Source organism: Microbacterium allomyrinae (assembly GCF_020682705.1).
GTDB lineage: Bacteria > Actinomycetota > Actinomycetes > Actinomycetales > Microbacteriaceae > Microbacterium > Microbacterium allomyrinae.
Genome location: NZ_JAGTTN010000003.1, coordinates 511292 through 568557, shown reverse-complemented (window position 1 = coordinate 568557; position 57266 = coordinate 511292). Strand labels below are relative to the sequence as shown.

47 protein-coding genes and 3 pseudogenes (2 of these 50 running past the window's edge) are annotated in these 57266 nt (G+C 70.1%); 26 read left to right on the top strand and 24 right to left on the bottom strand.

Translation table 11 applies throughout. The features are described from left to right. Window positions 1-1275: the 5' portion of an MFS transporter gene (locus KEC57_RS12380; protein WP_229384917.1), read on the bottom strand. The gene continues 30 nt to the left of window position 1, outside the view; 1275 of the gene's 1305 nt are visible here — the first part of the coding sequence; it begins with the start codon at window positions 1273-1275; the stop codon falls past the left edge of the window. A 132-nt stretch (window positions 1276-1407) separates the two neighbouring features. Here KEC57_RS12380 and KEC57_RS12375 point away from each other — a divergent pair, with 132 nt between their 5' ends. Next, complete coding sequence (locus KEC57_RS12375; protein WP_229384916.1) at window positions 1408-2700, top strand: TetR/AcrR family transcriptional regulator; 1293 nt, start codon at window positions 1408-1410, stop codon at window positions 2698-2700. Between the two features lie 152 nt (window positions 2701-2852). On the opposite strand, the gene recQ is transcribed toward KEC57_RS12375, so the two are convergent. The 3 genes from recQ to KEC57_RS12360 all read right to left on the bottom strand — a co-directional run bounded on the left by recQ (window position 2853) and on the right by KEC57_RS12360 (window position 8213). Continuing rightward, the gene (gene recQ, locus KEC57_RS12370; protein ID WP_229384915.1) at window positions 2853-4973 is read right to left on the bottom strand and encodes a DNA helicase RecQ; all 2121 of its coding nucleotides are present in this window, start codon (window positions 4971-4973) and stop codon (window positions 2853-2855) included. Window positions 4974-5020: 47 nt separating this feature from the next. Then, window positions 5021-5557 carry a DUF1697 domain-containing protein gene (locus KEC57_RS12365; protein ID WP_229384914.1) on the bottom strand — a complete coding sequence of 179 codons (537 nt, stop codon included), beginning with the start codon at window positions 5555-5557 and terminating at the stop codon, window positions 5021-5023. Window positions 5558-5675: 118 nt separating this feature from the next. Next, window positions 5676-8213 (bottom strand): DEAD/DEAH box helicase, encoded by a 2538-nt coding sequence (locus KEC57_RS12360; RefSeq protein ID WP_229384913.1) that lies wholly within the window; start codon window positions 8211-8213, stop codon window positions 5676-5678. A 128-nt stretch (window positions 8214-8341) separates the two neighbouring features. On the opposite strand from KEC57_RS12360, the gene KEC57_RS12355 reads away from it, so the two are divergent. After that, complete coding sequence (locus KEC57_RS12355; RefSeq protein ID WP_229384912.1) at window positions 8342-8665, top strand: GNAT family N-acetyltransferase; 324 nt, start codon at window positions 8342-8344, stop codon at window positions 8663-8665. A gap of 145 nt (window positions 8666-8810) precedes the next feature. Continuing rightward, window positions 8811-9767 (top strand): pirin family protein, encoded by a 957-nt coding sequence (locus tag KEC57_RS12350; RefSeq protein WP_229384946.1) that lies wholly within the window; start codon window positions 8811-8813, stop codon window positions 9765-9767. 82 nt (window positions 9768-9849) lie between these two features. On the opposite strand, the gene KEC57_RS12345 is transcribed toward KEC57_RS12350, so the two are convergent. Continuing rightward, window positions 9850-13425, bottom strand: a complete 3576-nt coding sequence (locus tag KEC57_RS12345) for a S8 family serine peptidase (RefSeq protein WP_229384911.1) — start codon at window positions 13423-13425, stop codon at window positions 9850-9852. Window positions 13426-13566: 141 nt separating this feature from the next. Here KEC57_RS12345 and KEC57_RS12340 point away from each other — a divergent pair, with 141 nt between their 5' ends. From KEC57_RS12340 to KEC57_RS12320, 5 genes are all read left to right on the top strand, one after another. Then, entirely contained in the window at window positions 13567-14118 is a 552-nt protein-coding gene (locus KEC57_RS12340; RefSeq protein ID WP_229384910.1) for an ECF transporter S component, read from the top strand. 138 nt (window positions 14119-14256) lie between these two features. Next, window positions 14257-16083 (top strand): ABC transporter ATP-binding protein, encoded by a 1827-nt coding sequence (locus tag KEC57_RS12335; RefSeq protein WP_372457043.1) that lies wholly within the window; start codon window positions 14257-14259, stop codon window positions 16081-16083. After that, on the top strand, window positions 16080-16931 hold the full coding sequence (locus KEC57_RS12330) for an energy-coupling factor transporter transmembrane component T (RefSeq protein WP_229384909.1): 852 nt from the start codon (window positions 16080-16082) through the stop codon (window positions 16929-16931). The genes KEC57_RS12335 and KEC57_RS12330 overlap by 4 nt, the downstream gene beginning before the upstream one ends. A gap of 37 nt (window positions 16932-16968) precedes the next feature. Then, on the top strand, window positions 16969-17850 hold the full coding sequence (locus KEC57_RS12325) for a siderophore-interacting protein (protein WP_229384908.1): 882 nt from the start codon (window positions 16969-16971) through the stop codon (window positions 17848-17850). Further along, the gene (locus KEC57_RS12320; protein ID WP_229384907.1) at window positions 17847-18485 is read left to right on the top strand and encodes an ECF transporter S component; all 639 of its coding nucleotides are present in this window, start codon (window positions 17847-17849) and stop codon (window positions 18483-18485) included. Before KEC57_RS12325 ends, KEC57_RS12320 begins: the two co-directional genes overlap by 4 nt. A 216-nt stretch (window positions 18486-18701) precedes the next feature. On the opposite strand, the gene KEC57_RS12315 is transcribed toward KEC57_RS12320, so the two are convergent. Both KEC57_RS12315 and KEC57_RS12310 read right to left on the bottom strand, forming a co-directional pair. Further along, window positions 18702-19865, bottom strand: a complete 1164-nt coding sequence (locus tag KEC57_RS12315) for an acyl-CoA dehydrogenase family protein (protein WP_229384906.1) — start codon at window positions 19863-19865, stop codon at window positions 18702-18704. A gap of 127 nt (window positions 19866-19992) precedes the next feature. Beyond that, window positions 19993-21174, bottom strand: coding sequence for a D-alanyl-D-alanine carboxypeptidase family protein (locus KEC57_RS12310; protein WP_229384905.1), 1182 nt, complete (start codon window positions 21172-21174; stop codon window positions 19993-19995). A gap of 120 nt (window positions 21175-21294) precedes the next feature. Here KEC57_RS12310 and KEC57_RS12305 point away from each other — a divergent pair, with 120 nt between their 5' ends. Together KEC57_RS12305 and KEC57_RS12300 are read left to right on the top strand one after the other, a co-directional pair. Beyond that, window positions 21295-22383, top strand: coding sequence for an Rv2578c family radical SAM protein (locus KEC57_RS12305; RefSeq protein WP_229384904.1), 1089 nt, complete (start codon window positions 21295-21297; stop codon window positions 22381-22383). 69 nt (window positions 22384-22452) lie between these two features. Then, window positions 22453-23727: a glycosyltransferase gene (locus KEC57_RS12300; RefSeq protein ID WP_229384903.1), complete on the top strand. Its 1275-nt coding sequence runs from the start codon at window positions 22453-22455 to the stop codon at window positions 23725-23727. A gap of 110 nt (window positions 23728-23837) precedes the next feature. Here KEC57_RS12300 and KEC57_RS12295 read toward each other — a convergent pair whose 3' ends face one another. Continuing rightward, complete coding sequence (locus tag KEC57_RS12295; RefSeq protein ID WP_229384902.1) at window positions 23838-26195, bottom strand: DEAD/DEAH box helicase; 2358 nt, start codon at window positions 26193-26195, stop codon at window positions 23838-23840. A gap of 472 nt (window positions 26196-26667) precedes the next feature. Here KEC57_RS12295 and KEC57_RS19185 point away from each other — a divergent pair. From KEC57_RS19185 to KEC57_RS19180, 4 genes and pseudogenes are all read left to right on the top strand, one after another. Continuing rightward, window positions 26668-27273 (top strand): annotated as a pseudogene (locus tag KEC57_RS19185) (DUF998 domain-containing protein); the annotation flags it as partial. 143 nt (window positions 27274-27416) lie between these two features. Beyond that, on the top strand, window positions 27417-28046 hold the full coding sequence (locus KEC57_RS12290) for an antibiotic biosynthesis monooxygenase (protein WP_372457036.1): 630 nt from the start codon (window positions 27417-27419) through the stop codon (window positions 28044-28046). An 87-nt stretch (window positions 28047-28133) separates the two neighbouring features. Beyond that, entirely contained in the window at window positions 28134-29219 is a 1086-nt protein-coding gene (locus tag KEC57_RS12285; RefSeq protein ID WP_229384900.1) for a DUF998 domain-containing protein, read from the top strand. A gap of 125 nt (window positions 29220-29344) precedes the next feature. Beyond that, window positions 29345-29443 (top strand): annotated as a pseudogene (locus tag KEC57_RS19180) (hypothetical protein); the annotation flags it as partial. A 771-nt stretch (window positions 29444-30214) separates the two neighbouring features. On the opposite strand, the pseudogene KEC57_RS12280 reads toward KEC57_RS19180, so the two are convergent. The 6 genes and pseudogenes from KEC57_RS12280 to KEC57_RS12255 form a co-directional block, all read right to left on the bottom strand. After that, window positions 30215-33337 (bottom strand): annotated as a pseudogene (locus KEC57_RS12280) (efflux RND transporter permease subunit); the annotation flags it as partial. A 118-nt stretch (window positions 33338-33455) separates the two neighbouring features. Then, on the bottom strand, window positions 33456-33845 hold the full coding sequence (locus KEC57_RS12275) for a fluoride efflux transporter FluC (RefSeq protein ID WP_229384899.1): 390 nt from the start codon (window positions 33843-33845) through the stop codon (window positions 33456-33458). Next, window positions 33842-34255 (bottom strand): fluoride efflux transporter FluC, encoded by a 414-nt coding sequence (locus tag KEC57_RS12270; RefSeq protein WP_229384898.1) that lies wholly within the window; start codon window positions 34253-34255, stop codon window positions 33842-33844. Before KEC57_RS12270 ends, KEC57_RS12275 begins: the two co-directional genes overlap by 4 nt. Before the next feature lie 9 nt (window positions 34256-34264). Next, a complete protein-coding gene (locus KEC57_RS12265; protein ID WP_229384897.1) occupies window positions 34265-35248 on the bottom strand; it encodes a DNA topoisomerase IB in 984 nt (327 codons plus the stop codon). Window positions 35249-35293: 45 nt separating this feature from the next. Next, window positions 35294-35560 carry a DUF7218 family protein gene (locus tag KEC57_RS12260; RefSeq protein WP_229384896.1) on the bottom strand — a complete coding sequence of 89 codons (267 nt, stop codon included), beginning with the start codon at window positions 35558-35560 and terminating at the stop codon, window positions 35294-35296. Between the two features lie 58 nt (window positions 35561-35618). Next, on the bottom strand, window positions 35619-36506 hold the full coding sequence (locus KEC57_RS12255) for an SDR family oxidoreductase (protein WP_229384895.1): 888 nt from the start codon (window positions 36504-36506) through the stop codon (window positions 35619-35621). Between the two features lie 215 nt (window positions 36507-36721). Here KEC57_RS12255 and KEC57_RS12250 point away from each other — a divergent pair, with 215 nt between their 5' ends. Then, entirely contained in the window at window positions 36722-36886 is a 165-nt protein-coding gene (locus KEC57_RS12250) for a hypothetical protein (protein ID WP_229384894.1), read from the top strand. 77 nt (window positions 36887-36963) lie between these two features. Here KEC57_RS12250 and KEC57_RS12245 read toward each other — a convergent pair whose 3' ends face one another. Continuing rightward, complete coding sequence (locus KEC57_RS12245) at window positions 36964-37749, bottom strand: MerR family transcriptional regulator (RefSeq protein WP_229384893.1); 786 nt, start codon at window positions 37747-37749, stop codon at window positions 36964-36966. A gap of 172 nt (window positions 37750-37921) precedes the next feature. Between KEC57_RS12245 and KEC57_RS12240 the strand changes: the two genes are divergently transcribed. From KEC57_RS12240 to KEC57_RS12230, 3 genes are all read left to right on the top strand, one after another. Next, window positions 37922-38803 carry a DUF4097 family beta strand repeat-containing protein gene (locus KEC57_RS12240; protein ID WP_229384892.1) on the top strand — a complete coding sequence of 294 codons (882 nt, stop codon included), beginning with the start codon at window positions 37922-37924 and terminating at the stop codon, window positions 38801-38803. After that, window positions 38803-39411, top strand: a complete 609-nt coding sequence (locus KEC57_RS12235; RefSeq protein ID WP_229384891.1) for a PadR family transcriptional regulator — start codon at window positions 38803-38805, stop codon at window positions 39409-39411. Before KEC57_RS12240 ends, KEC57_RS12235 begins: the two co-directional genes overlap by 1 nt. A gap of 181 nt (window positions 39412-39592) precedes the next feature. Beyond that, window positions 39593-39976: a cupin domain-containing protein gene (locus KEC57_RS12230; protein WP_229384890.1), complete on the top strand. Its 384-nt coding sequence runs from the start codon at window positions 39593-39595 to the stop codon at window positions 39974-39976. On the opposite strand, the gene KEC57_RS12225 is transcribed toward KEC57_RS12230, so the two are convergent. Next, complete coding sequence (locus tag KEC57_RS12225; RefSeq protein WP_229384889.1) at window positions 39973-40515, bottom strand: universal stress protein; 543 nt, start codon at window positions 40513-40515, stop codon at window positions 39973-39975. The two genes, KEC57_RS12230 and KEC57_RS12225, sit on opposite strands and share 4 nt — an antisense overlap. A 155-nt stretch (window positions 40516-40670) precedes the next feature. Between KEC57_RS12225 and KEC57_RS12220 the strand changes: the two genes are divergently transcribed. Next, entirely contained in the window at window positions 40671-40868 is a 198-nt protein-coding gene (locus KEC57_RS12220; RefSeq protein WP_229384888.1) for a DUF3073 domain-containing protein, read from the top strand. 145 nt (window positions 40869-41013) lie between these two features. On the opposite strand, the gene KEC57_RS12215 is transcribed toward KEC57_RS12220, so the two are convergent. Both KEC57_RS12215 and KEC57_RS12210 read right to left on the bottom strand, forming a co-directional pair. Then, on the bottom strand, window positions 41014-41391 hold the full coding sequence (locus tag KEC57_RS12215; protein ID WP_229384887.1) for a TIGR02611 family protein: 378 nt from the start codon (window positions 41389-41391) through the stop codon (window positions 41014-41016). Between the two features lie 96 nt (window positions 41392-41487). After that, window positions 41488-42738, bottom strand: a complete 1251-nt coding sequence (locus KEC57_RS12210) for an MFS transporter (protein ID WP_229384886.1) — start codon at window positions 42736-42738, stop codon at window positions 41488-41490. 198 nt (window positions 42739-42936) lie between these two features. Between KEC57_RS12210 and KEC57_RS12205 the strand changes: the two genes are divergently transcribed. Genes KEC57_RS12205 through KEC57_RS12195 form a run of 3 tightly spaced genes read left to right on the top strand, consistent with a single transcriptional unit; the run spans window position 42937 to window position 44992 of the window. After that, window positions 42937-43557 (top strand): RNA polymerase sigma factor, encoded by a 621-nt coding sequence (locus KEC57_RS12205; protein WP_229384885.1) that lies wholly within the window; start codon window positions 42937-42939, stop codon window positions 43555-43557. Next, the gene (locus KEC57_RS12200; protein WP_229384884.1) at window positions 43554-44519 is read left to right on the top strand and encodes a hypothetical protein; all 966 of its coding nucleotides are present in this window, start codon (window positions 43554-43556) and stop codon (window positions 44517-44519) included. Before KEC57_RS12205 ends, KEC57_RS12200 begins: the two co-directional genes overlap by 4 nt. Then, a complete protein-coding gene (locus tag KEC57_RS12195; protein WP_229384883.1) occupies window positions 44519-44992 on the top strand; it encodes a peptidase inhibitor family I36 protein in 474 nt (157 codons plus the stop codon). Before KEC57_RS12200 ends, KEC57_RS12195 begins: the two co-directional genes overlap by 1 nt. A 69-nt stretch (window positions 44993-45061) precedes the next feature. On the opposite strand, the gene purF is transcribed toward KEC57_RS12195, so the two are convergent. Both purF and purM read right to left on the bottom strand, forming a co-directional pair. Beyond that, window positions 45062-46522, bottom strand: a complete 1461-nt coding sequence (gene purF, locus KEC57_RS12190) for an amidophosphoribosyltransferase (RefSeq protein ID WP_229384882.1) — start codon at window positions 46520-46522, stop codon at window positions 45062-45064. Window positions 46523-46582: 60 nt separating this feature from the next. Continuing rightward, window positions 46583-47707, bottom strand: a complete 1125-nt coding sequence (purM, locus tag KEC57_RS12185) for a phosphoribosylformylglycinamidine cyclo-ligase (RefSeq protein ID WP_229384881.1) — start codon at window positions 47705-47707, stop codon at window positions 46583-46585. Window positions 47708-48096: 389 nt separating this feature from the next. On the opposite strand from purM, the gene KEC57_RS12180 reads away from it, so the two are divergent. Next, the gene (locus KEC57_RS12180; protein ID WP_229384880.1) at window positions 48097-48708 is read left to right on the top strand and encodes a zinc-binding alcohol dehydrogenase; all 612 of its coding nucleotides are present in this window, start codon (window positions 48097-48099) and stop codon (window positions 48706-48708) included. A 39-nt stretch (window positions 48709-48747) separates the two neighbouring features. Here KEC57_RS12180 and KEC57_RS12175 read toward each other — a convergent pair whose 3' ends face one another. Both KEC57_RS12175 and KEC57_RS12170 read right to left on the bottom strand, forming a co-directional pair. After that, window positions 48748-49095 carry a potassium transporter Trk gene (locus KEC57_RS12175; RefSeq protein ID WP_229384879.1) on the bottom strand — a complete coding sequence of 116 codons (348 nt, stop codon included), beginning with the start codon at window positions 49093-49095 and terminating at the stop codon, window positions 48748-48750. 135 nt (window positions 49096-49230) lie between these two features. Next, window positions 49231-52416 carry an HtaA domain-containing protein gene (locus KEC57_RS12170; protein ID WP_229384878.1) on the bottom strand — a complete coding sequence of 1062 codons (3186 nt, stop codon included), beginning with the start codon at window positions 52414-52416 and terminating at the stop codon, window positions 49231-49233. 163 nt (window positions 52417-52579) lie between these two features. On the opposite strand from KEC57_RS12170, the gene KEC57_RS12165 reads away from it, so the two are divergent. The 3 genes from KEC57_RS12165 to KEC57_RS12155 are packed head-to-tail and all read left to right on the top strand — an operon-like array spanning window position 52580 to window position 55544. Then, entirely contained in the window at window positions 52580-53698 is a 1119-nt protein-coding gene (locus KEC57_RS12165; RefSeq protein ID WP_229384877.1) for a heme/hemin ABC transporter substrate-binding protein, read from the top strand. Next, window positions 53695-54768, top strand: a complete 1074-nt coding sequence (locus tag KEC57_RS12160) for a FecCD family ABC transporter permease (protein WP_229384876.1) — start codon at window positions 53695-53697, stop codon at window positions 54766-54768. The genes KEC57_RS12165 and KEC57_RS12160 overlap by 4 nt, the downstream gene beginning before the upstream one ends. Next, entirely contained in the window at window positions 54765-55544 is a 780-nt protein-coding gene (locus KEC57_RS12155; protein ID WP_229384875.1) for a heme ABC transporter ATP-binding protein, read from the top strand. Before KEC57_RS12160 ends, KEC57_RS12155 begins: the two co-directional genes overlap by 4 nt. 169 nt (window positions 55545-55713) lie before the next feature. On the opposite strand, the gene KEC57_RS12150 is transcribed toward KEC57_RS12155, so the two are convergent. Together KEC57_RS12150 and KEC57_RS12145 are read right to left on the bottom strand one after the other, a co-directional pair. Then, window positions 55714-56988 (bottom strand): hypothetical protein, encoded by a 1275-nt coding sequence (locus KEC57_RS12150; protein ID WP_229384874.1) that lies wholly within the window; start codon window positions 56986-56988, stop codon window positions 55714-55716. Then, on the bottom strand, window positions 56985-57266 hold the final stretch of the coding sequence (locus KEC57_RS12145) for a hypothetical protein (protein WP_229384873.1). The gene runs 1023 nt beyond the window's last position; 282 of the gene's 1305 nt are visible here — the last part of the coding sequence; the start codon falls outside the window, past its right edge; its stop codon occupies window positions 56985-56987. The genes KEC57_RS12150 and KEC57_RS12145 overlap by 4 nt, the downstream gene beginning before the upstream one ends.

Sequence of the window (57266 nt, the reverse complement as noted above, 5' to 3'; positions counted from 1 at the left end):
GATCGCGCCGGCGAGGGCGACGAGCGCGCCGAAGAGGTAATAGGTCGTGTATCCGCCGAGGACCGTGGTTGCGCCGAAGGCGATGATCGCGGGGGCGATCGCGGGGGCGATCGACTGCGGCAGCGCGTTGGCGATGTTCAGCACGCCGAGGTCCTTCGCCGTGTCGTCGGGGTTGGGCAGCACCTCGGTCGCGAGGGCGAGATCGACCGACATGAACGAGCCCGCGCCCAGGCCGATGATCGCCTGAGCGATGAGCACGACCGTGACGCTGGGCGCGAAGGCGAGGGTCACGAGACCGACGACCATGATGACGCCCGCGATCGCGACGAAGGGGCGGCGCTTGCCGATCTTGTCCGACAGGATGCCGCCGAGCGGTCCCGAGATGGCCATCGCCACCATGGACGCGAGGTTGGCGATCAGGATCGTCGTGATCGCAGCCTGCTCATCCAGGCCGAACTTGTCGATGAGGTAGAACGGCAGGAAGGTCGCGATGCCGGCGTAGCCGAACATGACGAGGAACTTCGTGAGCCAGGTCCAGCCGAAGTCCGGGTGCGTGCGCGGGTTGAATACGAACGAGCCGAAGAACTGCCCGACGGTGAACTTCTGCGCGGGCTTCTCCTCGAGGCGACGATCTTTCAGGACCAGGACGAACAGCACGGCGAGAACCGTGGCGATGGCGGCGGGTACCACGAAGCGGGCGAAGTCATCGGACAGGAAGTTGACGAGGAACGAGCCGGCGAGGATGCCGAGAGGCGTGGTGAGTCCGACGATGCCCGACACCTTGCCGCGACCGGTGACGGGCACCTGATCGGGAAGCGTGGCGTTCGCCGCGGCGAGGACCGAGTTCATCGCGGCCTGCACGAGGCACCAGGCGATGAGGACGACCCACACCGAGGTCGCCGCACCGATGAGGGCGAACCCGCCGAGTCCCACCAGCGTGCCGCCCAGAATCCATGGGCGACGCATGCCGAAGCGCGACGTGGTGCGGTCGGACAGGCGGCCCGCCAGCGGGTTCGCGATGAGCGCGAACAGCGCGCCGACGCCCATGATGAGGCCGAGCTGAGCGGTGGCCTCCTCGGGCGTGGCGGTGATGTGCTGGACCTTGAACGCCATGGACACCAGGACCGGCGTGAGGAGAGCCAGGTAGACGCCGAAGTTCACCGCGGCGAGGCCCGGGGTGTACCCGCGCGGAGTTCTGGAGGGCGTCGTGCCCGGCGCCTTGAAGCCTGTGGTGCCGCCGGCGGCGGCGATTGCGGCGGATGACAGCTCTGTCATGGGAGTCCTTTCACATGCGGCGCATCTCCTGCGGTGCGTCTGGGAATCGAGAGTACACGAATCCCGACCGGGTGGTAACTGAATATCTACCGGTTGGTAATGAGCGACGATAGAGTGAGATATGCAAAGGGGATGCACGTGAGCACGACGACCGCGACGACGCGAGGCACGGCGCGCAGCGCTCAAGCCGCGCGCACCCGCGACGCCATCGTCGTCGCCGCCCGCGAGGCATTCGTCGCCCGCGGCTACCGGGCAACGTCCCTCCGCGACATCGCGACGGCCGCGGGCATCAGTCATCCCGGGCTGCTGCGGCACTTCGCCACGAAGGACGCACTGCTCGCCGAGGTCGTCGCCGAGCTCGAGCGCGACAACGAGCAGCTCATGCTCGACCGCCTCGTCGCCGCCGAGCCCGGCACGCTCGAGTACGCCGCCCTCGCGCGGCACAACGAGACGATCCCCGGCTACCTCCCGCTGTTCGCCGCGCTGATCGGCGAGGCGTCGACGGCGAGTCACCCCGCCCACGCGCGCATGCGTGAACGGTACGCGCGACTGCGCGAGATCTCGACCGCGGCTCTCGAAGAGGCGATCGCGCACGACGCCGTGTCGCCCGACCGCGACCCCGAGGGCGAGGCCGTGCGCGTGGCGGCGGCATGGGACGGCCTGCAGCTGCTGGAGCAGTACCTTCCCGAACGTGTCGACGTCGCCGAGCTGCTCCAGGTGCGAGAGGGACTTCTCACGCTTCCCGTCGGCTGGCACGAGCCCGGCGACATGCAGCCCCGAGGGATCGCCGCGCCGATACCCCCGATGCCGCATCACTCGGCCGACCGCGCCGCACCCGAGGTGGGCTACCGGGTGGGCCGCGAGCGGCGGGCCCGCATCGTCGACGACGCCATGGCGCTGTTCGCCGCCGAGGGCTACGGCGACACGAGCCTGCGCGACATCGCCGAGAAGGTCGGCGTGTCGAAGGCGACGCTGCTGCACCACTACCCCTCGAAAGAAGCACTGCTCAGCGCCGTGCTGACCAAGCGCGACAGCGGAATCGACGCGCGGATGTCGTACATCCAGCGCTCACGGGCGGTCGACGAGCTGCGCAGCCTGCCGCTCGGCGCCGCGGACTCGGCGCGCAGCGCACCCGGGCTCATCGAGGTGTACGCCGTGCTCTCGTGCGAGGCGGTGCCGGCCGATCATCCGGCGCACGCGTACTTCACCCAGCGCTTCACCGACGTCGCCGATCACTTCGCGGCGCTGCTGCGTGCCGCCCAGGCCGACGGCGACCTGCCCTCGCACCGCGACCCCGAGTTCGAGGCCCTGTGGCTGGTGGCGCTCTGGGACGGCCTGCAGTACCAGTGGCTCTACGACCGTGAGAACGTGGATGTCGCGGAGCACCTCACCGCGCACCTCGAGGATCTGCTCCCGCGTTCCTGAACCGGGGCGCGAGCGCCCGCGGTACGGGAAGGCTCAGCCGCGGCGCGGTACTTCGGCCGAGGTGGATGCCTCTGCCGCACCGCCGTGCCCGCGCCGCACCGGAATGCGCCTCGTCCGGTCCCCGGCCGTAGTGAACGGCGGCGAGCCCGGCCTCAGGCCGCGGCGACCACCTCGAGCACGGCTTCGCCGTAGGCCTCGCGCTTCTTGGCACCGATGCCGGTGACTCCGTCGAGGTCGGCGAGGCTCGCGGGCCTGCGCTCGGCGAGCGCGCGCAGTGTGGCATCGCCGAACACGATGTAGGCGGGCACCCCGAGCTCTTTGGCGATGCTCGCGCGCCACGTGCGCAGCGCTTCGAAGAGTCCGAGGTCGGCCGGGGCGAGAGTGTCGGAGGCTGCGATCTTGCGCACCCGGGTGGGCCCCGCGGCCGCGCGCCCCATCACATCGCGCCGCAGCGGCACCGGGGTGTCTCCGCGCAGCACTCCGCCGGCGGCTTCGCCGAGCGCCAGCGTGCCGTATTCGCCGCGGGCGACCAGGATGCCGCGGGCCAGCAGCTGCCGGATGACGCTCCGCCAGTCCTGCTCACTGAGGTCGGCGCCCAGACCGTACGTCGACAGCGAGTCGTGCCCCTGCTGGCGGATGCGGTCGGTCGATGCACCGCGCAGGATGTCGACGAGATGCCCGGCGCCGAACGACTGGTTGCGCTCGCGCTGCAGCCGCACGATGGTCGACAGCAGCTTCTGCGCCGGCACCAGGCCGTCCCACGACTCGGGCGCTTCGAGGCACGTGTCGCAGTTGCCGCACGGGCCCGACTCCTCGCCGAAGTAGCCGAGCAGGTTCTGGCGGCGGCATCCGATCGTCTCGCAGAGCCCCAGCATGGCGTCGAGATGCTGCCCGAGACGTGTCTTGAAAGCGCGGTCGCCGGGCGACTGGTCGATCATGCGCCGCTGCTGCACGACGTCGCCGAGCCCGTACGCCATCCACGCGACGGATGCCTCGCCGTCACGGCCGGCGCGCCCCGTCTCCTGGTAGTACCCCTCGACGGACTTGGGCAGATCGATGTGCGCCACGAAGCGGACATCGGGCTTGTCGATGCCCATGCCGAACGCGATCGTCGCAACCATCACCACACCGTCTTCGCGGAGGAAGCGCGACTGGTTGGCGGCACGCGTCTCGGCGGGAAGGCCTGCGTGGTAGGGCAGGGCGTCGACTCCCTGGGCGGACAGGAACTCCGCGGTCTGCTCGACGGACTTGCGGCTGAGCGCGTAGACGATGCCGGCGCAGCCCGCCCCCTGCGAGCGGATGAACGCCAGCAGCTGACGCCGGGGGTCGGACTTGACCTCGATGCGGTACTGGATGTTGGGCCGGTCGAAGCTCGAGACGAAGTGGCGCGCCTGCGGCAGCACCAGTCGCTCGGTCATCTCACGGTGGGTCGCCGGCGTCGCGGTGGCGGTGAGGGCGAGGCGCGGCACTCCCGGGAACCGCTCGGCGAGCGCGCCGAGCGCAAGGTAGTCGGGCCGGAAGTCGTGACCCCACTGCGAGACGCAGTGGGCCTCGTCGATGGCGATGACGCTCAGGCGTCCGCGCGCGAGGAAGCGCAGCGTGGTCTCGGTGTTGAGGCGCTCGGGGGCGACGTAGAGCAGGTCGAGTTCGCCGGCGAGATACGCCTGCTCGATCGCCGCACGCTCGGCGGGGGTCTGGGTCGAGTTGAGGTAGGCCGCCCGCACGCCGTTGGCCACGAGCGCGTCGACCTGATCGTGCATCAGCGCGATGAGCGGGCTGACCACGAGGCCGGTGCCCGGTCGCACGAGCGCGGGGATCTGGTAGCAGACACTCTTGCCGCCACCGGTGGGCATGAGCACGACGGCGTCGCCGCCCGCGATCACATGATCGACGATCGCACCCTGCTCGCCGCGGAACGCGTCGTAGCCGTAGACCTCGTGCAGCACCGTGCGAGCCTCGGCGCCGACGTGTCTCGATGCGCGTCCTTCGGTCGCACCCGACAGCCGATCCCGCCGCGGACCGGCGCCCGCGAACGCGTCGCTGGCGGGCCCGCCCGGTCCGGCGAAGCCGCCGGCGGGCGCACCTCCGCCGAATCCACGGCCCGGATCGTCCTGCGGCGGAGCCCAGGAATCCTCGGGCGGAGCCCACGAATCGTCTGGCGGCGGAGCGAACTCGTCAGGGCTCCACGCGAGGTCTGCGTACGGGTCGCCCTGCGAAGTGGTCACCCGTCCAAGGGTAGCCGCGGCATCCGACCCTGCCTGCGCGTCCACCATCCGAGCGGGCACACCCGACCGTCCCGCGACCTGGCGAGGAGCCGGCGTCAGGTCCACTTCTCGGCCAGCGCCGAGATGACGGTGGCGGTGCGGTTCGTCGCGACGCCGAGGTGCTTCGCCGCACGCAGCGGATCGACGGTCCCCGCCTGGTACCCCTGTCCCAGCAGCGCGTGCGCCGCCCGGCCCCGCACCACCATCTCGCCCGCGTCCGACGCGAGCTCCTCGATGCGGGCGATGCTCTCGGGAGGCACTTCCTCTTTGAGCAGGTAGACGTAGTGGCGCTCGAGGCCGGGGTGCTGCGCGCCGAGCTCGGCGACCTCACGCGCGATCGCGGCGAACTCGGCCCGCGTGAACACGACGGTCGGCACCTCGAAACCGCGATCGGCGGCGAAGGCCGCTTCGAGCACGGCTTCGATCTTGGCGATCGAGCGCATCGGCGTGGTGAAGCGCACATTGCCGGTGTTGATGTGGGTCGCGACGTCGGTGAAGCCCGCCCCTTCGACCACCCGGCGGATGTCGTCCTTGGGGAACACGCGCTTCGCACCGAGGTTGATCGCGCGGAGGAAGCCCAGATAGGTCGGCACACCTCATCATCCCCGATACCCCCGCCCCCGGCATCCGCCCCGGCCGACCACCGCCGAGAGTGCACGAACGACGACGGGGCGAAGCCCTGACCCGTCGTTCGCGCACTCTCGGCAGCCGCTAGAGCCGCAGGACCTCGGTGACGCGCACGACGGCGGTGCCGAGCTCCTCCGATTCGGCGAGGTCGACGACGGCGCGGATCCGCCAGTCGTGGTTGCCGTCGGGGTCGTCGATCGTCTGCTCGACGCGCCAGAGACCGGATGCCGCGGCATCCGTCTCGTCAATCGCGACGAGTCTCGGCGACCGGGCAGGGCCGCCGGTGAGCAGCTCGTCGTGCTCGTCGAAGTAGGCGTCGAGCGCGGTCGGCCAGTCGATGTCGGGATCGAGCGCGACGAGGTCGTCGTCGCGCTGCAGGGCGGCCAGCTGCACGCGGCGGAACAGCTCGTTGCGAACGAGCACGAGGAACGCGCGGCGGTTGGTCAGCACCGACGGCGGAGCCGGCGGCACCACCGGGGCGGTGGGATCGGCCGCGGGGTTGATCAGCGCCTCCCACTCGTCGACGAGGCTCGAATCGACCTGCCGCACGAGTTCACCGAGCCACGCGACCAGGTCGAGCAGGTCGGACGTCTGCGCCTCGGTGGGCACGGTCTGGCGGATCGCCCGGAACGCATCCGACAGGTAGCGCAGCACGAGACCTTCGCTGCGGGCCAGCTGATAGTGCTGGATCAGCTCGGCGAACGAGAACGCCCGCTCGAACATGTCGCGCACGACCGACTTGGGCGAGAGCTCGAAGTCGCGCACCCACGGCTGACTCGACGCGAACACCTCGTACGACTGCGCGAGGAGCTCTTCGAGCGGCTTCGGATAGGTGACCCCTTCGAGCAGCTCCATGCGCTCGTCGTACTCGATGCCCTCGCGCTTCATCGCGGCGACCGCTTCGCCGCGCGCGAGGAACTGCTGCTGCGAGAGCACGGGCCGCGGGTCGTCGAGCGTCGACTCGATGACACTCACGACGTCGAGCGCGTAGTGCCCGGTGCCCGCGCTGCCCGAAGGCGCGTCGGGCTGGCCGCCGCCGAGCTCGGTCGCCGGATCGAGCAGCCCGATCGCGGCGAGCGCGAAAGGCGAGAGCGGCTGGTTGAGGGCGAAGTTCGGCTGCAGATCGACGGTCAGACGGATGGCCCCGTCCGCGGCGATCTCGACAACCTCGGCGGTGCGCAGCGTCCGGAAGATCGCGATCGCGCGTCGCGTCAGCTCGAACTGACGAGCGCGGGGCTCGTGGTTGTCAGTCACGAGCGCGCGGACGTTCTCGAACACGTCGCCGCCGCGGGCGATGACGTTGATCAGCATGGCGGCCGTCAGCTGCAGCTGCGGCACGAGCGGTTCGGGCTCGGCATCGACGAGTCGGTCGAAGGTCGCCTCGCTCCAGTTCACGAACCCCTGCGGCGCCTTCTTGCGCACGACCTTCTTGAGCTTCTTGGCGTCGTCGCCCGCTTTCGCGACGGCGGCGGCGTTCTCGATCTCGTGGTCCGGCGCCATCACGACGACCGTTCCCGCCGTGTCGTATCCGGCGCGGCCGGCGCGCCCTGCGATCTGGTGGAACTCGCGAGCGCTGAGCTGGCGCATCCGCTGTCCGCCGTACTTCGCGAGCGCGGTGATCAGCACCGTGCGGATCGGCACGTTGATGCCGACGCCGAGCGTGTCGGTGCCGCAGATGACCCGCAGCAGGCCGCGCTGCGCGAGCGTCTCGACCAGGCGCCGGTACCGCGGCAGCATGCCCGCGTGGTGCACGCCGATGCCGGCCCTCACGTACCGCGACAGGGTGCGGCCGAAGGCGGTCGTGAAGCGGAACCCGCCGATCGCCTCGGCGATCGCGTCGCGCTGCTCGCGGCTCACCACACGGATGCTCGACAGCGCCTGCGCCCGCTCCATGGCAGCGGCCTGCGAGAAGTGCACGACGTAGACGGGCGACTGCCCGCTCTGGAGCAGATCTTCGACCGTCTCGTGCACGGGCGTGCGCGCGTAGGAGAAGTGCAGCGGCACGGGCCGTTCGACCCCGGTGATGCGCGCCACCGGGCGGCCGGTGCGGCGCTCGAGATCCTCGGCGATCGGGGTGACGTCGCCGAGCGTGGCCGACATCAGGATGAACTGCGCGCGTGGCAGGAGCAGCAGCGGAACCTGCCACGCCCAGCCCCGATCGGAGTCGCCGTAGTAGTGGAACTCGTCCATCACGACCTGGTCGACCGCGGCATCCGGTCCCTGGCGCAGCGCGAGATTCGCGAGGATCTCGGCCGTGCAGCAGATGATCGGAGCATCGGGGTTGACCGACGAGTCGCCGGTGACCATGCCGACGTTCGCGGCCCCGAAGATGTCGACGAGTGCGAAGAACTTCTCGCTCACGAGCGCCTTGATCGGCGCCGTGTAATACGAGCGGCCACCGTGGGCGAGCGCAGCGGCGTGCGCCGCGACGGCCACGAGCGATTTGCCGGTGCCCGTCGGCGTCGACAGGATCACGTGGGACCCCGACACGATCTCGATGACCGCCTCGTCCTGCGCGGGGTACAGCGTCAGCTCGCGATCGGCCGCCCACTCGACGAATCCGAGGTACATCGCATCGGCTTCCGCGCCGGACGGCACGGCGTCGATCAGCGAGACGGGCATCCCCTGAGTCTGCCAGGCCGGGGCGGGTGCCCGGTCCGGAGTGCGAGCGGATGCCGCGGCACGGCCTGCGCGGTGGCGGAATCGCTGGGGCGCCGCGTACGTTGAACGAGGACGACGGAAGGACTCCCGTGACCGACGACGACAACACCCTCATCACCGTTTCGCGCAACGACGAAGACCACCGCTACGAGATCCACGTCGGAGGCGTGCTCGCCGGCTTCACGGTGTTCCGCATCGACGCGCGAGGACGTCTGCACTTTCCTCACACCGAGGTCGACCCGGCGTTCCGCGGGCGCGGCATCGCTCAGCGGGTCGTCGCCGAGGCGATGGCCGACACGGCCCGCCGCGGCGAGACGGTGGTGCCGCACTGCCCCGTCGTGGCCAAGTACCTGCGAGAGCAGGACGTGCCCGGGCTGACGATCGAGTGGCCCGAGCATCCTCACCCCGAGTGAGCGGGAGACGACGACCGTGACCAGGCTCGGAGCCGCCGACGCCGTCGAGACGGAGTCCGCCGTCGCCTGCGTCCCCGTTCCTCCTCCCCACGGCGCTGGCGCGCCGCGCGGAGCCTCTCGGGACGGGGGCCCAGGACCGCGCGCGCTGCTGCTCGAGACGCGCGAGGTGCCGCTGGGCGGAGTGCGGGCGATGGAGGTGCACCGCTCACTGCCGCAGCGCGATCTGCCGCTCGTCGGCGCGTGGTGCTTCCTCGACCGGTTCGGCCCGCAGGTCGCGCGGATGCGCGTCGACCCGCACCCGCACATCGGGCTGCAGACCGTGACGTGGCCGTACCAGGGCGAGGTCCGCCACCGCGATTCCGTCGGCAGCGACGTCGTGGTGCGCCGTGGAGCGCTCAACCTCATGACGAGCGGCGCCGGCATCTCGCACTCCGAGTACTCGACGGGCGAGGATGCCGCCGCGATAGACGCCCTGCAGCTGTGGGTCGCCCTGCCCGAGTCACGTCGCCACGGGGCGCCCGCGTTCGAGCAGCATGCGGTGCTCCCCGAGATCGAGCTCGTCCCCGTGACCGGAGACCCGGGCGCGGCGACCATCGTGCTCGGCGCGCTGGGCGGGACGGCGTCGCCCGCGACGACGTACACGCCGATCGTGGGCGCCGAGCTGCGCATCCCCGCCGGTTCGTCGGTGCGGGTTCCGCTCGAGCGCGCGTGGGAGCACGCGCTGATCGTCGTCGCCGGCGACGCCGCGGTCGCCGTGAGCACCGCGGGGCCGGAAGGGGCGGCATCCGTCTCGTCCGGCGACGACGGAGACGTCGACCTCGACACCACGCACCTGCTCTACCTCGGGATCCACCGAGACGATGTGGTGATCTCGAGCGCGAACGGGGCGACCCTGTTCCTGCTGGGCGGCGAGCCGTTCGAGGACGACATCGTCATGTGGTGGAACTTCGTCGGGCGCACCCACGAAGAGATCGTCGAGGCCCGCGAGGCGTGGGAAGCGGGCTCCGAACGGTTCGGGCGCGTCATCGATCACGGCGACGAACGCATCCCCGCGCCGCCGCTGCCGGCCGTGCGTCTCACCCGCCGGCGCCGGCGCGTCTGACACGCTGTCGACCCCGCAGCGCTCAGCGCCGTGACGGAAGGGGCGCCCGGGCCGCAGCCCGGGCGCCCCTTCCGTCAGTCGATCAGCGCAGGACCAGGAATCCGGAGACTCCTACCGAGGCCTCCACCTGGTCGGTGCCACCGAACGCCGCGGTGACGACGTACACCCCGCGCTTCTGCTTCGACAGCGGGATCGTCACCGCCCCCTCGACGAGGGTTCCCGTGTACTTCTGAGCGTTGACCCACACCGTGACCGGGCCGGTCGCGGCCGGCCCGCCCGAGGGCTTCACCGCGACCGTGACCGTGTAGTCCTGCGACGCGGTGCCGACGTAGCGGTTGACGGTGACGGACGTCTTCGAGGAGTGCTTCACGAAGACGGCCTCGCTCACCGCGGTGCCGGTGTTGATGTTGCCCTCCTGCGCGGCCGTGACCTCCACGCTCAGCGCCGTGCCGGCATCCGCGGCCACGACCTGGTACGTCGGGGCCGACGCGCCTTCGATCGGTGCGTTGTCACGCAGCCACTGGTAGGTGAGCGCGACGTCCTTCGGCTCCCAGCTTCCCGGGTTCGCCTTGAGCGTCTTGCCCACCTTCGCCGATCCGGTGATCTTCGGCGCGACCTTCGCGACGGGGGCCGCAGCACCCGAGTCGACGGTCAGGATCGTGCGCACGTCCGACTCGCCGTACTGCACGACGCCGTAGTAGCGGGTGTCGGGCGCCAGAGCACTCCATGACAGCGAGTAGCTGGTCGGGGTGCTCTCGGTCACCGGCAGCGGGTTCGGGGTCGCGGTGAGCGATCCTTCGCCGTCGGCGCCCACGACGGCCGTCGTGAGATCCCACGTGAACAGCGCCGTGAACGAGTAGACGTTCGCCTCGACGAGGTAGGTGCCGGCCGTCGGTTCGGGCAGCACGACCGACTCGTCGGCCGAGCCGCTCGCCGATGCGAAGCGCTCGTAGTAGCTCAGGTCGGTCGGACTCACGACGCGGTAGACGAACAGGTCGAGGTCGCTGCCCTCATCGTCCGACGAATCGAGGTCGAACCGCGCGAGCGTCGAGCCTTCCGGAACATCGACGATGTAGTACGAGTAGCCGTCCTCATCGCCGGTGTTCTCGTCGCCCGAGTGCCCCTCGACGGGGTCGCCGTTGGGGAAGACCGGCTCGGTCTGCAGGACCGCGGGGGCGAGACCGCTGAGGTTGAGGGGCAGCTCGCCCGTCACCCCCGGGGTGATCTCGACCGTGGTGCTGCCGGTGATCCCCTCGCCCGCCACGTCCGCCGGGGCGTCTGCGGTGACCGGGTAGATCGCGATCGGCGAGCGCACCGTCTCGGGGCCCGTCCACGTGAGGAAGCCCGTCGCCCAGACCTCGGGGTCGGCCGTCGTCTTCGTGAAGCTGACGGTGAAGGTGCCCGTCGCCCCCTCGGCGAGCGTGAGCTCGGACGGCGAGACGACCACGTCGACACCCGGCACCGACACCGAGGCGGTGTAGGTGCCCGCGGTCGTCGCGCGCACGGTTCGCGTGACCGTCTGCGGACCCGACAGCGAGCCGATCGAGATCGATGCGAGGTTCAAGTCGCTGCCGTCGATCGGGTCGACCCCGAAGTCGTACAGGTTCTTGCCCTGCAGGTACGCCGCCCAGTCGGCCGGGCCGTTGTCGTAGACCAGGCCGGCGTCGAAGAAGCGCGTCGGGTCGACGTGGCCCGCACCCTGCGCGAACGGATCGGTGCTCTCGGTCCCGTCCTCGCCGACCGTGTTGTACGCGGTCGTCATCATGGCCGACTTGACCTCGGCAGGAGTGGCGTTGGGCCGCTCTCCGAGATAGAGCGCGCCCAGGCCCGCGACGTGCGGCGACGACATCGAGGTTCCGGAGAGGAATCCGAACGTGGGAGCTGCGCCTTCGGCGTTCTCGGTCGCCGCGAGGATCGCGACGCCGGGTGCCGAGATGTCGGGCTTGAGGATGTCGCTGCCGTCGGCGAGCATCGGGCCGCGGCTCGAGAATCCGGCGACGACGGGCGTCGGGGTCACTTCACCGGTGATGTTCTCGCCGTGGAGCGTCGCCGTCGCGTCGGCGGTACCGCGCACGTAGGCGAGCAGGTCGGTGCGGAAGGTGTCCTGGATGTGGATGGTCGGAACCGAGTGGAAGTCGTTGTCGAGCGAGCTCGGCGTGACGTTCACCAGGATCATGCCGATGCCGCCGGCTTCGGCGACCGCCTGCGACTTCTCGACGCGGGCATTCGTGCCGCGATCGCACACCACGATCTTGCCCGTGACGACCGCGGGGTCCAGCGTGTCGAGGAAGCAGAGCTCGGCCTCGGTCGTCACCGCACCCGCAGCGACCGCGTCGCCCGCGTAGACGACGGGCGCCGTGATCGTCTCGCCGAACGGCACGCTCACCGAGGCGCCGGCCGCGAGCAGCCCGGTGGGAAGCTCGACCGTTCCCTCGTACGTGGGGATCGTGGATGCCGCGACCGTGGTGTACCACGGCGACGCGTGGTCGGCGGTCGAGGCGCCCGGTCCGTCGTTGCCGGCGCTGACGGCGATGAAGATGCCTGCCGCGGCCGCGTTGAAGAACGCGGTGTCCTCGGTGGCGAACGTGGTCGTCGCAGCTCCTCCGCCGATCGAGTAGTTGATGACGTCGACGCCGTCGCGGGCCGCCGCGTTGATGGCGCCCATCAGGTCGCTCAGCGCGCAGATGTCGTCGTCGGTGACCAGCGGGTCGGGCCCCACGAAGCAGGCCTTGTAGGCCGAGACCTTCGCTGCCGGCGCCACCCCCGAGATGGTTCCGAACTCGACGCCTTCGACCGATGCCGGCACGTCGTGGTTGCCTGCGGCCGTGCTGGCGGTGTGCGAGCCGTGCCCGTCTTTGTCGCGCGGCGACAGGTAGTCGTCGGCGAAGTCGTAGCCCGCCGCGGCCGCACCGGCGCTGAAGTACTTCGCGCCGATGAGCTTCGTGGAGTAGTCGTCGTTGTTCCACGCGGCGCCCGTGACGCGGTCGCTGCGGAACGTGGTGCCGTCTGCCTTCGCGTAGACGACCGTATTGCCGTCGAGGTACGGCTCGGCGCCGGACGCGGTGCCCAGCGGAGCGCCGGCGAACGACGGGCTCTCGGGGGCGATGCCGGTGTCGATGACGCCGACCACGGTCCCGGCGCCGGCGGCGCCGACGCCTCCGACCGCGTTCCACACGCCGGTGTCGCCTTCGAGGCCGAGGAACTCCGTCGACGGGACGGCGTCGGGGTGCAGGATCTCGTCCGGCACCACAGACGTCACACCCTTCGCGCCCGCGAGCTTGGCCGCCTGCGCGGCGGTGAGGTTGGCCGTGAACGCGTTGAGGGTGATGGTCAGGCTGCTGTCGGGCGTGACGCCCGCATCTGCCGCGACATCCTGCTGGCGGTCCTCGAGGAAGTTCGAGTACCGCTGGACTTCTCGCGAGGACGCGTCGAGTTTCGCGCCGTCCTCGGGCTTGGTGGGCGCGAGGCCGCTCTCACCGCCTTCGTACGTGGCGGCGGGAGCTTCGTCGAGCAGCACGATGTAGCGGCCGGCTGACAGATCGATCGGGATGGGGGTGTTCACCTCCTCCGCGGTGGCGCCGAAGCTGGCGGTTGCGGTACCGGTGAACAGTGCGGCGAGTGTGACGACCGCTGCTGCCCTCACGAGGGATCGACCCATGCGTGGCCTCCATTGTGTTCGTGCAATGAGGTGCCGAGCCGCTTGTCCGGGCTCAGCCTGCTCCTAAGTTACTGACGGTGAACTCTCAGACAATGAGAGCTCCGTGAGAATCGACGCTCGGGCGGCCAGTACGCTGGGCAGGTGGCCCGCACATCCCGATTGTCGACGAGCGTTCTGCTCACCTGCGCGGCGATCGGGGTTGCGACAGGGGTCCTGCAGGCGGCTGCCGGCGCGATCAGCGCCCCCGTCTCGGCCGCCCTGCCGATCCTCTACGGCCTGGTGCTCGGCGTGCACGTGCTCCCGGGTGTGATCGCGCAGGAGCTGCTGCGCCGGCCCGGGGTCGCGATCATCACCCACCTCGTCGCCGCGCTCGTCGCGAGCGCCGTCGTCCCGCTGTGGATCGGCCGCTACATCGGCACCGCCCTCCTCATCGGCGGACTGCAGGAGCTGATCGCCGCGATCTCGCGGTACCGCCGCTGGGAGCCGTGGCGCTTCTATCTGTCGGCGGTGATCGTGGGCGGTGTGATCGCGGTCGCGATCTGGTTCGCCGCCGACGTGGAGCGTTTCCCGCTGTGGGGCCAGATCATCTACGTCGCCCTGTTCGTAGTCGGCCCCGTGCTGTGGACCGCGGTCGGACTCGCGATAGGCGCCGGCCTCCGCCGGGCGGGCGTCGCGCGCCGCGACCGCGCCTGAGGACATCGCCGGAACCTCTTTCCCACGAGCGGTTAGGGTCGGCTAAATTAGGAGAGGCTCAGCTCACCCTGCTGGCCATCCACTCTCCTGGGAAGTCCCGTGACCGCATTCGAGCGCGAACCTTCCGCCGCACGGTCCCTGAGCTTGTCGAAGGGCGCGGCTGATCCCGCCGATCGGCGACCCGTCCCGATCCTGCAGGTGCGTGAGGTGGGGATCACCCATGACGGCGAATCGACGCCCGCCCCGGCATCCGTGTCGTTCGAGATCTCGCCCGGCGAGGTCGTGCTGCTGCTCGGACCCAGCGGTTCGGGAAAGTCGACGTTGACGCTCGCGCTCAACGGGCTGATCCCGCACGCCGTGCCGGCGGAGGTGACGGGCACGGTCCTCGTCGATGGCGTCGACACCGCAGATACGGCGGTCGCAGAGCTGAGCACACGCGTCGCCATGGTGTTCCAGGACCCCGATGCGCAGCTGGTGACGGGAACGCTCCTCGACGAGGTGGCGTTCGGTCCTGAGAATCTGCGGATGCCGGTGGCCGAGGTGCTCGCCCGCGCCGAGACGGCGCTGCGCCGTGTCGGACTGTGGGAGCGGCGCTCCGAGAACCCCGACCGGCTCTCGGGCGGGGGGCGTCAGCGTCTCGCGATCGCGTGCGCCCTGGCGATGGGCTCTCCACTCCTCGTGCTCGACGAGCCGACCGCGAACCTCGACCCCCGCGGGATCGAAGAGGTCTATGCGGCACTGGCCGAACTCGTGGCCGCGGGCGATCGGGCGATCCTCCTCGTGGAGCACAACCTCGACGCGGCCGTCGGGTTCGTCGACCGCGTGGTCGTACTCGACCACGCCGGACGCCTCGCCGCCGACGGCACCGTCGACGACGTGCTGCGCGTTCGCGCGGACGAACTGCACGCGATGGGGGTGTGGCTGCCGGTGTCGGCGATCGCCGCGCTGCGGCTGCGGCAGGCCGGGTTCGTGCTCGACCCGCTCCCGCTCACCCCCGACGAGCTGCGCGCCGCGCTTGAGTCCGAGCCCGCGCCGCTCGGGGCGGCGATCCGGACGACCGGGTCGCTGCCGGATGCTCCGCTCTCGACCGTCCGGAATCCGAGCGATTCCGAGAACTCCGGACCCACCTCCGAGCGGGCGCCGACGCCGCTCATCACCGTCCGCGGTCTGACGCTGCGTCGCGGCCGGAGCGAGGTGCTGCACGCCATCGACCTCGATGTGGCGCGCGGCGAGTTCGTCGCGATCGTCGGAGCCAACGGCGCCGGCAAGACGAGCCTCATCCAGGCGATGGCGGGTGTCGTCCCGCCGCCGCGCGGCACGGTGCACGTCGACGGGATCGATATCGGACGCGCCGATGCGCGCAGCGTGACCTCGCGCATCGGATTCGTCTTCCAGAACCCCGAGCACCAGTTCATCGCGCACACCGTCTTCGACGAGATCGCCCACGGCCTGCGGCAGCGCCATCTGTCCGACGACGAGGTCCGTGCCCGCACCGAGGTGCTGCTGGAGCGGTTCGGGCTGGCCGACAAGGCCGGCAGCCACCCGTTCCTGCTGTCGGGCGGGCAGAAGCGCCGGTTGTCGGTCGGCACCGCGCTGGTCGCCGGAGCGCCGGTGCTGGTCCTGGACGAGCCGACCTTCGGACAGGACCGCGCCCGCGCCGACGAGCTGCTGGGGCTGCTGTCCGAGCTGAACGACGAGGGAACCACGATCATCGTCGTCACCCATGACATGCAGCTGGTCACCGAGTACGCCGATCGCACGGTGGTGCTCTCGGATGGCCGGGTGCTCGCGACGGGCGATACGCGCGACGTGTTCGCCGACGACGACCTGATCGAACGCGCGGGTCTCCGGCTGCCCCCGCTCCGGCGGGCGCTGCGAGGGGTGCAGCGGCATCCCGAGCTCGCGCGCGTCGCCCGCCTCGCCGATCTGCCGACCGCCCGTGACACGACGGGAGGCGCGCGATGACCGACGCCGGACCCGTCCTCGCCTCGCAGGCGCCCCACGCGGCATTCGACCCTTATGCCGCGCGCGTCGCGGCGTCGCCGGTGAGGTTCCTGTACGGGCTGAACCCGCTCGCGAAGCTCGCCGCGCCCATACCCGCCATGGTCCTGCTGGTGTTCGTGCGGGACGCCGCGACTCCTCTGGCGTTCCTGCTGCTCGCCTACGCCATCCTGCTGGTGGGCGTGACGTTCACGAAGCGGCTCGCGGCCATCCTGCTGCTGGCGGTGCCGCTGGGCGCCGTCGTGATCGGGTTCGGGTTCGCCCTCTGGACCGATGCGGCCCGTGTGGACCAGTCCGTCGTGGTCTGGCAGATCGGCGGGTGGACCCTCTATGGCGGCGCCCTCGCCGTCGGGTTCGCGACCGGCTTGCGACTGGCCGCCATCCTCGCGCTCACCCTCATCGCGGGTCTGTCGACGACCGGCCCCGATCTGGTGCGCGCGAGTGTGCAGCAGCTGCGCGTGCCGTACCGCATCGGCTACACGGCGCTGGCCGCCTTCCGCTTCGTGCCGCGCTTCGGGCACGAGCTCGACGTCATCCGCCAGGCCCACCGGGTGCGCGGCGCACACGGCGGGCGCGGACCGATCGCGGCGGTCGTGCGCTGGTTCGGGTACGTCGTGCCGTTGATGGCCGGGGCGATCCGCCACGCCGAGCGCGTCGCCCTCGCGATGGATGCGCGCGCCTTCGGAGCCCACCCCGACCGCACCGAGCGGTACCTCGTTCCCTTCCGCGCACGCGATGCCGTGTTCGTCGTGCTCTTCTGGGCGACCTCGGCCGCGCTGTTCTGGCTCTTCTTCCCCTGGGGTCTCGGATGACCCCGCCCACCCCGACACCCCACCCCGAGGAGCGCGCATGGCACTGGCCAGTCGACTCGTGAAGCCCGAGACCCAGGGTCTCGTCCACCTGACCGTGTTGCGCCGCGAGCGCCTGTCGCCGCATTGGATGCGCGTGACGCTCGGGGGCGGCGAGATCGCCGCCTTCCGCCCCATGGGGTACGACCAGTGGTTCCGCATCTTCCTGCCGCTGGGCGGCGACGAGGGCCTCGAACGCCTGCCCGCCAAGGCGAACAAGCTCTTCGGGTACCTCCGCTACCTCCGCATCCCCGACGGCATGCGTCCGGTCATGCGCAATTACACCGTGCGGGCCTTCCGCCCGGCGACGACGACGACGACCACGGATGCCGAGATCGACGTCGACTTCGTCCTCCACGGCTCTGCAGAAGACGGCACGGCCGGTCCGGCGTCGCGCTGGGCCGAGTCGTGCGAGCCCGGTGAGAGCGTCGTGATCATCGACGAGGGCCTCGCCTTCAACCCCGCGCGCGGCGTCGAGCGGGTCGTGCTCGTCGCAGACGAGACGGGCCTTCCCGCGGTCGCGGGCATCTGCGCATCGCTTCCGGCCGCAGCGTCCGGGGTCGCGATCATCGAGGTGCCCTCGGCCGAAGATGCGCTCGAGTTCTCGCACCCGAGCGGGATCGACGTGCGGTGGGTCGTGCGCGTTCCCGATGCCAAGCCGGGCACGCTCGCCCTGCAGACACTGACCGAGGCGACTCTGCCGGATGCCCCGTTGCACGCGTACGTGGTCGGCGAGCAGGCGCTGCCGACCGACGCGCGCCGTCACCTCGTCGGCGAGCGCGGCGTGTCGAAGGACCTCGTGAGCTTCTGCGGATACTGGCGGGTAGGCGCAGCATCGCCCGCACCCAGATCGCAGCGCGCGACCGCGGAGACCCACTCGTGAGCGGGCAGGACGAGACCGTGACTCCGCCGGCCGCCGTGCCGGCTCCGCGACGGCGGGGCAACCGCGCCCAGGTGACCACGGCCTACCTGCTGACGTGCGCCGCGATCGGCGTGGCGGGCGGCGTCATGCTGTGGGGTGCCGGCTGGGTCTCGACCGTGCTGTTCGCCACGGTGCCGTTCGTATCGGTCGCGATCGCGGGCCTGTGGCTGCTGCCCGCGACTGTTGCGCTGCGGCTGCTGGAACGACCGCTGGCCGGCATCCTCGTGGGCGCGATCTCGGGCCTCGTGGTCTTCCCGTTCCTCGGCGCCGCGGTGTGGTGGGCGTTCTTCGCCGAGCTGGCGTTCCTCGTCGGCCTGTACCGCTTCTGGAACACCTGGCAGTACTACGCCGGCGCGGTGTTCGTCGGCGCGATCTACCCGGTGCTCGCCGCGGAGTCGTTCAACCTGTGGAGCATGCAGCCCTGGGCGCTCGTGACGTTCTTCGTCCTGACGATCGCGAGCTGTGTCGGCGGCGTCGCGCTCGGCATCCTCGTCGCCGATCGCCTGCGCAAGGCCGGGGTCGCCAAGCTCGCGCGGCGCCGTGGCCTGGCATCGCGAGGCCTCGGCCGCGGAGCGGGGCCTGCCGGCCAGCACTGACGCCACCCGGTCGCGGAGCGAGCGAAGCGACCGGGTGGAACGGCGTGCTGCAGTTTCCTGCGACCGCTGCGTCGCGCGACGCAGCGCTCGCAGGAAAGTGCAGCACCCGCGCGGCGCAGGCGCTAGCGGCGCAGGCGCTAGCGCGTGAACGACGGATGCCGCGGACCAGCCCCTCCGCGGAGGGCCGACCCGCGGCATCCGAGACCGCGCGTGAACTCAGCGCTTGCCGACGATCTTCCGGCTCACGATGTCGCGCATGATCTCATTCGTGCCGCCGTAGATGCGGTGCACGCGCGCGTCGAGGTAGGCGCGGGCGATCGGGTACTCGGTGATGTAGCCGTAGCCGCCGTGCAGCTGCACGCCGATGTCGAGGAGCTCCGCCTCGCGGTCGGTGGTCCAGAACTTGACCTTCGCCGCCTCTTCGGCGGTGAGCTTCGCGTCCTTGTAGAGCATCATGGCGCGGTCCACGTACGCCCACATCACGTCGACGGTCGTGGCCATGTCGGCGAGGTTGAAGCGGGTGTTCTGGAAGTCGGCGATGCGCTCGCCGAACGCCTCGCGGCTCAGCGTGTAGTCGCGCGTCCAGACGAATGCGGCCTCGCCGGCAGCGGCGGCGGCCACGCCGATCGAGAGGCGCTCGAGGGGCAGGTTCATCATGAGCTGGACGAAGCCGAGACCCTCCTTGCCGCCGATGAGGTTCTCGTCGGGCACGAACACGTCGACGAACGAGAGTTCGGCGGTGTCCCAGCCGTGGAAGCCCATCTTCTCGAGCTTCTTGCCGTGGTCGAAGCCGGCCATGCCGTCCTCGAGGATCAGCAGGCTGAAGGCATCCGGGCGGGTGCCCTCGCCCGTCTTGACGAACGTCACGACCATGTCGGCGGTCTTGCCCGACGAGATGAACGTCTTCGCGCCGTTGACGATGTAGCCGCCGTCGACCTTCTTGGCGGTGGTCTTGATGCCGCGCAGATCCGAGCCGGCACCCGGTTCGGTCATCGCGAGGGCGCCGAGGATCTCGCCGGTCGCCATGCCGGGGAGCCACTTCTGCTTCTGCTCCTGCGTGCCCATGTGGGCGACGTAGGGCACGGCGAGGTCGTCCTGGATGCCGAGGGCACCGGCGAGAGAGCCGAGCCCCGCCCCGATGGTCTCTTCGAGCACGACCGAGCGGAAGCGGTAGTCCTGCAGCATGCCGGCGCCGCCGAACTCCTCGGGAACCGAGAGTCCGATGATGCCGGACTCTCCGGCGGCGAGCATGGTGGCGCGGTCGATCTCGCCGTCGCGGTCCCACTGCTTGCGCTTCTCGTCGCTCGCGAAGCGCTTGATGAACTCTTTGACGACCTCACGGAACGCCTCGTGGTCCTCGTCGTAGATGTCGCGCTCCATTAGGCGCCTTCCTCTCGTCTGTGTTCTCTTCGCTGAGGTGTCGAGTCTGCGGAGACATGCCTATCGATGGGATTGCATGTCATCGACAATGGTACTCAGTTTCAGCTGAGCGGATGCCGGATCTCGTTCAGTCGCGATAGTCCGGTGCCGCTTCGAGCCCGAAGAACTCCTCGAGAGTCTGCCATCCGCCGTCGTGGTACGCCCGTGCGAGTTCGGGACCGACATAGCGCAGATGCCACGGCTCAGGCAGATACCCGGTGACGGGTGTCGCCCCGTCGACGTAGCGCACGATCCAGCCCTGCTCCCACGAGTGGTCGGCGATCCATTGGCCCTGTGGGGTGGCCGCGAGGTCGTCGAGTGCCCCGCACGCCCCGGAGCACGCGACGACGTCGGCGCCGAGTCCCGTCTGATGCTCGCTGTAGCCCGGGCGAGCGCTGACCTGGTCGGCCTGTGCGCCCCGCTCGGCGTAGTGACGGCCGTAGGTGCTCTGCTGCGTCTGGTACGAGCGGAAGCCGCTCTCGAGCGCGACTTCGCCGACACCGGCATCGCGGGCGGCGGCGACGAGCGCGGTGAGAGCGGATGCCGCGTCCGACCGCAGCGCGCCCCCCTCGATATTGCGCACCCCGTCGGGCATGATCAGCCCGGTCGGGCGGTAGTCGACCGGGTTCGCCGGGCGCAGCTTGTTGACGACCGCCCATCGACGGGCCGGGTCGGCGAGATCCACGCAGGACGCGCGCCCGGCCGCGACAGCGGCGCGGAATGCCTCGCCGCCGCCCGCGGCGACGATCGCCGCCTCGTCGTCACGCGCCTCGAGCGCGGCGATGAACTCGGGCACCGTGCAGAGATCGGTCACGACCGGGGTCTGCTCCAGCGTGGGGACCGGAAGCTGCTCGACGGTAGACGGTTCGGATTTCAGCCGCATCGTCGCCGACGCCGGATCGGGCGGAGGCACCATCATCGCCGTCACGGCCGCCGAAGACCCGAGCAGGAGGGCGGCACCCACCGCGAGCCCGGCGACCACCGCGAACCTGCGTGCGCGACCGGGGCGCGCGTGCCGCGCAGGGAGCGCACCCGCGGGCGCGGCTTCGAGAAGCCCCGCTCCGCGGGCCGCGCGCCGCGCACTGTGCTCGGCGTGCGGAGCGCTCCGGCGGCGCGCGTCCGGCGGCGCGTCCGCCTCCGAGGGGGTGGATGCCGGATCCTCTACCGGGGGTGCGGCACCCTCCTCGGGGGCACGCCGCGCCGCCTCGTCGCGCATCAGCCGTGCGGCGCGGCGAGAGAGGGGGGATTCGGGCGGTCGGGACACCGTCACGTGTGCCATTGTCACCCGGAAGCAGCGGTGAAAGCGAGGCCGTGGCATCCATCCTGTCTGATGTTCTATTGTCGGCGCGGCGCTGTTGACTCACGCTCGAACGTCTGTTCTCATGGAAGCATGCGGTGGCAAGGACAAGAGCTGGGCGTGGCGGATGCCGCGGCCCTGCCTGGCCTCGAACACCTCAACGGTCTCGTGCGCTCGGTGACGACGCCCGAGTTCGCCGGGGTGACGTTCCACGAGGTGCTCTGCAAGTCTGCGCTCAACCACGTGCCGAGTGCGTCGGCGATGCCGTTCGACTGGACCGTCAACCCGTATCGCGGCTGCAGTCACGCGTGTGTATATTGTTTCGCCCGCGGCACGCACGAATACCTCGAGCTCGATGCGGGACGGGACTTCGATACGCAGGTCGTCGTCAAGATCAATGTCGCCGAGGTGCTCGAGAAGGAGCTCCGGCGGGGAACCTGGGCGCACGAGCCGGTGATGCTCGGCACGAACACCGATCCGTACCAGCGCGCCGAGGGTCGCTACAAGCTGATGCCCGGCATCGTCTCGGCGCTGACCGAGTCGGGCACGCCGTTCTCCATCCTCACCAAGGGCACGCTGCTGCGGCGAGATCTTCCCCTGCTGACCGATGCCGCGGCGAACGTGCACGTGACCCTCGCCATGTCGATCGCGGTGTTCGACGACCAGCTCCAGCACCTCATCGAGCCCGGCACCCCGAACGCGACCGCGCGACTCGAGACGGTCCGGGCGGCGACCGAGGCGGGATTCCGTGTCACCGTCTTCCTGATGCCGATCATTCCGCACCTCACGGACTCGATCGCAGCCATCGACCACGCACTGACGCGGATCAAAGAGGCCGGCGCGGTGCGCGTCGTCTACGGTGCGCTCCATCTGCGACCCGGGGCCAAGCAGTGGTTCCTGCAATGGCTCGAGCAGCAGCATCCTGAGCTGGTCTCGTCGTATCGCGGACTGTATCCGGGGGCCTCCGCCACGGCTCCGAAGGCCTATCGCTCGTGGCTCGCCAAGCGCGTGCGGCCACTCCTGCGGGTGCACGGGCTCGACGGGCGCGCCGAGGACGACGACCCACGGGGCGCTCCCGTCGCCGGTCTCGCGGTCACTTCACGCGGTCGGGCAGCCGCAGCGTCGGCGACACGGACCGCGCCGGCAGGCGCTCCCCGAGCCACCGCCGATCGGCTGTTCTGAGCGGGACAGAGTGCTGCCGGATCGAGCGCCCCGTGTATCAGCAGCGCCCTGGCACGCCACAATGACTGCATGGCGCGCATCCTCGTCTCGGCAATGCCGTTCACCGGCCACGTCACGCCGACGCTCACCGTGGCGGCCGAACTGGTTGCGCGTGGGCACGACGTGCGCTTCTACACCGGCGGTGCATTCGCGGAGAGGGTCGCGGCATCCGGTGCGCGCTTCGTGCCCTGGCAGGCGGCGCCCGACTTCGACGAGAACGACCTGTCGGCGACCTTCCCTCGGCTGATCGGCAAGAAGGGCCTCTCCCAGCTGCTGATCAACGTGCAGGATGTCTTCATCGACACCGCCCCGGCACAGGTCGCCGATCTGCGGGACGAGTTCGCACGGGATCCGTGGGACGTCGTGATGGGCGACGAGGTGTCGGTGGGCGCGGTGCTCTTCCAGGAGCTCCAGCCGACGCGTCACGCCACGCTGGCGGTGCTGCCGCTCAATCTCGCGGGAACCCAGGGGCCGCCGAGTGGAATGGGCCTGCTTCCCGGGCGAAATCCGTTCACGAAGGCCCGCGATGCCGTACTGAGGTCTGCGGTGCCGCTGATCTCCCGGCCGATTCTCGGGCCGATGGCACGAGCGCGAGCGGCCGTCGGCCTTCCCCCCACCAAGCTCACCTTCGAGAAGATCGTCTTCTCTAAGGAACTGGTCATCGCAACGGGCTCACCGATCCTGGACTACGACCGCTCCGATCGGCCGGACCATCTGCACTTCGTCGGACGGCTCACCCCTGCAGCCGCCGCGCCCGGGCCGCTGCCGGACTGGTGGCGCGACCTCGACGGGCGCACCGTGGTGCACGTCACGCAGGGCACGCAGAACATCGATCCGTCGGATCTCTTCCGCCCGACCCTCGAGGCCCTCGCCGATCGCGACGTGCTCGTGGTCGTGGCCACCGGCATCCCGGGCCACGACGCCCTCCCGTTCCGGGTGGCCGGCAATGTGCGCGTCGCCGGCTTCCTGCCGTACGAACAGCTGCTCCCGCGCGTCGACGTGATGATCACCAACGGCGGCTGGGGCGGCACCCTCGCTGCCCTGAGCCACGGCATTCCCCTGGTCATCGCCGGGGGCGACCTCGACAAGCCCGAGATCGCCGCGCGCGTCGCGTGGAGCGGCGCGGGGGTGAACCTGCGCACCGGAACCCCGACGTCCGCGCAGGTCGCGGCGGGCTTCGATCGGGTCGTGTCCGAGCCGTCGTTCAGGGATGCCGCGACAAGTGTCGCCGCAGAGCTGCGGCCGCTGGGCGGTGCGGCGCGCGCGGCCGAGCTGGTCGAGGACCTCGTCGGCGTCGGGCGCTGATCGTTCGGCACGTCACGGCGCGAGGATCACTGCCCGGACGCGAGACGCGCCGACCCTCGAAAGGGCCGGCGCGGCACTGTTCGCTGTTCGCTGTTCGCTGTTCGCGGCGATCAGGCGGTGATCTCCGAGTTGGTCGGCACACGGCCGGCGAGCTCCTCGATCACGTCGTCGCCGACGGCGACGTCTTCGAAGGGCGCGTGGATCTCGGCGCGATCGAGCAGCTCGGTCATGCGACGCTTGCGCTGACGCGTGATGAGCGTCACCACGGTGCCCGAGCGGCCGGCCCGGCCGGTACGGCCCGAACGGTGCAGGTACGTCTTGTACTCGTCGGGCGCGTCGGCCTGGATCACCAGATCGATGTCATCGACGTGGATGCCTCGGGCGGCGACATCCGTCGCGACCAGGACCTGCACTCGACCCGACGTGAGCTTCTCCAGGTTGCGCGTGCGCTTGGCCTGGTTCAGGTCGCCATGGAGGGCGACCGCGTGGATGCCGCGGTCGTCGAACTGCTCGGCCAGCATCTCGGCGTACGCACGGGTGCGAGCGAAGACGAGCGTCTTGCCCTCGCGGTCGACGAGCGAGTCGAGGATCTCGGCCTTGTCGCGGTGCTCGATCACGAGCACGCGGTGCTCGATGGTTCCGGAGTCCTGATCTTCACCGGCGACCTCGTAGACAGCCGGCTCGACGAGGAACTCGTCGACCAGTGCCGCGACCTCGCGGTCGAGGGTCGCGGAGAACAGCAGCTTCTGGCTGCCTTCCGCGGTGTGACGGAGGATCCGCTGCACCGGCTCGAGGAAGCCGAGCTCGCACATGTGGTCGCCCTCGTCGAGGACGGCGATGCGGATGTCGGAGAGGTCGAGCTTGCCTTGGTTGACCAGGTCCTCGATGCGACCGGGGGTGCCGATGATGATGTCGACGCCCTTCCTGAGCGCGCCGACCTGGCGGCCCTGGGGCACTCCGCCGTAGATCTGGGTGGTGAACAGGCCGACACTGCGGGCGATCGGCTGGATCGTGCGATCGATCTGCAGCGCGAGCTCGCGCGTCGGAGCCATGATCAGCGCCTTGGGCGAACGGCCGAACTCACGGCGCTGGCCTGCCTGCGAGCGCAGCACGCTCTCGACCAGAGGGGCGCCGAACGCGATCGTCTTGCCGGAGCCGGTGCGGCCGCGGGCGAGCACGTCCTTGCCCTCGAGGATCGGCGGGATGGTCGCCGCCTGGATCGGGAAGGGTGCGGAGGCACCGAGGTCGACCAGAGCGCGGACGATGTTCTCTCCGAAGCCCAGGTCGGCGAAGGACGTCTCCGCGACGGCCTCGGCTTGGACCGCCTCCGCCTGCAGGCGATCGTGGACGACGTCCACGTGGGCCTCGTGCGCCGCGGTGCGAACGGGGGCATTCTCCCGGTGCCTGGTCCACGCGTCGCTGGCGCGCTGCGCGGAGCCTCCGGGCGCGTGGGCCGAGTCGGAACGGTTCGCGGTGCCTTCGCGGCGGGGACGGTCCTCGTACGAACGGGCCGGACGGTCAGCGGACGAACGCGCCGGACGGTCGCCCTGCGAACGCGCCGGACGGTCGTCGTACGAACGGGCCGGACGGTCATCGCGACGCGGACGGTCCTCGTACGAACGCGCCGGGCGGTCGGAGTAGGAACGAGCCGGACGGTCGCCCTGCGGACGAGCCGGACGGTCATCGCGACGCGGACGGTCCTCGTACGAACGCGCCGGGCGGTCGCCCTGCGAACGCGCCGGACGGTCATCGCGACGCGGACGGTCGTCGGGGCGGAACGAGGGACGGGCGTCGCCGAACGAGCGTCGGTCGTTGCGATCGACTCGATCGAGGTGCGCGCCGCGGGGGCGGTCATCGCGACGAGGGCCATCGAACGAACGCGCCGGACGATCGCCGTTCGAGCGGGCGGGACGGTCATCGTACGAGCGCGCGGGGCGGTCGCCATAGGAACGCGCCGAACGGTCATCGCGACGAGGGCCATCGAACGAACGCGCCGGACGATCGCCGTTCGAGCGGGCGGGACGGTCATCGTACGAACGCGCGGGGCGGTCGCCGTACGAACGCGCCGAACGGTCATCGTTCGAACGAGCGGGGCGGTCGCCATAAGAACGCGCCGGACGGTCATCGTACGAACGCGCGGGGCGGTCATCGTACGAGCGCGCGGGGCGGTCGTCGCGACGCGGACGATCATCGAACGAGCGAGCCGGACGCTCGTCGCGGGAATGCGTACGGATGCCGCGGGCCTCATCGCGACCCGCGCGCTCCTGCGCGTTCCAGCGGCGCTTCGGCGCGGCATCCGTCGTCTCGCCGGGGCGATGGCCCCGGTGACCGGCGCTGCGGCTGCCGACCTGGCCGGTCGATGACTCACCCGGACGGCGCTTGCGGTCCTGGTAGCTCGTCTTCGCTCCGTAGCGCGGCTCGAAGTTCTTCGCCGGACGGCCGCCGGCGGGCTTCTTGTTCTTGGGCATGGGGGTGTCCTTCTGGGTTGTTCTCGCGAAACAGCACTCCCCGGTCGCACGCGTGCGACACCGCTGCGTGCGGTGGGAGTAACCCGGACTGTTCGTCGGCCGGGGGCCATTCGATGTGATGGTCGTCAAGACGGATGCGCCTAGACCATCGGCCCCTTGGACTTCACAAACCCATCCGCGCGACGCGCGGTGTCCAGAGCCGACCGCACCAGCCTACCTGGTCCGCCTGCACGCCCGCTGAGCGCGTCGGACGGCCTCGCAACCCTCTCCAGAATGGCGCACGAAACCGCTCCCACGGCCCCGGAACGACATCCGGGGAGCGTAGTGGCCTGATGGCGGGTTACTGTGTCACTGAGCGGCTCGCCGCTGAACTGGGGATTTGTTGTCGAACGGCGGGTCCCGGCGTGGGGCCCGACTTGGGGGACGGCCCGACTCCGGTGGCTCGCCACGTATAGAACCGATCGTGAGTCGCATGCCTCCCACGACCCTCTCCGACGCACCCGTCGCAACCGATGTTGCGGCAACGCGAGGTCGCGCGCCGGCCTGGGAAATCGTCGCGCCCGCGCCCGTCGCCGTCGCGGTCTTCATCGACCGCGCCGCCTCCGTGCACCGTATCAACCGGATCGCGGTCGTGTCTCTGCCGATCGGGGTGCTGGTCTCGATTGTGACGACGACCGACCCGAACTGGTGGCATCTCCACTTCTCGCAGCTGGGAACCTTCGGAGATGCCTCGAGCAGGGTCTTCAATTCGACGATGCTCTTCGCCGGCTTCTTCCTTGCCGTGTATGGCGTCTTCGTGGGCCTCGCACTGCCCGCGGGGACAGGGCGGCGCACCTCTCGCGCGTTCCGCACCGCGGTCGCGTCTGCCGGGACCCACCTGACCGTGATCGGCCTCATTCCCCTCTCGGTGAGCGTCGAACTGCACGACATCGCGGCGACCGGGCTCGGCCTGTCGTTCCTCGCGGTGGTGGTGATCGCTCTCACCATCCCCGGCCGCACGCGCCGGTTCCGGCGGGCTACTGCGCTGTGCGTCGCCCTGCTCGCCACAGGAATGGTCGTGCTGGCCTCGGGGCTCATCACGCTCGCCCTCTTCGAGTTCGTGGCCTTCGTCTCGATGGGCATCTGGCTGACGGCCCTGCCCCGCGCCCTCGCCACGCGGCGGCCGGTCGACGTTCGGATTCCGACGAGAGACACGGCGACGCACGCCGACGGCGACCGAGAATGGATGTCATGGCAGAACCCGCGGCCCGTCCCGTCACCGTCGCGATCGAACGACGCGTCGACCCATCCCGTACCGCTGAGGCCACGAGTTGGATGCAGGCGGGCACCGACCTCGCGTCCGGCTTTCCGGGCTTCCTCGGCTCGGGCTGGGTCCGCGCCGGCGAAGGGAGCGACCTCTGGTACATGCTCTACCGCTTCGGCGACATCCCGACGCTCGAGGATTGGGAGCAGTCACCGCAGCGCGAATGGTGGCTGGATTCAGGGCGCGCCTTCGCTCGCGAGGTGCGAAGCGAACGTCGGACCGGCATCGAGGGCTGGTTCGATGCACCGCTCGCGTCCCATGTCGAGCCACGACACTCCGGCGATGCGTCCGCCCCGCGGACCGGCCCCGTCCACCAGCCCATCCCGCTCGCGCCGCCCCGATGGAAGCAGGCGGTCACGATCTGGCTCGGCTTCTTCCCCACGAACCTCCTCGCATCGTGGCTTCTCGGGTTCGTCCCCGGCTTCGGCGAGTGGCCGCTGATCGCGCGCGTGCTGCTGGCGACGGTGCTGTTGACACCGGTGATGACGTATGCCGTCCTTCCGTGGGTGACCCGGATGCTGCGGCCCTGGTTGCAGCGCGGCACCTGAGCCGGATCGGCGGCGGTACGGCATCCGTCACCGAATCTTGACGCGCCGATCACCCGTGGCGCTGGGTCGCAGTCGTAATCTGACGTTGTGCGCACCGTGAATTCCTCGTCGCTGCCGGATTCCGCAGCCCCGACGCCCGGTCGCCGGGCGGAGTCCGAAGCGGTCTATTCCGCTCTGATCGCCGGCGTGATCGGCGCGATCTACGGCCTGCTGGTCGGCCTGTTCGCGCCGGATCTGCAGCTGGCCGGCGAGGCGGACTCGTTCGCGGTGTGGGCCGCGTGCGGCGCGGCCGTGGTCGCAGCGGTCGTCTCGTCGATCGAGTACTGGCGTGCCCGCTATCGTCCCGGGCAGGAGTGGCGTCTCACGTTGCCGCCGTGGAAGTTCATCGTCAACGCGGTCTCTGTGGTCGTCGTGCACGCGGCGCTCGCCTTCGTCGCGGTGTACGCGCTGTACCGGGTGCTTGCGATGGGCTTCATCGGACTGCCGATCGTCACGTTCTGGGCCGTGGTGCTGATGTCGGTGACCCTCGGCCTCACGACCTGGATCGTGTTCCTCTCGGTCTCGTCGATGACCACGCAGCGCATGTCGTCGCTGCTGCTCGCGTTCATCGCGATCGGCACACTGACGGCGATGGTCACGACGCCCGATCCGAAATGGTGGACGATCCACTTCAGCCACCTCGGCACCTTCGAGGAAGACCTGTCGAGCTGGGTGTTCAACGGCACCCTGATCGCCGCCGGCCTGCTGGTGACGACCTTCGCCGTCTACATCGCCAACGACATGCGGGCCCTCGCCGAGGCGGGTGTGCTCGGAAACCCCCGCGGGCCGCGCATCGTCCCAGTGCTCTTCGCGGTGATGGGGATCATGCTCGCGTGCGTCGGCGTCTTCCCCGTCGATGTGAATCTCGCGCTGCACAACCTCTCGGCATCCGGCATGGCGGCGATGTTCCTGGTGCTGCTGATCGGCGGGCCGAAGTTCCTCGCCGGGATGCCCCGGACCTACTTCGTGTCGTCGTGGGCGTTCCTGGGCGCGATGGTCGCGTCGGTCGTGCTGTTCATCCCCGCGATCGGCTACTTCTCGCTCACGGCGTTCGAGATCATCGTGTTCGCGCTGATCTTCGGCTGGATCGCGGTCTTCATCCGCTTCCTCGGCGTCGCCGGTCAGCGGAACTGACGAGCGAGCGGATGCCGCGACCTCCGCATTGCGAGGGTCGCGGCACCTCGCTACGAGCGGTCGTCCGACGAGTCGTGCTCGTCCGCTGACCCGTCGCGCGGTTCGCTGTCGTCGAGCGGGATGCCGTGTTCGTCGGTGTCGTTCTCGACGGTGCCGTGCTCCTCGGTGCCGGTCTCGACGGTGCCGTTCTCGACGGTGCCGTGCTCCTCGGTGCCGTTCTCGACGGTGCCGTGCTCCTCGGTGCCGGTCTCGACGGTGCCGTTCTCCTCGGTGCCGTGCTCGCTTTCGACCGAGTCTGCTGCGGGCTCGTCCGCGTGGGAGTCCTCGCGATCCGCCTCGGCTCCGTCGGCTTCGCCGGATTCCTCAACAGTGCGTTCATCGGATTCCGTGGCGGAGGCATCGTGCTCGTCCGCGACGTCGGCATCGGTCGCGGTGTCCGGCGCCGGCTCGGCGTCCGACTCCGGCTCGGCTTCCGCCGCCTGTTCCGCATCGTCCGGCGCGGCCTCGTCCGACGCGAACTCCGGTGCGGCCTCGTCCGACGCGAACTCCGGCGCGGCCTCGTCCGACGCGAACTCCGGCTCCGGCGCAGATGCCTCATCCGCAAGCTCGCCCCGATCGCCAGCCTCAGCCTCAGCGTCGTCACCCTCGCTCTCGGCGAGTTCAGCAGCGGCACCCGTCGCAGGCTCGTCGCCCGTGAGCGATTCGGCGCCCTCCTGCTCGTTCTCCGCGCCCGCCTCCGTGTCGGCTGCGGGCTCCTCGGCCACCGCCGTGACGGCTCCGGCGACGGCCGGGGCGTCTTCGGCGACCTCGATGTCGGGTCCTTCCTCGACGACCGGCACCGCCACAGCGGCGAGCGCTGTCGCTCCGCCCACGCCGTTGCTGCGGCGGCTGCGGCGCGTCTCGAAGCCGGCGGCGGCAGCAGCGGCCGTGGCCGCGGCACCCGCCGGTGCTCCCACGAGCGCGAGCTCGGCATCCGTCGTCGAATCGTCGTCGCCGGGCTCGGGAGCAGCCTCGCCCTCGACGACTCCGTCGCCGTCCTTGCCGCGGCGGCGCGCCTGGCGGCGCTCCTTCGCCCCCTCGACGAGGTTGTACAGCGTCGGCAGCACGAGCAGCGTCAGCACCGTCGACGACACCAGACCGCCGATCACGACGATCGCGAGCGGCTGCGAGATGAACCCGCCCTGACCCGTGATTCCCATCGCCATCGGCGTCAGCGCGAAGATCGTGGCGAGCGCCGTCATGAGGATCGGGCGAAGACGTCGCGAACCGCCGGCGACAGTGGCGTCGTGGGCCGACAGCCCCTTCGTCCGGTACTGGTTCACGAGGTCGACGAGCACGATCGCGTTCGTCACGACGATGCCGATGAGCATCAGCACGCCGATGAGCGATGCGACGCCGAGCGGCACACCGGTGATGATCTGCAGCAGGATCGCGCCGGTGGCCGCGAAGGGCACCGACACGAGCAGCAGCAGCGGCTGACGCAGCGACTTGAACGTCGCGACCATCACGATGTAGACGATCAGGATCGCCGCGAGCAGTGCGAGGCCGAGCTGCGAGAACGCATCCTGCTGCTGGGTCAGCACACCGCCGAGCGAGGCGCCGGCCGCGGGCGGAAGATCCGCGTCCTCGAGCGCGAGCGTCACCGACGCCGATGCTGTGGCGAGGTCGTCGGTAGAGGGCGTGACGGTCACCGTGGCGGTCCGCTGACCGCCCTCGGTCGTGATCGAGGTCGGTCCTTCGCTCTCTTCGACGGTCGCGACCTGTTCGAGCGGAATCGGACCCGCCGCGCTCGGCACGGTCATCTGCCGCAGCTCATCGAGGGAGGCGGGCGTCTCCGAGGCTGCCAGGTACACCGTGAGCGACGTGTCGTCGATCTCGACCGAGCCGATCGACTGCGGCTGCATCGTGCTCGACACGAGGGCGCCGACGGCCACCTCCGACAGGCCGAGTTCGGCAGCGGCGTCCCGATCGACGGTCACCGCGATGTACGGGAGAGATGCCGAGAGGTTGCTCGACACCTGTCCCACGCCGTCCTGTCCGTCGACCGCGGCGATCACGGCATCCGTCGCCGTCTGCAGCGTCTCGGAGTCGGGGGCGGTGACGTCGATCGCGATGTCGCTCGAGCCGAAGCCGCCGCCGGACGCTGCGACCGTGATCTCACCGGCATCGAGGTCCGCGACCGCGTCCTGCACCTCTTCGCGAAGGGCGACCTGGTCGACGCCGGGATCGGTGGTGATCGAATAGGTGATGCCGCTGCCGCCCCCCGAGAAGGCGTCGCGCAGCGCCGAGCCGCTCGAACCGATCGACACCTGCACCGTTTCGATGCCCTCGATGTCGAGGAGGACCTCCTCGACCTGCGCGGCGGCCTCCCCCTCGGCCTCGAGGCTCGGGGCGGGCCCGATGTCCTGCGTCATCGTGAACGTGTTCTGTCCGGAGTCGCCGAGGAAGTTGGTCTTCATGTACGGCGCGGCGGCGACGGTGCCTGCGAGCACGAGGAGCGCGAGGCCCAGCGTGACCCACGAGTGCTTGAGGGTCCACCGCAGGATCGGCAGATAGCTCTTCTGCAGCCGGCTGGGCGGGGCATCCGGATCCTCCGGATCGATCTGCACGCCGTCGGCGTCGAGGATCGGCTTGCCCGGACGCATGAACCAATACGCGAGCACGGGCACGATCGTGAGCGCGACGAACAGCGAGGCCGTCATCGCGATCGTCACGGTCAGCGCGAACGGACGGAACAGCTCGCCCGTGACATCGCCCACGAATGCGATCGGCAGGAACACCGCGACGGTGGTGATCGTCGACGCCGTGATCGCGGATGCGACCTCGCGCACGGCCAGCAGGATCGAGGTCTTCTTGTCGGCGTCGCCGACGTAGTGCCGTTTGATGTTCTCGATCACGACGATGGAGTCGTCGACGACTCGACCGATCGCGATCGTCAGAGCTCCGAGGGTCAGGATGTTGAGCGAGTACCCGAAGGCCTGGATGCCGATGAACGTGATCAGCACGCTGGTCGGGATCGAGATCGCCGCGACGAGCGTCGAGCGCACCGACAGCAGGAAGACGAAGATCACCAGCACCGCGAAGACGAGGCCGAGCAGTCCCTCCTTCGCGAGCGTGTCGATCGACTCCTGGATGTACGGGGCCTGGTCGAACACGACGGTGAACTCGGCGCCGTCGAGCGATTCCTCCATGTCGGGAAGGAGCGCGAGCACGCCACGCGACACGTCGACGGTGTTGGCCGACGGAAGCTTCGTCACAGCGATCGTGAGCGCGGGCTCGCCGTTGACGCGCGAGATCGTCGTGACGGGGTCCGCCTCCTGCGCGACGGCGGCGACGTCCGCGATGGTCACGAGCCCCTCACCGAACTGCTCGGCCTCGGAGGGCACGAGCGGCAGCGACCCGATCTCATCGACCGATGTCACCTTGGCGCCCGTCTGCACCGTGAGCGTCGCGCCGTCCTCGGTGATCTCGCCGCCCGGGAACAGCACGCCGTTCTGATCCAGCGCGTCACGGATCGCCTGCTGCGTGTAGCCCGTCTCCGCCAGCTTCGCCGGATCCGGCGTGATCGTGACGCGCTGCCCCACGCCGCCGACGATCTCTGCGGCGTTGACGCCGTCGACATCCTCGAGATCGGGGATGACGGATCCCTCGAGCTGCGCCTGGATGGTCGCCTCGTCGTCGTAGCCGGTCACGGCCACCTGAATGACGGGGAAGTCATCGATGCTCGCCGAGATGACGGTCGGCTGCACACCCTCGGGAAGCTGACTCTGGATGCGGTTGATCGCCTGCGTCATCTTCTGCTCGGCGGTGGCGAGGTCGGTGCCGTAGGTGAAGGACGCCTGCACGATCGAGGCGTTGGTGGTGCTCGTCGCGGTGCTCGACTCGAGCCCGGCGACGCCCTGGATGGCGGTCTCGATGGGTGTCGAGACGTCGTTGTTCACCACCTCGGGGGACGCACCCGGGTACGTCGAGACGACGATGAGCGCCGGGAACTCGATCGAGGGGATGAGCTCCTGCTTGAGATTCACGAGTGCGAGCCCGCCGAAGATGGCGGCCACGATCGTGACGAGCGCGATGAGAGCGCGGTTCTTGAGACTCAGAATGGCGAGGTTCGACACGGATGCCTTCGCTGGAATGGGTTCAGACCGCGCGCAGGCGCGCGATGGATACGGGAACGTATCGGGTTTCAGTATTTCACGGCGTTCCGCCGCGATCCGCCGCGGGCAGAGTCGCGATTCAGAGAGCGAGCGCCGTGGCGATCCCCGCGCCGAGCACGATGCCGAGACCGGCGCCCAGGACGGCGAGCGCGAGCGTGCCGAACAGGTTGAGCGCGGCATCCCTCCACCGCCCCCGCTGTGCGAGCAGCACGGATTCGACCGAGACCGTGCTGAAGGTCGTGTACCCGCCGAGCAGGCCCAGCCCCAGCGCGAGCGCGATCTCGGGCATCACCGCGGTGCCCAGGCCCGTCAGCACCCCGAGCGCGAACGAGCCCGACACGTTGACGATGAGGATGCCGAGGGGGAAGCGCCCGCCGCCGGCCGGCGTCAGCAGGCGATCGGCGACGTATCGGAGCCCCGCGCCCAGGCCACCCGAGACGGCGACGACCAACAGCAGCCACGCCCTCACTCGGCGTCCTCCGGCGCCTCGATCCGGCCGGGCCGGTCGGCGATCCGGCGTCCGGCGAAGAGTCCGACGATCGCGCCCGCGACGCCGGCGATGACGGATGCCGCGGCCAGCAGGCCCGCGAGGGCAGGCGTGGTGACCCACAGCGCCGTCTCGACCGCGAAGGCGCTGTAGGTGGTGAAGCCGCCCAGGACGCCCGTACCGAGGAACGCACGGGCGTGGGGACGCCTGTCATCGAGCCAGCCGACGACCACGCCGAGCAGCAGCGATCCGACGGCGTTGATCGCCAGGGTGACCCACGGCACGGCCGCCGGGTCGGCGATCGGGGCGAGCAGCGCCGCCCGCGCGAGGACTCCCACGACGCCGCCGACCACGACATACCCGAGGGTGCGCGCGTCGACGGGGTGGGCCACCCTTCCACGCTACTCGCGAGGGCGGCCACGGCCGGGACGCAGCAGCGCGCGGATCGCTGACTCGGGCGAGACCGACAGATCGAGCAGGTGCCCCTCGCGGTAGCGCGTGAACACGCGGGGATCGATGTACGAGCCTCGGGCGACGGCGGGCGTGTTGCCCAGTCCCTCGGCGGTCGCGCGCACCGCCAGCGCCTCCGCCCGCTTGCGGTCGACCTTCGTGTCGACCGTGCCGATGCGGGCCAGCGCCTCGGCCGCGAGGATGGTGCCGCGCAGCGTCCGGAAGTCCTTGGCAGTGAAGGAGCCTCCCGTGAGCGCACGCACGTACGCGTTCACCTCCGCCGGAGTGAGGGGCACCCGCCTCCGGCCTCGCTCCCACGCCAGCAGCGCCGACTTTGGCCTTCCGGCTGCGAGCAGCGCGACCGCGGCGGCGAGGTCGGCGTCGTCGATCTCGAGCAGCTGCCGCTTGCCGCTCTTGCCCGGAAAGGCGAGCGAGACGACGGATGCCTCGACCGAGGCGTTCCGTCGCTGCAGCGTGGTGAGACCCCTGCTGCCGTGCGCCGCGAGGTAGCGCTCGGAGCCGATCCGGGGCGCCGCCTGGTCCAGAAGCCGGAACGACACCGCCAGCACGCGCTCGCGATCGAGCGCTTCTCGGCGCAGCGATGTCGTGGCCCTGCCCCGGGCGCGCGGCAGGGCGTCGGCGAGAGCGAGCGTCCGTGCGAACTTGCCCCGGTCGCGGCCGGACGTCCAGTCCGGATGGTAGATGTACTGCCGGCGCCCGGCGTCGTCGGTCCCCACCGCCTGGATGTGACCGTCGGATCGTTCGCTGATCCAGACGCCCTCCCACGCGGGCGGGATCACGAGCGCGTGGATGCGATCGAGGTGTCGCTGCGAGGGCGAGCGCCCTTTCGCGTCGAGGTACCGAAACCCCGTACCCGCGCGCACCCGGCGGATGCCGGGATCATCGAGGGGACGAACGCGCGCGAGTCGCGGCATCCGTCACCCCCCTCTGTCCGGTCGCCGAGTGTTCGAGGCCGCGACTCAGTGGTTGCGGATCATCGAGATGAGCTCGGCCTTCTTCTTCCCCGAGTATCCCGTGATCCCCAGCTCCTTGGCACGTGTGCGCAGCTCGGGAACGGTGCGGTCGTCGAGATCCTTCGCGGTCGCGCCGCGGCGTCCGACGGTCCCGCGGCCCTGACTCGCCGCAGCGTTCGAGATGCGCGCCGCCTTCTCCTTCGAGGCCCCATCGTCGCGGAGCTCTTCGTACAGTTCGCGATCCTTGAGTGCGGATCCGCGTCCCTTCGGCATGTGCTGCTCCCTTCGTCATCGTCCGCGATCGGCGCGGACGTCACCTGCTGTCCGGTTCTCAGAGCGGCTTGCCGCCGGTGACCGGCAGGATCGCGCCCGAGGTGTACGAGGCATCCTCACTGGCGAGGTAGACGTATGCCCCGGCGAGCTCGGCCGGCTGGCCCGCTCGCCCGAGCGGAGTGTCGGTGCCGAAGGTGGCGAGCCTCTCGGCATCCCACCCCGTCGCAGGGATGAGCGGGGTCCAGATCGGGCCCGGGGCCACGCCGTTCACGCGGATGCCGCGTGGCCCGAGCTCTTCGGCGAGCGCCTTGACGAAGGCGACATGAGCGGCCTTTGTCATCGCGTAGTCGATCAGTGCCGGCGACGGGTTGAACGCCTGGATCGACGTCGTCACGATGATCGACGAGCCGGGCTTCAGGTGCGGGATCGCGGCCCGCGCGGTGAACATCGGCGCATAGAGGTTGGTGCGGAACACGCGATCGATCTCCGCGGTCTCGAGCGACTCGAGGCCGTCACGGTCCTTCTGGTAGGCCGCGTTGAGGACGAGCACATCCAATCCGCCGAGTTCGGCGACGGTGCGCTCGACGATCTCGGCGCAGAAGTCCTCGTCCTGGAGATCGCCCGCGAGAGCCAGAGCCTTCGGACCGGCTTCCGTCACCCAGCGCGCCGTCTCGTCGGCGTCGTCCTGCTCCTCGGGCAGATGCGTCAGCGCGACGTCGGCGCCCTCCCGGGCGAACGCGATCGCAACCGCGCGGCCGATGCCGGAATCCCCACCCGTCACGAGGGCTCGCCGGTCGCTCAACCGCCGGGAACCGCGGTATGAGCGCTCGCCATGATCGGGTGTGGGACGTGTCTCGTCTGTCAGGCCGGGCTGCTCCTGCTCCTGGGCGGGAAAGCCTCCGGAGTGGTGCTTCTCGGTCGGATCTGTCGGCGCCGAAGTCGTCATGACGCGACGCTACGACCGCGCCGGCTCGCGTTCACGGGGCTTGACATGCCCGGCCATCGCGACTAATCGCCGTCCGTATTCAGGCCAGTAGCACCGCCTCCGGAACCGCGTCAACCCCCTACGTCCGTCGCCGGGCGAGTGGAAGTGTCGAGATGTGCCCACGAGGCATCCGGTGCGCTACCCCGCGCATCGACAAGGAGAAGGAGAACCTCCAAATGAACCTCGCCCTGATCATCATCATCGTCGTCGCGATCGTGCTCGCGATCGTCGGCGGTCTCAACTCCGCGCTGAGCTGGCTGCTGTGGGTGGCGCTCATCGTCGGAGTGATCGCGCTCATCGCCTTCCTGTTCCGCGTCATCAGCGGCGGTCGGAGCACCTGACCCGCCACCCCGGATAGCGGATGCCGCGGCCCGGTCCCCGTGACCGCGCCGCGGCATCCGTCATTCTCGTGGAGCGACTACAGGTTCGCGTCCGCGTAGATGCGGAGCGCGTCGCGCACGAACTCGGCCCCCGCAGTGCCCCCTGCGCTCGTGGCGTAGTTGGCACCGAAGCGGGGATCGGCCACGTACATCTCGCCGAGGCCGATGACGTAGGCCTTCACGTCGCCTCCGGCTCCGGCCGCTGCGGGCGTGCCGGGGATGCCGGTCAACCACTGCACGTGGCGCTCGGCGAGAGCCTGGGCCTCGGCGCTTGCGGGCGCGATGCCGCTCTCGGCGGCCGCGATCCAGTCACGACCGAGATCCGACACCCGTTGCTGCCACGTCGCCTTCTCGTCGGCACTCATCGAGCGCCACCAGCGGTCGCTGTCGGCGTAGGCCTTCTTGCCCCAGCGCTGTTCGACCTCGTCCCGGTACCGGGTGTGGTCGAAGCCGTCGAACATGTTCTCTGCCATCAGTCGTTCACCTCCTCTCAGTGCGTCGATGGTGGTCTGGACCGATGCGATCTGTCGCGCCAGTCGGTTCTGCTCCTGCCGCAGCCACGCGAGATGGGTCTCGAGCGCGTGCGCCTCGCCCTCGCCTCGAGTGAGCACCTCGGCGATCTGCGGCAGTCCGAGTCCGAGATCGCGCAGGAGCAGAATGCGCTGCAGCCGCACGAGCGCGGTCTCGTCGTAGTGGCGGTAGCCGTTGCGGCCGATGCGGGTGGGGGCGAGCAGCCCGATGTCGTCGTAGTGGCGGAGGGTCCGGCTCGTCGTGCCGGCCAGCTTCGCGATCTGCTGGATCGCCCACTCGCGGTCCTCGTCCATGTGCCCTCCTCGATTCTCGGCGTCGTGATCTCCACGCTAAAGCTTGACGTCGCGTCAATGTCAACTGCGCTTTGAGTCGCTCATCCCACGGAGAGTAGACGACTCGCGATATATCGTGTTAGCATCGAACACGCGATATATCGCGTACCCGCACATCACTTTGGAGAACGAAATGACCCTGGAGAAGTGGATCATCCATCCGGGCGAGACGCGCGTCATCGACATCGAGACGGTGCGCTCGCTCAAAGTCGGTCTCGTCGGAGGCCAGATCGACGTCATCGCCCACGATGAGCCGGGCGCACGCATCGAAGTGCACGGCGTCACCGTCAAGGATCTCCGCATCGAGGTCACCGGCGATGCCGTCGAGATCGACCACCCGCAGCTGCGCTGGGACAACTTCCTCGAAGTGTTCCGCAACTTCGGCGCCGGCGGCCCCCGTGCCGAGATCAGCGTCGCCGTCCCTCGCTCGGTGGCTCTCAACCTCGGCGTCGTCAGCGCGAGCGCGCTGGTGGCGGGCCTGCACGACAACACGCGCCTGAACACCGTGTCGGGCGACATCATCGTCGACGGACTCACCGGAGACCTCACCGTCAACGCCGTCTCGGGCGACGTGAACGTGCGGGGCCTGGACGGCGCGCTCAACGCCAGCAGCGTCTCGGGCGACGTGGCCGCCACCGGCGCGCTGCGCAAAGCGAGCATCGAAACCGTGTCGGGCGCCATGCTCGTCGATTCCACCGGCGACCTCAACTCGGTGAGCCTCAACACCGTGAGCGGCAACGCCACGGTGCGCCTCGACGAGGGATTCCCCGCGAACTACGCGATCCGCAGCATCAGCGGCCGAGTGCAGGTCGACGGCCTCGTGCGCTCGGGCAACGGCGCCGGCCCCACCACGAACTTCGTCGGTTCGGTCGGCGAGCTGAGCGGCAGCTTCGCCGACGTGCGCGCCAACACCGTCTCGGGCGACGTCACGGTGCTTCGGCGTACGGCTCCGCACTCGACCGATGCCGCACCCGCCGCCACCGAGGACTCCAGCGCCGACGAGGGGGAATGGTGATGAGCCCCGTCTTCTCGCACGGCGACCTGCGCCTGTACCTGCTGAACCTTCTCGACGAGGGGCCGCGCCATGGATACGACATCATGCAGGCCCTGTCGGACCGCACCGGCGGTACCTACACGCCGAGCGCCGGCACCATCTATCCGCGCCTGGCGAAGCTCGAAGAGGAGGGCCTCGTCACCAAATCCGTCGATGGACGCAAGACCGTCTATGCCATCACCGAGGCCGGGCACGCCGAGGTCGAGGCCCGTTCGGGCGAACTCGAGGGCATCGAGGCCGGCCTCGCCGACTCGGTGCGCCTGATCGCCGACGAGGTGCGCGGCAGCGTCCGTGAGGCGATGAAGAGCCTGCGTGCCGATCTCGCCGCGGCGAGCGCCGAAGCGCGCACCCAGGCGAAGCAGGGTCCGCAGACCGACGACCCGCGTGTCTTCGCGCGCGAGCAGCTGCAGCGCGCCGACGCATCGGTGAACGAGTTCCGTGCTCGCGTGCGCAGCGATCTTCGCACCCACGTCGCCCGCGGCGGCGAACTCACGGCGGCATTCGTCGACGACCTGACGGCGGATCTCGACCGCATCGCCAAGGACGTCACGCGGATTCTGCGCGGCTGAATCCGGCAGAACGAAGCCGCCGTCTCTGCACGAGACGGCGGCTTCGGCCGCTCCTGGGCGCGGGCGGTCGAGCGCGGATCGATCCCTGCGGCGAGGACGCATTCCGCCCAGCCGACATCAGGGAGAGAATGAGGGCGTCTACCAGCTGGCAGACGGTCGCAGGACAGTCGAGGAGGACACCATGCAGACCGTAGAACACGAGACCTTCGCCGAGCCGACGGAGGTACGCACCTTCACGCACGGAAGGGCGGAGATCCTCAACGTGGGAGACAGCTCCATCGGACGTCTCGTCCTGGAGCCGGGCTGGCGCTGGTCGAACGACGTCAAACCGATCGCCGGGACGGACTCCTGCCTGGCACCCCATTTCCAGTACCACGTCCAAGGTCGACTCGGCATCCGCATGGACGACGGCACGGAGTTCATCGCGGGACCCGGCGACGTCACGAGTCTGCCCGAGGGCCACGATGCGTGGGTGGTGGGCGATGAGCCGGTCGTGGTCGTCGACTGGTACGGCGCGACGGACTGGGCACGGGCGGCCGAAGCCGAGAATCCAGGGACCGGCTAGGAGGCGGGCCAGATCTCCTCGTCGTCCGCGACGGGCTCACCGAGCGGCACGATCAGGATCGGTCGGTGCTGGCGGTGCGCGAGTCGTGCCCCGACCGAACCCGTGAAGAACTCGCGGATCGATTCGCCGAGCCCCCGCTTGCGCGTGCCGACGACGAGCAGCCGAGCGTCGAGCTGGTCTGCGAGATGCTTGATCGCCATCGCGGGGTCACCGACCAGCTGACGGACGCTCCACGAGACGTCGAACGTGTCGAGGACGGATGCCGCGGCATCCGTCACCTTGGCCAGCTCGCCCTCGCCCGCCGCGATGTTGATGTCGATGGGGGCGGAGTGCACATACCCGTCGGGGTCCTCGTACGTGACGAACCGCGTCACGTCGACGTGCACGACCAGAAGCGGTGCATCGAACAGCTTCGCGTAGCGCGCCGCCTCTTTGAGCACGCGCGAAGACTGATCGGGGATGACCCCCACGATGACCGCGCCATGCAGCGCCTCGTCGCTCGGAGCCGTCGGAGCGGCCTCGGATGCCTCGTCCACCATGGGTTTCGCTCCTCCCGAGCACGTCTCGGAGCGCCGCCGGCAGCCGATGGCCGGGAGCTCCGTGTTATCCTGAATGCTACTCTTACCGGCCCCGGAGCCGGCGTCGTTGCGGCGGGTACATAGATGCCCGCGACTCACAAATGAGGGGGTCTCGCATGGGGCGTGGCCGTCAAAAGGCGAAGCACACCAAGATCGCCCGCGAACTCAAGTACGACGTGCACAGCGTCAACTTCGGATCGCTCCAGCGCGAGCTCGGGCATCCCGAAGAAGACGCGTATGTCGACAAGTGGGCGGACGACTACAAGGACGAGGACGAGGACGAGACTTCGCCCGTCTCGTCGTCGCAGGCCTGACTTCACCGCGTTGCCCTTGGCAGTAGCCGCGGGCTGAATACCGTCGAGCGCTGCTCACCGGTTCCCGAGGGGACGCCCGGCTCATGAGTTCGAGGACCCGGTCGATCGACCCGGCGACTCGGGCACGCCTATCGGAGGTCTCCGGTCACTGAGCCTGGCCCGCCGCTCGCCGTGCCTGTCGAAGCGCGCGACGAGCGCGCCACCAGGCCCAGAATCGCTCGAGCTGCCGCTTGAGCCATGCCGAGGTCCGGCGAGCCCAGTGGAATTCGGTTCCGAGCACGGCGAGGCCGAGGAACACGATCAGCCACCCGGGTCCCGGAAGCGGGACGAGCAGCAGACCGCCCGCGGCGAGGATCCCGCCGATCGTGCCGACCCCGATGCGATAGGCGAGGTTCAGTCTCGGGTGCGTGTCGATCCACCCGCGGATGCGGCGCAGCATCCGCCTGATCGGCCGGTTCGGCTGCTCACCGGCGGCGACCTCGGTGCGAATCGAGCGCTCGAGCGGGGTGGTCTCGGTCGTCATGCCGCGAAGCTAACACGATATATCGCGAAGTTCCTGGGAGATTCGCGCATCGCCTCGAGGGTGACGCGCGCGAAGCGAGACGACTGCGCAGGCGCCTCACCAGGCGCCGTGGCGCTGCTCCCAGTCGTCCTCGACGGTATGCGGGCGCGCCGCGATGACCCCGACCGGAATGGCGGCTGCCACGACGCAGCCGAGCACGATCAGCGGAACCGTCCACGAGTCGGTGGCGTCGTGGAGCAGGCCGATGCCGACAGGGAAGAGCGCGGCGATCGCGTAGCCGCCGCTCTGCACGAATCCGCTGAGCGCCACCGCCCCCTCATGCGTGCGCGTGCGCAAGCCGAGCAGCACGAGCACCAGCGGGAACAGCAGCGGCGCGAGCCCGAGCAGCGCGACCCACAGCCACGGCGCCGCGGACGGCGCGAACAGCAGACCGGCGATGCCTGTGAGGCCCGTGACGACCGCCACGGCGAACAGCACACGGGTCGCGTTCCACCGCGTGACCAGCAGCGGGACGGCCAGGGATGCGGGAAGCCCCATGAATCCGAAGAGCGCCAGCAGAACTCCGGCGACGGCAGGAGTGACCCCCGCGATGTCGACGAGGATCTTCGGCAGCCACGCGAACGAGGTGTAGGCGAGAGTGCTCGACACCGCGAACCCGACGAGCAGCGCCCAGGCGATCGGCAGGCGCCACATGCGCCCGAACGCGCGCGGGCTCGTCTGCTCGATGTCATCATCGTCGCCCGAGAGGCTGGCGAGCCGGTCCGCCGATGCACGACGGACGGCGAGCCCGATCCAGGGGATCATCGCCACCAAGGCGAAGACTGCCCACAGGCCGAGCGACACGTGCCAGTCCGATGCGTCCGCCACGGGCACGGCGAGCAGCGGCGGCACGAACGTCGCGGCCGCCATCGTGGTGGAGAAGACCGTGGTCATCAGCCCGATGCGATCGGGGAAGTACCGCTTGACGAGCGGCGGAAGCAGGATGTTGCCCACCCCGACCGCGGCGAAGACGAGCGCCGTCCCGGCGAGGAGCAGGCCGGAATTCGGTGCGAGACTGCGCGCGATGAGGCCGAGCGTCACGACGATCATCGCGGCGACGGCGAGCCGCTCGAGCCCGAAACGCCGTTCCAGCGCGGGTGTCAGGAGCCCGAACACCGCGTAGCAGACCGGCGGCGCGGTGCCGATGAGACCGATCACGGCGGCCGGCAGGTCGAAGTCGGCCGAGATGTGGTCGAACAACGGTGAGAGCGACGCCACCGCGGAGCGCAGTGAGAAGGCGAACAGCACGATGCCGACGAGGGCGAGTGCCCTCCCCCGCCACAGCGGACGGGCGGAAGAGGAGGTCACTCTCCCAGCCTAGACGCGCCATGAATGCCGCAGCCCGGCGGCATCCATGGTCGTCGTCCGGGCGGCGGGCGACGCATCGGACTGTGACGGATCGGCGCGTGCCGGACATTTCTCTCTGTGATCGCGACGCCCGCCAACTGCTCGCCGGGATTGGGGCGCGATGACGGATGCCCGCGTCGTGGTGCATATGATGCCCTGGTGCCCACCCCGCCAGAATCCGACGATGCGGTCGCCCCGACCGCATCCGGCGATTCCGACGAGACGCTGCTCGATCGCGTCCGCGAGAACGACGAGGGCGCCCTCCGGACGCTCATCCGACGGCACGAGAAGAAGATGTATGCCGTCGCGCTGTCGATGACACGCAATCCTTTCGACGCCGAAGATGCCGTCGGGGCTGCGCTGCTGGAATTGTGGCGCAAGCGCGACGCGGTACGCGTCGTGGACGGTTCCGTGGTGCCGTGGCTGATCAAGGTGACCACGTTCGCCGCGAAGAACCAACTGCGGGGGCAGCGCCGTTACGCGCACCTGCTGGCACGCCTGCCTCGCCCGAACGATGTCGCCGACCATGCCGAGGAGGTCGCAAGGAACGTCGACCGGTCGACTCTCACCCACGATCTCGAGGCGGTGATCCGTTCGGCCAGCGCCACCGACGCCAGCGTGATCCTGCTGTGCCTCGTCGAGGAGATGACGCCGAGCGCGGCGGCCGAAGCGCTGGGGCTGTCGCCCTCGACCGTGAGCACGCGGCTGTCCCGTGCGAAGAAGCGGCTGCGCGCCGCGCTGGCGCATCACGACCCCCAGCTTGCGGAGGACCTCGGATGAGCGACCGCCGCCCCATGCCCCGCGCAGACGCGATCGAGGACCTCGTCGTCGCGCAGATGCGCGCCGACGTCCGCGCCGCTCGCCGCGGCAGCCGCTTCCGCCCGCCTGCGTGGTCGATCCTCGCGACGGCGGCTGCTGCATCCGTCGCGATCATCGCCGTGACCGTCTCACTCGTGATGACCCCCGCTCCCTCGTTCGCCGCCACGCCGCCGATGCTCGAGATCTCGCAGACAGAGACCACGGATGCCGCGAGCCTGCTCGCCTCGATGAGCGAGGAGCTGCGGGCGTCCGACGCGTCCGCCCCCGATGCTTCTCCCGATCAGCCCCAGCACATCGACGTGCAGACCTGGGGGCTCGTCACGACGGTCGGTGAGGACGGTGAAGAGGTGCTCCCGCCGTACGTCGCCCCCGAGAACAACGCGATCACCCGCTACCCCGACGGCTCGTGGTCCCAGGTCGTGACGGCCGGAACACCGTACGACACGCAGGGCGATCCCGTCGTGGACCCGACCCTGCCCGCGCCCGGAACTGAGCTCTGGCGCGCGGACGAGAAGGCCGGCGAGCACTATTACATGTACCCCTCCCCGATCCCGGAGGACGGCGCGGAGCTGGCACAGGTCATGCGCGACATCGGCTTCGCGGACGAGACCTCACCGAACGAATGGCTCTCTCTGGTGAACGTGCTCCTGATGGAGCAGGTGCTGAGCCCCGCAGAAGAGGCCGCCGTGCTCGACGTGCTCGCCACGCTGGATCTCGAGCTGGCGGGCACGACGACCGACAGGCTGGGCCGCGAGGCCTACGTGTTCGAGACCCCGCCCAGCGATGTCGACCTCGTCGATCGCGTCCTCATCAGCCCGAGCGGGCACATCCTCGCGATGGAGACGGTGTACGTGGGCGACGATCGCACCGACATCCCCTCTCCCGCGGTGGTCTCGTATTACGCCTGGGAAGGAAGAACCTGATGATCCGCACGCCCCTCGCCCTTCTGGCCGCGACCGCCGCGGTCGGCGCCCTGCTGCTCTCGGCCGCACCGGCGTCGGCCGCCACCCTCGCCGACCCGCTGCAGGATCGCGTGGATGCCGTCATCGCCGTGCACGGCGGCGTCCAGACCGGTGCGAACGAAGTCTCGTGGGACGACGGCGCCGTGATCCTGACCATCGCCGTCGGGGGGATCGTCGCCCAGGCGGTGGGCGGCTGCCCGAGCGGCTCCTTCTGCGCCTACTCCGGCACGTCGTACACGGGAAGCCGCCTGCAGTTCACCGCGTGCACGAGCGGCAACTCCGTCACCGCCCTCGGCACCGTCCGCTCGCTCGCGAACTCGCGCACCTCGGGCACCGTGCGCGCCTACGACGGCGCGGTGCTGAAGGCGACTCTGGCCCCGAACACCGGTCGCACCTCGGTCACCGCCGGCACGGACACGCTCAGCTGCTCCTGACCGGGCAGCGCGCAGGACGCAATCCTCGTGGCCGCCCACGCCTGCGGTGGCCGGGGCGGTGGGCGCGCTTCAGCTCTCTTGCGAGCCTTCGACCCAGGCGAGGTACTCGTCGGTGACGGTGCCGGTCACGTAGCGGCCGTCGAAGCAGCTCATGTCGAGGTCGTCGACGTCGGAGCCCTCGAGGATCGCGGCCTTCAGGTCTTCGACCTCCTGGTACACGACGAAGTCGGCGCCCAGCTCCTCGGCGATCTCGGGGATCGTGCGGCCGTGCGCGACCAGTTCGTGGCGGGACGGCATGTTGATGCCGTAGACGTGCGGGTAGCGCACGGGAGGAGCCGCCGAGGCGAACGTCACGCTCTTGGCTCCGGCATCCCGAGCCATCTGGATGATCTCTTTCGAGGTCGTCCCGCGCACGATCGAGTCGTCGATGAGCAGCACGTTCTTGCCCTTGAACTCGCTCGACATCGCATTGAGCTTCTGGCGCACGCTCTTCTTGCGCACCGCATGCCCCGGCATGATGAACGTGCGGCCGACGTAGCGGTTCTTGTAGAAGCCCTCGCGGTACTCCACACCCAGCTTGCGCGCCACCTGCATCGCTGCGGGGCGCGACGAGTCGGGGATCGGCATGACGACGTCGATCGCGTCGGTCGGCGTGTACCTCGCGATCGTGTCGGCCAGGCGGTCGCCCATGCGAAGCCGCGCCTCGTAGACGGCGATGCCGTTCATGACCGAGTCGGGGCGGGCGAGGTAGACGTACTCGAACGAGCACGGCACGAGCTTCGGGTCTGCCGCGCACTGCTTGGTGTGCAGGTTGCCTTCGAGGTCGATGAACACCGCCTCGCCCGGATCGACGTCGCGCACGACCTCGAACTCGCCGTTCTCGAGAACGAGCGACTCGCTCGTCACGACCCACTCGTAGTGGCCGTCGTCGTTCTTGCGGGTGCCGAGGATGAGGGGACGGATGCCGAACGGGTCACGGAAGGCGAGCAGCCCGTAGCCGGCGATCAGCGCGATGGTCGCGTACGACCCCTCGACGCGCTCGTGCACGCGGGTCACTGCCTGGAACACCTGCTCGGGGTCGAGTTCGAGGCCCGAGATCGAGGACTGCAGCTCGTTCGCGAGGACGTTCACGAGCAGCTCGGTGTCGGACGACGTGTTGAGGTGACGGCGGTCCTTGTGGAAGAGCTCCTCGGTGAGCTCACGCGTATTGGTGAGGTTTCCGTTGTGGACGAGGACGATGCCGTACGGCGCGTTCACGTAGAACGGCTGGGCTTCCTCCTCGTTCGAGGCGGTGCCCTTGGTGGCGTACCTCACATGGCCGAGGCCGAGGTTTCCCAGCAGCGCGCGCATGTCGCGGGTGCGGAATGCCTCGCGCACCTGTCCCTTGGCCTTGGCCATGTGGACGACGCCGTTGCGTTCGGCTGTCGCGATGCCGGTCGAGTCCTGACCCCGGTGCTGCAGGAGGAGGAGGGAGTCGTAGATCTCCTGGTTGACGGACTCACGGCCCACCATCCCGACGATTCCGCACATGGGTGTCTGCTGCTCCGTATTAGATGAGAGACGCTGATCGGCGGCGGCTGCCGCGATCGATCACGCGTCGTCCGAGTATGAACCGACGAGGCGCACGGCACCGCCGTCGACGCCCTTGGCGCCCTGTTCGAAATCGCCGTCCGGCAGCGCGGTGTCGCGCACGACGCCCACCTGCCATGCCGCGATGCCATCCTGCGCGAGAGCGGATGCCGCAGCATCCGCCTTGTCGGCCGCCACGACCGCGAGGAACCCGATGCCCAGGTTCCATGTGCCTTCGGTCGAGGTGAGCTCGAGATCGCCGAGGTCGGCGAGCACGCGGAACACCGGCGACGGCGACCACGTCGACCGGTCGACCTCGACCCACGTGCCACGCGGCAGCACGCGCGCGAGGTTGGCCGCGATTCCGCCGCCGGTAACGTGACTGAGGGCATGGATGCGGTCGCCGTGATCGGCGATCAGCCGCAGCAGCGGCTGGGTGTACAGGCGGGTCGGCTCGAGAAGGGCCTCGCCCCATGTCACCCCGAAGTCTGCGGCGTTGTCGCCGTACTGGATGCCGGCGCCCGCGACGATGTGACGCACGAGCGAGTAGCCGTTCGAGTGCAGGCCCGAGCTGGCCAGCGCGAGCACCACGTCTCCGGTGCGCACACGATCGGCGCCCAGCAGTCGAGACGCCTCGACCACGCCGGTGGCGGCGCCCGCGACGTCGTAGTCGTTGATGCCCAGCAGACCGGGGTGCTCGGCCGTCTCACCGCCGACGAGAGCGGTGCCGGTCTCGGCGCAGCCGGCGGCGATGCCGCGGACGATGTCGGCGATGCGCTCGGGGAAGACCTTGCCGCACGCGATGTAGTCGGTCATGAAGAGCGGCTTCGCGCCCACCACGACGATGTCGTCGACGACCATGCCGACCAGGTCGAGCCCGATCGTGTCGTGCTTGTCGATGGCCTGCGCGATCGCGACCTTGGTGCCGACGCCGTCGGTGCTGGTCGCGAGAAGGGGCCGGTCGTACGCCTTGAATGCGGTCGCGTCGAAGAGCCCGGCGAAACCGCCGACGCCACCGAGCACCTCGGAGCCGTGCGTGCGGCGGACAGCCGACTTCATCAGCTCGACGGCGAGGTCGCCGGCGGCCGTGTCGACCCCGGCTGCCGCGTAGGGATTGACCGGGGCGTCGCGAGAGGAGGAAGCCACGGGTACCAGCCTACCGGCGGCCCGGCCGTGCGGATGCCCTGAGTCCTCACCGTGAAGGCTGGGTGCGGCATCCGTCGGCCCTCGTCTGCGGTCGATGCCACCGCCCCGGGGCACATCCGTCACGCCGGGGCGGGGCATTCACGCCCCGGCGTGCGCAATCCGCCCCGGGGCGGACTCGTCACAGGGCACAGGCCGCCCGGCGTCCCCTCGTCTGCGGTCGATGCCGCCACCCCGGGGCACATCCGTCCCGCCGGCGCGGGGCATTCACGCCCCGAGGTGCGCAATCCGCCCCGGGGCGGATATACGCGATTGCGCGAACGTACGCGAACCGCCCGCCTATCGCCGCCCCAGAGGCACCGAGCCGCGACCCACGGTCCTACAATGGCCGCATGGGCGGCGCCGGAGCACCGGAGTGGCTGATCCGCGAAGATGCCGGGCAGTCGGTCCTCATCGCGCTCTATCTGCGCCAGGTGCTCGGCATCCGCTCGCCCGATGAGCTGCCGCACCTGCGCGGCATCCCCCCGCGTGTCAACGATCGCGATGCAACGGCACAGGCGCTGCTCGAGCGCGAGTGGCGCGAATACTGGGCGATGACGGTCGAGCCGCAGGCCCACCCCTCTCCTGTGCCGCTCGACCTCGTCGACGGCTTCGACACCCTCCTCGCGCTGCCCACCGAGGGTTCCGACGAGTTGCGTGCCGCGATCATCCCCCACGCGCCCGAAGCACTCGCCTTCGCCCAGTCGACGAACGCCCGCTACCAGCGGGACGCCCACGTCGGCTCCGGCACCGCATACCGGGCCTATGCGAGCGCGATCGCCGAGTACGAGCGGCAGGTCGGCCGCCGTGCGCACTCGTTCGAGCTGAATGTGCAGGTGCTTCCGCTCAGTCAGCGCGGAGTCTGGTGGATCGGGTCATTGACGATCGCGGTCACCGACGGACTGCGGGGGGATGTCGTCGCGTTCGACGCCGCGATCCACCCGATCATCGCCGAGCTCGCCTGACCGACCGCAGCGGGGCCGGATGTGCGCTGCGCGAACCGGTCAGTGGTTGTCGTGATTCGTCTCGGGCTCGGGATCGACGTGCACCGACTCGTGATCGACCGTGACGTCGCGGGTGCGACGCTGCGAGCGGCGGTCGAGGACGAGCGCCACGACACCGGCGATCGCGAGGCCGATCGGCACGCAGACCAGCGTGAGGAAGCCGAAGACCTGGCCCTGCGAGTACACGACGCCCGTGTTGGGGCTGACATCGGCGGAGCCGTTGAAGGCGAACGTCAGGATGAGCGCCACCAGCACGCCCAGCACGGCACCGAACAGCAGGAAGACCGAGATCTTCGGTGCGCGGCGCACGCGCACGGTCTCGATGCGGTCCTGGCTGTGCTCGGGCATGCCTCCATTGTCCCACTCCCGGTGCGCGAGCGCGCCCGGTCTCGCGATCCCTGCCGAGGACGAAAGAGGGACGGCACCCGCGGTGTCGAGCAGCTCGACAACCGTGCCCGCGGGCGCCGTCCCTGCGCCGCCGACTCAGTCGGCGGCCGAGTCTCCGCTTCCGCCGGCCGTCGCACGGCGGCGGGAGACCACGATCCAGACGAGCGCACCGATCACGAGGACCAGGGCGATCCCCCCGACCGCCCACGGCCACACCGGCGCGTCCGACGATTCGGCCGAGACGGCCTCGATTTCGGCAGCCTCGGCGACCGGCACGTCGGCGTCGACCGCGACCGCGTCGACCGCGCAGTCCGCGGTGAGGGGCAGAACAGCCGACACCGGGTCGAGTTCCTCGCCCGCGGGGTAGGTGCCGAACGCGGCCGCTCCTGCTGCGGTCAGCGTCGCCGGCAGAGTGTCGAGCACGAGCCCGTCGTCGGTGAGTTCCAGGTCGGGCAGGGCGAACTCCGCGAAGCGGATGCCCTCAGCCGTCACCGGCTCTCCCGCCTGCGTCGTGCCGCTCACATCGAACACCACGTACCCGGTGTCGCCGGCGAGCTCGACCCGAGCGTTGGAGAGGGTGGTGTCGAGCGCGCCGCTGTGCCCCGTGAAGCGGATGCTGCCGCCATAGGTCACCAGACCCGTCCGGGCCTCGGCATCCACCGTTCCCGTGCCGCCGGTCCACACGTAGGCGGGGTACTCGTAGACGAGGTCGGTGAGCTCCCACCCGCCGGCGGCGATGCCTTCGACGTAGGTGCGGAAGCTCTCCTTGAAGCCCCAGTTCAGGCTCGCACCGTCGACGACGCACCCGGAGGTCGCGATCGCCGCACGAGCGAGCGTGAAGCGGATGCCGCGGTCCACCGACCCCTGGAAGGTCAGGGTGTGCTCCCCGTCGGTGAGCGTCGCGGGAAGCGAGCCGGTCCAGGTGGCCGTGCCCGAGGCATCCGCCGTCACCTCACCGAGGAGCGTCGGCGTCGAGTACACGACGACCTGGATGCCCGACTCGTTCGGCTCGAACCCGGATGCCGACACGGTGGCCGTTCCGCCGGACTGGAGGGCCGCGAGGGCGTCGTCGTCGAGGTCGATGCCGGTCGCCGCGGGAGGAGCCGACGGGATGCTGCGCTTCGCCGCCGCAGGGGCGGCTGCGGCGATCGTTCCCGTCGAGCCGGCGGGGGCCGCCGACGGGATGCCGACCGTGAACGTCACGGGGTCGAGCTCGGTGGTGAATCCCTCGAGCACGTCACTCTGCCCGGCAGCCGTGAGGCTCGCCGGAACACCGGTGTAGGTCACCGTTCCGTTGGTGGCGGTGCGGGTGCCCGCGGCGAGGTTCAGCGTCGCGAACGCCACCTGTGATCCGCCGCTCGTCACGTACAGCGACGCCGACGAAGGCGACGCGATGCGCACCTGCGGGTTCGCGACGGTGACGTCGAGGACGCCCGCATGTCCGGTGAAGCGGACGGCGCCGGTATACGACACCGTGCCGGTGCCGGTCGCCGCGTCATAGGTGCTGCCCGCAGCCTGACCGAACTGGAACACGCCGTCGGCGCGCGTGGCGCCGTTGGTCGCCGCGATGCTGCCGTGTGCGATCGGGCCGGTGACGTAACTCGCGAAACTCGACGAGATAGCCCACTTGAGCGAGCCCGCGCCCTGCGGCGTCAGCGGATCCGTCGGCGTGACCGGCGGCTGGGGTTCGACGGGCGGCTGGGCGTCGGGGAAGAGGATCTTCCAGTGGTCCGCGGTGAAGGGCACGTCTGCGCGGGCGTAGATCGTGTCAGCGGTCGGGTTGGTGTGGCTCTTCCACACGACGACCTCGTACTCCTTCGTCGGATCCAGCTCCTCGGTCGGCGCGACGAGCGTCTTGTCGAACGCCCCGCCGACGATGGCCCCGGGCGTCGCCCAGAAGCCGAAGACGACGTATCCGCCGCCCGCAGTGAGCTCCGCCTCGGTGCCCTTCTCGATGATCGCGGCGTATGCGCCGGTCACATCACCGAAGTCCGACCCGACCACGCGGGCCGTCGCACCGGCCGACGCCGAGACGTCCGTCACCGAGACGTCGAGCGTGGGAACCGGCGCAGGGTCGGCGAACGTGAGGGGCGTGTACGTCTCGAACGGCGCATACGACGCCCCGCCACCGGGATACGTGTAGATGCCGTAATTGCCCCCGAGCAACTCCGACGCCTCGGTCTTGGACACCGTCAAAGTGGTCTGGAACGAGCCATCCGCACCGATCACGATGCCACCCGCAGCAGCACCACCGATCGTCGCGACATCAGCCTCCAGCACACCCCACTTCTGCGACAGCACCTTCCGCGCCGCACTCGTCGCACCCGCCGACGGCTTCCACACATCAGCGAACTTGCCGAACACCACATACGACCCCGTGAACGTGCCCGCCAACGGCGGCCGCGTCCCACTCGTCGCCGGCGCACTCGGCACGAACCCCGTACCCGTCACCGTGATCGTCTCACCCGCAGCATCCAACCCCGACGTCTTCGACACCGACACCGTGGGAACCGGAATCTCGGGCTGGGGCACGGCGGTGATCTCGTACGAGACCGCGGCGGAGGTCGACGCGGTGAAAACCGCGGGCTCCGCGGGCGCGAAGACGGCGGTCAGCGACGCGGTGCCGGCTGCAGCGATGCTGGTGGTCACGGTCGTGCCGACGGCGGCTTCACCGAGCTTGGTGGAGCCGTTGAAGTACGAGACCGTTCCCGATGCCTCGGGCGTGACAGTCGCGCCCAGCGTGAAGTCCACTCCGGCCTGGCTGGAGGCGGCGGGGTTCACGCTGATGATGGTCGTGGTCGCAGCAGCGGGGAGCTGCTCCCACGCGATCTCGGTCGTGGTGTTCTGACTCGTGTCCGCGAAGCCCTGACCGTGAGCCTTGGAGGTGTAGATCGCGTGCTGGGCACCGTCGGTGTATGCCGGAACCGACATCTGCACGCTGAACGTGCCCTCGGCCGACATCGGCGCGGTGCGGCCGGCACCGGAACCACCGTCGACGTTGCCCGGCGCGATCCAGACGGTGTCGCCCAGTTGCGAGGATCCGGCGTAGAAGCCGGGGAGGCCGACGGGTCCGACGGCGAGGTACACGCCGGGGCTGACACCCGCGAAGCCCGAGCCGGTGACGGTCACGACTCCGCCCGCGCGCGCCGCGTCGGTGACCGAGACGGCGGGACCGGCGGCGTGGGCGGATGGGGCGACGATCGCGCCGGCGATCAGGAGCAGAAGGGCGAGAAGCGTCGCGACGGCGGCTTTGCCGCGGTCGAGGACGGGCTGCGTGAACACGGGGTCTCCGTAGGGGACCGGCGCGCACGCCAAGAGCACGCAGCCGGTGCATCAATGCGATCGGGTCGGGTTTGGAGGAAAGGTTTGGTTTGGCTAACCTAAACTCAACCCGACCGTACGGCACCCTCTCAGCCTTCGTCAAGTTTAAGGTAAGGCTACCCTCATGCGACGAATCCGTCTTTTCGCGCTGCTCGCGGTGACTTCCATCGGCCTCTCCGGATGCGCCGCGGCGAGCCACGCGAGCGCTGACATCTGTGTGCAGGCGGAGCAGCCGCTCGCGGCTCTGACGCTCGTCGACGACCCGCGAACCGCGACCGGACAATCCACTGCATGCCTGTCTTCGCATGCGATCGAGCCGGTCACCGTCGATGACGACCCGACGCTGCCGGTCACCGTCACAGACGCGGAGGGGCGCGAGGTGGAGGTGACCGATGTCAGTCGCATCCTCGCCGTCGACATCTCGGGCACGATCGCGGCGACCGTCTTCGGACTCGGCCTCGGCGACAACGTCGTGGGGCGCGACTCGTCGACCACGTTCGACGGCACCGCAGACCTTCCGGTCGTCACCAAGACCGGACACACCCTCAACGCCGAGGCGATCCTCGAGATCGCCCCGACGGTGATGCTCACCGACACCACGATCGGGCCGAAAGAGGTGCGGCAGCAGCTGCGCGACGCCGGGATCGCCGTCGTGGTGATCTCGGGCGAACGCCGCATCGACACCGCCGACGACCTCGTCGCCGAGATCGCCGGAGCGCTCGGCGTCCCCACGCGAGGCACCGCGCTCGCAGAGCAGCTGACCGCCGACATCGACAGCGCGATCGCCGAGGTCGCCGCGGTCACGCCGGGCACGGCATCCGATCGTCCTCGCATGCTCTTCCTCTATGTGCGCGGCAGCGCGAACGTCTACTACATCTTCGGCCGGGATTCGGGTGCGGACTCGTTGATCGACGCCGTCAGCGGGATCGACGTCGCGTCCGAGATCGGCTGGGAGGGCATGAAGCCCATGACGGCCGAGGCGCTCGTCGCCGCCGAACCCGATGTGCTCGTGATGATGACCGACGGGCTCTCGTCCGTCGGGGGTGTTGACGGACTCATCGAGCGCATCCCCGCGCTCGCTCAGACTCCGGCAGGTGCGAACGGCCGGGTGGTCGACATGGCGGATGCCGAGATCCTGAGCTTCGGGCCGCGCACCGCCGACGTCATCCGGGCGCTGGCGCGGGCGGTCTACGCCCCGGCGGACTCGCCGACGCCGACCTCACCAGCGGAGCCTGCGACATGACGGCCGAAGTCGTCGTGCGGACACCGACCCGCCCCCGGACATCGCGCTTCGTCCTCCTGACGATCGCGCTCGCGCTGGGTGTGGTCGTCACCGCCGTCGTCTCGCTCGGCCTGGGCCAGTACGCTCTGACGCCCGAGCAGGTCATCGGGATCCTGCTCGGCCAGCTGGGCATCGACCTCGCGGGCGCCCCCACGCAACCGACGGCGATCGGCGTCGTGATGGACATCCGTCTGCCGAGAATCGTGCTGGGTCTGCTCGTAGGCGTGGCCCTCGCCGTGTCGGGCGTGCTGATGCAGGCCATCTTCGGCAACCCGCTGGCCGACGCCGCGGTGGTCGGCGTCTCATCCGGTGCCGCGCTCGGCGCAGCAGCCAGCCTCACCTTCGGGCTCGCCATGTTCGGGATGTGGACCACCCCGGTGTGGGCGTTCGTCGGCGGACTGGTGGCCGTGTTCACCGTCTACCTCGTGAGCCGGTCCGGCGGACGCACCGAAGTCGTCACCCTGCTGCTCACCGGCATCGCCGTCAATGCGATCGCCGGGGCGGGCCTGGCCTTCATGACCTTCCTCGGCACGACCGCCACCCGCGAGCAGATCGTGTTCTGGCAGCTGGGGAGTCTGAACGGCGCGCTGTGGCAGAACATCGCGGTGATCACGCCGCTGATCGCGATCGGTGTGGTCATCGCCTTCGCGGTCTCGCGACGACTCGATCTCTTCGCGCTCGGCGAGCGCACCGCCCGCCATCTCGGGGTGCGGGTCGAGCTGCTGCGCATCGTCGTGATCGTGACGGTCGCCCTCCTCGTGTGCGCGGCGGTCGCCTTCGCCGGGATCATCGGATTCGTCGGGCTCGTCGTCCCCCACCTGATGCGCATGGCGATCGGCCCGGCGCACCTTCCCCTCATGGTCACCAGCGCGCTCGGCGGCGCGCTGCTCATCGCGCTGGCCGACCTGGTCGCGCGCACGGCTGTTCCCATGGCCGATCTGCCGATCGGCATGCTGACCGCCCTCGTCGGCGGCCCGTTCTTCCTCTGGCTGCTCATCCGCACCCGGCGGCGGGCAGGAGGCTGGGGATGAACGTCCGGCTCGAGGCGCGCGCGGTCACCGTCGTCCCCGACGGATCGCGCCGCGCCATCCTCTCCGACGCATCGGTCCAGATCCGCTCGCACGAGGTCCACGCACTCGTCGGCCCCAACGGCGCGGGCAAGTCCACCCTCTTCGGCGTCATCGCGGGCGATGTGCGCGCGACCTCGGGCACGGCGCTGCTCGACGAACGCGCGATCGGCGACTACTCGGCGCGAGAGCTCGCACGGCTGCGCGCCGTTCTGCTGCAGCAGAACGCCGTGACCTTCCCGTTCACCGTCGCGCAGGTCGTCGAGATGGGCAGGGCTCCCTGGGCACGGATCTCGGACGAGGAGCAGGATGCCGCGGCCATCGCGCGCGCATTGGCCGACGCCGACATCGCCGCACTCGCGGCCCGCGCGATCCCTTCACTGTCGGGCGGCGAGCGGGCGCGCGTCGCGCTCGCGCGCGTGCTCGCACAGGGCACCGACATCCTGCTGCTGGACGAACCGACCGCGGCGCTGGACCTCAAGCACCAGGAGGACGTGCTCGCGGTCGCCCGCCGGCGTGCGCGCGAAGGCGCGGCGGTGGCCGTCGTGCTCCACGACCTCAACGCGGCGATGTCATCGGCAGACCGCGTCACGCTGCTCGCCGACGGCCGCGTGGTGGCGACCGGAACCCCGGCCGAGGTGCTCACCGCAGAGCGGATCGAGGCGGTCTATGCGCAGCCCGTCGATGTGTTCCCGCACCCGGTGACCGGGATTCCCCTCGTCACGCCGCGCCGCGCCTGACGCCGGCTCGGCCGGCGAGTGGGTCGCGGCGCCGCGTTCACTGGCACCTCCCGGTGACGACTCACTGGCGGACCCCGGGGATCACTTCATGTGCTCTCACCGAGAACACAGCTTGCGCACGTGCCCGACGTGTGCGTTCGGTGAGAGCACATGAAGTGGACAGTCAGCGCTACGGCGCCCGTCGCTGCCACGGGAGCAACTGCATGATGTTGAGCACCGCGACGATCGCCGCACTCAGCGCGAGCGCGGTGCCGAGCAGCGGAATCACGAGCGGGTTCGCCGTGCCGGAGAGGCTGCCGGGGACGAGCCCCTCGCTCTGCGGAAGCACGGTCGACGCGTCGGCGAGCGCGTAGACGGGAACGGATGCCGGAACCGCCGGGGCAGCGAGCGCCGGGGCCGCCGACGCAGGGCGCTGCCGGATCGTGTTCTGCGGAGCCGCGGCGGCTCCGGCATCCGTCTCCGGCGGCACCACCGTGATGGGTGCCCGCGCGTCGTAGCTGATGTAGAGGGTCGAGGCGACCTTCGCGCGATCGCGCACCCCGCCTGTCGTGAGCCAGTAGCCTGCCTGACCCGTCAGCTTCTGGAACTGCACGAACGAGGCGGGGAAGGCTCCCCAGTAGGCCGCGTTGTCGGCCGTGCGAGCGACCTGGCCGACGCCGGAGACCGAGACCCCGGCGTACAGCGGGTCGGTCATGAATCCGTCCCCCGACGTGTCGGCGCCTCGGAGCTCGGCCAGCACGATCTGCTGCTTCTCGATCTCACGCCACTCGGCGAGATTCTCCATGGAGGCCGCGTATCCGCTCGCCGTCGCGGTGACGCGGCCGTCGCCGGATGCATCGATCGAGAGCACCGGATCGCTCGCGCTCCAGTACGTCATGCCGCCGTAGAAGACGACGGTGAACGAGCCCGACCAGCGGATCTCGAGGCTGCCGTCGGCCGCGCGCACGCCGGTGCCGCCGTCGATGACGACCTGGTTGCCGGTCTGGCTCGTGAGCGAGGATGCCGTGACCGCGGTGCCGTTCGCGTCGAGGCAGCGGCCTGCCCAGGTCGCGAGGTCGTACTCCCCCGATCGCGCCGGCTTCTCGATCCGCACGTCGCCGTCGGTCGCGCGGTACAGCGCAGCGCCGGCCGTGTCGGTCGCGCCCGCACCCCATACGATTCCCCCGCCCCCGACATCTCCCGCGCGACCCGCGCTCAGGAAGTTGCAGCCGCCGGCGAACGCGCCGGCCCCCGACTCGGTGTTGAGGCCCCAGCGGAACTGGGCATCGGCGATCGCGTCGCCGTCCTGCGGGCCGCGCTCGGGCACCGTCACGTGGATCTCGCCGCCCGATGCTCCGTCCTCGGAGTCGGTCGTGCCGGCCGCGACGCTCGCGACGGCAGGGGCCAGCGCGAGCGTGCCGGCCAGCAGGGCGGCGGCGAGCAGGCGGCCGGGCGCACGCCTCATCGCTCTGCCCCCGGCAGGGAGAGGGCCAGCGTCTCGGAATCGGGACCGGATGCCTCGGCACCGGCGTGTGCGACCTGCGCCCCCGGTGCGACGGGGGAGACGGTCGTCGCCGCGCCGGGGGCGGCGACCGGTCCGGCGATCTCATCGATCCCGGTGGCCGAGGTCGGATCCGTGGCCGCCTCCTTCTCCGCACCGGCGGCGATGGGCGCTGCGCTCGCGCTCTTCACTCTGCGTGCCGCTCGCCCGCGACGCGCCGCCCGGCGGATGGAGACGATCAC

Coding starts and splice junctions, on each gene's coding strand:
- KEC57_RS12375 (WP_229384916.1), top strand. CDS start 1,408: ATGCACGTGAGCACGACGACCGCGACGACGCGAGGCACGGCGCGCAGC.
- recQ (WP_229384915.1), bottom strand. CDS start 4,973: ATGGTGGACGCGCAGGCAGGGTCGGATGCCGCGGCTACCCTTGGACGG.
- KEC57_RS12360 (WP_229384913.1), bottom strand. CDS start 8,213: ATGCCCGTCTCGCTGATCGACGCCGTGCCGTCCGGCGCGGAAGCCGAT.
- KEC57_RS12345 (WP_229384911.1), bottom strand. CDS start 13,425: ATGGGTCGATCCCTCGTGAGGGCAGCAGCGGTCGTCACACTCGCCGCA.
- KEC57_RS12330 (WP_229384909.1), top strand. CDS start 16,080: ATGACCGACGCCGGACCCGTCCTCGCCTCGCAGGCGCCCCACGCGGCA.
- KEC57_RS12325 (WP_229384908.1), top strand. CDS start 16,969: ATGGCACTGGCCAGTCGACTCGTGAAGCCCGAGACCCAGGGTCTCGTC.
- KEC57_RS12315 (WP_229384906.1), bottom strand. CDS start 19,865: ATGGAGCGCGACATCTACGACGAGGACCACGAGGCGTTCCGTGAGGTC.
- KEC57_RS12305 (WP_229384904.1), top strand. CDS start 21,295: ATGCGGTGGCAAGGACAAGAGCTGGGCGTGGCGGATGCCGCGGCCCTG.
- KEC57_RS12300 (WP_229384903.1), top strand. CDS start 22,453: ATGGCGCGCATCCTCGTCTCGGCAATGCCGTTCACCGGCCACGTCACG.
- KEC57_RS12295 (WP_229384902.1), bottom strand. CDS start 26,195: ATGCCCAAGAACAAGAAGCCCGCCGGCGGCCGTCCGGCGAAGAACTTC.
- KEC57_RS12290 (WP_372457036.1), top strand. CDS start 27,417: ATGGATGTCATGGCAGAACCCGCGGCCCGTCCCGTCACCGTCGCGATC.
- KEC57_RS12265 (WP_229384897.1), bottom strand. CDS start 35,248: ATGCCGCGACTCGCGCGCGTTCGTCCCCTCGATGATCCCGGCATCCGC.
- KEC57_RS12260 (WP_229384896.1), bottom strand. CDS start 35,560: ATGCCGAAGGGACGCGGATCCGCACTCAAGGATCGCGAACTGTACGAA.
- KEC57_RS12255 (WP_229384895.1), bottom strand. CDS start 36,506: ATGACGACTTCGGCGCCGACAGATCCGACCGAGAAGCACCACTCCGGA.
- KEC57_RS12250 (WP_229384894.1), top strand. CDS start 36,722: ATGAACCTCGCCCTGATCATCATCATCGTCGTCGCGATCGTGCTCGCG.
- KEC57_RS12245 (WP_229384893.1), bottom strand. CDS start 37,749: ATGGACGAGGACCGCGAGTGGGCGATCCAGCAGATCGCGAAGCTGGCC.
- KEC57_RS12240 (WP_229384892.1), top strand. CDS start 37,922: ATGACCCTGGAGAAGTGGATCATCCATCCGGGCGAGACGCGCGTCATC.
- KEC57_RS12235 (WP_229384891.1), top strand. CDS start 38,803: ATGAGCCCCGTCTTCTCGCACGGCGACCTGCGCCTGTACCTGCTGAAC.
- KEC57_RS12230 (WP_229384890.1), top strand. CDS start 39,593: ATGCAGACCGTAGAACACGAGACCTTCGCCGAGCCGACGGAGGTACGC.
- KEC57_RS12225 (WP_229384889.1), bottom strand. CDS start 40,515: ATGGTGGACGAGGCATCCGAGGCCGCTCCGACGGCTCCGAGCGACGAG.
- KEC57_RS12220 (WP_229384888.1), top strand. CDS start 40,671: ATGGGGCGTGGCCGTCAAAAGGCGAAGCACACCAAGATCGCCCGCGAA.
- KEC57_RS12215 (WP_229384887.1), bottom strand. CDS start 41,391: ATGACGACCGAGACCACCCCGCTCGAGCGCTCGATTCGCACCGAGGTC.
- KEC57_RS12200 (WP_229384884.1), top strand. CDS start 43,554: ATGAGCGACCGCCGCCCCATGCCCCGCGCAGACGCGATCGAGGACCTC.
- KEC57_RS12195 (WP_229384883.1), top strand. CDS start 44,519: ATGATCCGCACGCCCCTCGCCCTTCTGGCCGCGACCGCCGCGGTCGGC.
- purF (WP_229384882.1), bottom strand. CDS start 46,522: ATGTGCGGAATCGTCGGGATGGTGGGCCGTGAGTCCGTCAACCAGGAG.
- KEC57_RS12180 (WP_229384880.1), top strand. CDS start 48,097: ATGGGCGGCGCCGGAGCACCGGAGTGGCTGATCCGCGAAGATGCCGGG.
- KEC57_RS12175 (WP_229384879.1), bottom strand. CDS start 49,095: ATGCCCGAGCACAGCCAGGACCGCATCGAGACCGTGCGCGTGCGCCGC.
- KEC57_RS12165 (WP_229384877.1), top strand. CDS start 52,580: ATGCGACGAATCCGTCTTTTCGCGCTGCTCGCGGTGACTTCCATCGGC.
- KEC57_RS12160 (WP_229384876.1), top strand. CDS start 53,695: ATGACGGCCGAAGTCGTCGTGCGGACACCGACCCGCCCCCGGACATCG.
- KEC57_RS12155 (WP_229384875.1), top strand. CDS start 54,765: ATGAACGTCCGGCTCGAGGCGCGCGCGGTCACCGTCGTCCCCGACGGA.
- KEC57_RS12150 (WP_229384874.1), bottom strand. CDS start 56,988: ATGAGGCGTGCGCCCGGCCGCCTGCTCGCCGCCGCCCTGCTGGCCGGC.